The sequence below is a fragment of the Allobosea sp. FBZP-16 genome (assembly GCF_002831785.1).
GTDB lineage: Bacteria > Pseudomonadota > Alphaproteobacteria > Rhizobiales > Beijerinckiaceae > Allobosea > Allobosea lupini.
Genome location: NZ_LNCQ01000059.1, coordinates 66,444 through 120,167, shown reverse-complemented (window position 1 = coordinate 120,167; position 53,724 = coordinate 66,444). Strand labels below are relative to the sequence as shown.

The 53,724-nt window shown below is 66.7% G+C and carries 60 protein-coding genes (2 of these 60 running past the window's edge); 30 read left to right on the top strand and 30 right to left on the bottom strand.

The window, feature by feature from the left end:
- The 8 genes from CXY91_RS29215 to CXY91_RS29180 all read right to left on the bottom strand — a co-directional run.
- Positions 1 to 528 carry the 5' portion of a dihydrodipicolinate synthase family protein gene (locus tag CXY91_RS29215; protein WP_100965455.1) on the bottom strand. It extends 390 nt beyond the left edge of the window, so only the first 528 of its 918 coding nucleotides appear in the window; the start codon lies at positions 526 to 528; the stop codon falls past the left edge of the window.
- A gap of 40 nt (positions 529 to 568) precedes the next feature.
- A complete protein-coding gene (locus CXY91_RS29210; RefSeq protein ID WP_199777605.1) occupies positions 569 to 1,105 on the bottom strand; it encodes an O-acetyl-ADP-ribose deacetylase in 537 nt (178 codons plus the stop codon).
- A gap of 98 nt (positions 1,106 to 1,203) precedes the next feature.
- Complete coding sequence (locus tag CXY91_RS29205) at positions 1,204 to 1,533, bottom strand: type II toxin-antitoxin system PemK/MazF family toxin (protein WP_100965454.1); 330 nt, start codon at positions 1,531 to 1,533, stop codon at positions 1,204 to 1,206.
- 2 nt (positions 1,534 to 1,535) lie between these two features.
- A complete protein-coding gene (locus CXY91_RS29200) occupies positions 1,536 to 1,751 on the bottom strand; it encodes an antitoxin MazE-like protein (RefSeq protein WP_244543736.1) in 216 nt (71 codons plus the stop codon).
- A gap of 78 nt (positions 1,752 to 1,829) precedes the next feature.
- Entirely contained in the window at positions 1,830 to 3,347 is a 1,518-nt protein-coding gene (locus CXY91_RS29195) for a tripartite tricarboxylate transporter permease (protein WP_100965453.1), read from the bottom strand.
- Between the two features lie 21 nt (positions 3,348 to 3,368).
- Entirely contained in the window at positions 3,369 to 3,857 is a 489-nt protein-coding gene (locus CXY91_RS29190; RefSeq protein WP_091831381.1) for a tripartite tricarboxylate transporter TctB family protein, read from the bottom strand.
- Between the two features lie 154 nt (positions 3,858 to 4,011).
- Complete coding sequence (locus CXY91_RS29185) at positions 4,012 to 5,007, bottom strand: Bug family tripartite tricarboxylate transporter substrate binding protein (protein WP_100965452.1); 996 nt, start codon at positions 5,005 to 5,007, stop codon at positions 4,012 to 4,014.
- Positions 5,008 to 5,076: 69 nt separating this feature from the next.
- Complete coding sequence (locus tag CXY91_RS29180; protein ID WP_100965451.1) at positions 5,077 to 6,111, bottom strand: 4-hydroxythreonine-4-phosphate dehydrogenase PdxA; 1,035 nt, start codon at positions 6,109 to 6,111, stop codon at positions 5,077 to 5,079.
- 244 nt (positions 6,112 to 6,355) lie between these two features.
- Between CXY91_RS29180 and CXY91_RS29175 the strand changes: the two genes are divergently transcribed.
- Together CXY91_RS29175 and CXY91_RS29170 are read left to right on the top strand one after the other, a co-directional pair.
- Positions 6,356 to 7,042 (top strand): GntR family transcriptional regulator, encoded by a 687-nt coding sequence (locus tag CXY91_RS29175; RefSeq protein WP_091831387.1) that lies wholly within the window; start codon positions 6,356 to 6,358, stop codon positions 7,040 to 7,042.
- Positions 7,043 to 7,074: 32 nt separating this feature from the next.
- The gene (locus CXY91_RS29170) at positions 7,075 to 7,674 is read left to right on the top strand and encodes a metallophosphoesterase family protein (protein WP_158673652.1); all 600 of its coding nucleotides are present in this window, start codon (positions 7,075 to 7,077) and stop codon (positions 7,672 to 7,674) included.
- Positions 7,675 to 7,692: 18 nt separating this feature from the next.
- Here CXY91_RS29170 and CXY91_RS29165 read toward each other — a convergent pair whose 3' ends face one another.
- Both CXY91_RS29165 and CXY91_RS29160 read right to left on the bottom strand, forming a co-directional pair.
- Positions 7,693 to 8,925 (bottom strand): HlyD family secretion protein, encoded by a 1,233-nt coding sequence (locus tag CXY91_RS29165; protein WP_100965449.1) that lies wholly within the window; start codon positions 8,923 to 8,925, stop codon positions 7,693 to 7,695.
- Positions 8,926 to 8,935: 10 nt separating this feature from the next.
- Entirely contained in the window at positions 8,936 to 9,391 is a 456-nt protein-coding gene (locus tag CXY91_RS29160; protein WP_248307679.1) for a hypothetical protein, read from the bottom strand.
- A 152-nt stretch (positions 9,392 to 9,543) separates the two neighbouring features.
- On the opposite strand from CXY91_RS29160, the gene CXY91_RS29155 reads away from it, so the two are divergent.
- The 7 genes from CXY91_RS29155 (at position 9,544) to CXY91_RS29125 (ending at position 16,309) form a co-directional block, all read left to right on the top strand.
- Positions 9,544 to 10,458, top strand: coding sequence for a LysR family transcriptional regulator (locus CXY91_RS29155; RefSeq protein ID WP_100965448.1), 915 nt, complete (start codon positions 9,544 to 9,546; stop codon positions 10,456 to 10,458).
- Between the two features lie 117 nt (positions 10,459 to 10,575).
- The gene (locus tag CXY91_RS29150) at positions 10,576 to 11,451 is read left to right on the top strand and encodes a shikimate dehydrogenase (RefSeq protein WP_100965447.1); all 876 of its coding nucleotides are present in this window, start codon (positions 10,576 to 10,578) and stop codon (positions 11,449 to 11,451) included.
- A gap of 65 nt (positions 11,452 to 11,516) precedes the next feature.
- Positions 11,517 to 12,653 (top strand): ABC transporter substrate-binding protein, encoded by a 1,137-nt coding sequence (locus CXY91_RS29145; RefSeq protein ID WP_100965446.1) that lies wholly within the window; start codon positions 11,517 to 11,519, stop codon positions 12,651 to 12,653.
- Between the two features lie 275 nt (positions 12,654 to 12,928).
- Positions 12,929 to 13,807, top strand: coding sequence for a branched-chain amino acid ABC transporter permease (locus CXY91_RS29140; RefSeq protein WP_091831401.1), 879 nt, complete (start codon positions 12,929 to 12,931; stop codon positions 13,805 to 13,807).
- Entirely contained in the window at positions 13,804 to 14,820 is a 1,017-nt protein-coding gene (locus tag CXY91_RS29135) for a branched-chain amino acid ABC transporter permease (RefSeq protein WP_199777604.1), read from the top strand. The genes CXY91_RS29140 and CXY91_RS29135 overlap by 4 nt, the downstream gene beginning before the upstream one ends.
- A complete protein-coding gene (locus CXY91_RS29130; RefSeq protein WP_100965445.1) occupies positions 14,817 to 15,560 on the top strand; it encodes an ABC transporter ATP-binding protein in 744 nt (247 codons plus the stop codon). Before CXY91_RS29135 ends, CXY91_RS29130 begins: the two co-directional genes overlap by 4 nt.
- Positions 15,561 to 15,571: 11 nt before the next feature.
- Positions 15,572 to 16,309 (top strand): ABC transporter ATP-binding protein, encoded by a 738-nt coding sequence (locus CXY91_RS29125; RefSeq protein WP_091831405.1) that lies wholly within the window; start codon positions 15,572 to 15,574, stop codon positions 16,307 to 16,309.
- A gap of 73 nt (positions 16,310 to 16,382) precedes the next feature.
- Here CXY91_RS29125 and CXY91_RS29120 read toward each other — a convergent pair whose 3' ends face one another.
- Positions 16,383 to 17,372 (bottom strand): NADPH:quinone reductase, encoded by a 990-nt coding sequence (locus tag CXY91_RS29120; protein WP_100965444.1) that lies wholly within the window; start codon positions 17,370 to 17,372, stop codon positions 16,383 to 16,385.
- A gap of 89 nt (positions 17,373 to 17,461) precedes the next feature.
- Here CXY91_RS29120 and CXY91_RS29115 point away from each other — a divergent pair, with 89 nt between their 5' ends.
- Positions 17,462 to 17,899, top strand: coding sequence for a winged helix-turn-helix transcriptional regulator (locus CXY91_RS29115; protein WP_100965443.1), 438 nt, complete (start codon positions 17,462 to 17,464; stop codon positions 17,897 to 17,899).
- On the opposite strand, the gene CXY91_RS29110 is transcribed toward CXY91_RS29115, so the two are convergent.
- Entirely contained in the window at positions 17,866 to 18,852 is a 987-nt protein-coding gene (locus CXY91_RS29110; protein ID WP_100965442.1) for an MBL fold metallo-hydrolase, read from the bottom strand. The two genes, CXY91_RS29115 and CXY91_RS29110, sit on opposite strands and share 34 nt — an antisense overlap.
- Positions 18,853 to 19,041: 189 nt before the next feature.
- Here CXY91_RS29110 and CXY91_RS29105 point away from each other — a divergent pair, with 189 nt between their 5' ends.
- Entirely contained in the window at positions 19,042 to 20,004 is a 963-nt protein-coding gene (locus CXY91_RS29105; protein WP_248307678.1) for a LysR family transcriptional regulator, read from the top strand.
- A 73-nt stretch (positions 20,005 to 20,077) separates the two neighbouring features.
- Positions 20,078 to 21,202 carry a zinc-dependent alcohol dehydrogenase family protein gene (locus tag CXY91_RS29100; RefSeq protein WP_091831415.1) on the top strand — a complete coding sequence of 375 codons (1,125 nt, stop codon included), beginning with the start codon at positions 20,078 to 20,080 and terminating at the stop codon, positions 21,200 to 21,202.
- A gap of 3 nt (positions 21,203 to 21,205) precedes the next feature.
- Here CXY91_RS29100 and CXY91_RS29095 read toward each other — a convergent pair whose 3' ends face one another.
- On the bottom strand, positions 21,206 to 22,399 hold the full coding sequence (locus tag CXY91_RS29095; RefSeq protein WP_100965440.1) for an MFS transporter: 1,194 nt from the start codon (positions 22,397 to 22,399) through the stop codon (positions 21,206 to 21,208).
- 48 nt (positions 22,400 to 22,447) lie between these two features.
- Here CXY91_RS29095 and CXY91_RS29090 point away from each other — a divergent pair, with 48 nt between their 5' ends.
- A complete protein-coding gene (locus tag CXY91_RS29090) occupies positions 22,448 to 23,002 on the top strand; it encodes an Lrp/AsnC family transcriptional regulator (RefSeq protein ID WP_100965439.1) in 555 nt (184 codons plus the stop codon).
- A gap of 3 nt (positions 23,003 to 23,005) precedes the next feature.
- Here the strand turns inward: CXY91_RS29090 and CXY91_RS29085 are convergent, their stop codons facing one another.
- The 7 genes from CXY91_RS29085 to CXY91_RS29055 form a co-directional block, all read right to left on the bottom strand.
- The gene (locus CXY91_RS29085; protein ID WP_100965438.1) at positions 23,006 to 23,734 is read right to left on the bottom strand and encodes a class I SAM-dependent methyltransferase; all 729 of its coding nucleotides are present in this window, start codon (positions 23,732 to 23,734) and stop codon (positions 23,006 to 23,008) included.
- Between the two features lie 106 nt (positions 23,735 to 23,840).
- Positions 23,841 to 25,274: an aldehyde dehydrogenase family protein gene (locus tag CXY91_RS29080; protein ID WP_100965437.1), complete on the bottom strand. Its 1,434-nt coding sequence runs from the start codon at positions 25,272 to 25,274 to the stop codon at positions 23,841 to 23,843.
- A gap of 38 nt (positions 25,275 to 25,312) precedes the next feature.
- Positions 25,313 to 26,008, bottom strand: a complete 696-nt coding sequence (locus CXY91_RS29075) for an ABC transporter ATP-binding protein (RefSeq protein WP_100965436.1) — start codon at positions 26,006 to 26,008, stop codon at positions 25,313 to 25,315.
- Position 26,009: 1 nt separating this feature from the next.
- Complete coding sequence (locus CXY91_RS29070; protein WP_100965435.1) at positions 26,010 to 26,759, bottom strand: ABC transporter ATP-binding protein; 750 nt, start codon at positions 26,757 to 26,759, stop codon at positions 26,010 to 26,012.
- The gene (locus CXY91_RS29065; protein ID WP_100965434.1) at positions 26,756 to 27,706 is read right to left on the bottom strand and encodes a branched-chain amino acid ABC transporter permease; all 951 of its coding nucleotides are present in this window, start codon (positions 27,704 to 27,706) and stop codon (positions 26,756 to 26,758) included. Before CXY91_RS29065 ends, CXY91_RS29070 begins: the two co-directional genes overlap by 4 nt.
- The gene (locus CXY91_RS29060; RefSeq protein ID WP_091831431.1) at positions 27,706 to 28,611 is read right to left on the bottom strand and encodes a branched-chain amino acid ABC transporter permease; all 906 of its coding nucleotides are present in this window, start codon (positions 28,609 to 28,611) and stop codon (positions 27,706 to 27,708) included. Before CXY91_RS29060 ends, CXY91_RS29065 begins: the two co-directional genes overlap by 1 nt.
- A 162-nt stretch (positions 28,612 to 28,773) precedes the next feature.
- Positions 28,774 to 30,069: an ABC transporter substrate-binding protein gene (locus tag CXY91_RS29055; RefSeq protein ID WP_100965433.1), complete on the bottom strand. Its 1,296-nt coding sequence runs from the start codon at positions 30,067 to 30,069 to the stop codon at positions 28,774 to 28,776.
- A 225-nt stretch (positions 30,070 to 30,294) separates the two neighbouring features.
- On the opposite strand from CXY91_RS29055, the gene CXY91_RS29050 reads away from it, so the two are divergent.
- The 4 genes from CXY91_RS29050 to CXY91_RS29035 all read left to right on the top strand — a co-directional run bounded on the left by CXY91_RS29050 (position 30,295) and on the right by CXY91_RS29035 (position 35,579).
- Entirely contained in the window at positions 30,295 to 31,437 is a 1,143-nt protein-coding gene (locus tag CXY91_RS29050) for a CaiB/BaiF CoA transferase family protein (RefSeq protein WP_100965515.1), read from the top strand.
- A gap of 7 nt (positions 31,438 to 31,444) precedes the next feature.
- A complete protein-coding gene (locus CXY91_RS29045; protein ID WP_199777603.1) occupies positions 31,445 to 32,602 on the top strand; it encodes an acyl-CoA dehydrogenase family protein in 1,158 nt (385 codons plus the stop codon).
- Between the two features lie 5 nt (positions 32,603 to 32,607).
- Positions 32,608 to 33,441, top strand: a complete 834-nt coding sequence (locus tag CXY91_RS29040) for an HTD2 family dehydratase (RefSeq protein ID WP_199777602.1) — start codon at positions 32,608 to 32,610, stop codon at positions 33,439 to 33,441.
- 179 nt (positions 33,442 to 33,620) lie between these two features.
- The gene (locus CXY91_RS29035; RefSeq protein ID WP_100965430.1) at positions 33,621 to 35,579 is read left to right on the top strand and encodes a bifunctional 2',3'-cyclic-nucleotide 2'-phosphodiesterase/3'-nucleotidase; all 1,959 of its coding nucleotides are present in this window, start codon (positions 33,621 to 33,623) and stop codon (positions 35,577 to 35,579) included.
- Positions 35,580 to 35,583: 4 nt separating this feature from the next.
- On the opposite strand, the gene CXY91_RS29030 is transcribed toward CXY91_RS29035, so the two are convergent.
- The gene (locus CXY91_RS29030; protein WP_158673651.1) at positions 35,584 to 35,856 is read right to left on the bottom strand and encodes a hypothetical protein; all 273 of its coding nucleotides are present in this window, start codon (positions 35,854 to 35,856) and stop codon (positions 35,584 to 35,586) included.
- A gap of 175 nt (positions 35,857 to 36,031) precedes the next feature.
- Between CXY91_RS29030 and CXY91_RS29025 the strand changes: the two genes are divergently transcribed.
- Positions 36,032 to 37,756 (top strand): ABC transporter ATP-binding protein, encoded by a 1,725-nt coding sequence (locus CXY91_RS29025; RefSeq protein WP_100965428.1) that lies wholly within the window; start codon positions 36,032 to 36,034, stop codon positions 37,754 to 37,756.
- A gap of 179 nt (positions 37,757 to 37,935) precedes the next feature.
- On the opposite strand, the gene leuB is transcribed toward CXY91_RS29025, so the two are convergent.
- Complete coding sequence (gene leuB / locus CXY91_RS29020) at positions 37,936 to 39,045, bottom strand: 3-isopropylmalate dehydrogenase (protein WP_100965427.1); 1,110 nt, start codon at positions 39,043 to 39,045, stop codon at positions 37,936 to 37,938.
- Between the two features lie 80 nt (positions 39,046 to 39,125).
- Complete coding sequence (locus tag CXY91_RS29015) at positions 39,126 to 40,307, bottom strand: lytic murein transglycosylase (protein ID WP_100965426.1); 1,182 nt, start codon at positions 40,305 to 40,307, stop codon at positions 39,126 to 39,128.
- A gap of 144 nt (positions 40,308 to 40,451) precedes the next feature.
- On the opposite strand from CXY91_RS29015, the gene CXY91_RS29010 reads away from it, so the two are divergent.
- The 4 genes from CXY91_RS29010 to CXY91_RS28995 are packed head-to-tail and all read left to right on the top strand — an operon-like array spanning position 40,452 to position 42,210.
- Positions 40,452 to 40,712, top strand: coding sequence for a SemiSWEET family sugar transporter (locus tag CXY91_RS29010; RefSeq protein ID WP_091831449.1), 261 nt, complete (start codon positions 40,452 to 40,454; stop codon positions 40,710 to 40,712).
- A 41-nt stretch (positions 40,713 to 40,753) separates the two neighbouring features.
- Entirely contained in the window at positions 40,754 to 41,110 is a 357-nt protein-coding gene (locus CXY91_RS29005; RefSeq protein ID WP_100965425.1) for a DMT family protein, read from the top strand.
- A gap of 3 nt (positions 41,111 to 41,113) precedes the next feature.
- Positions 41,114 to 41,875 (top strand): class I SAM-dependent methyltransferase, encoded by a 762-nt coding sequence (locus CXY91_RS29000; protein WP_100965424.1) that lies wholly within the window; start codon positions 41,114 to 41,116, stop codon positions 41,873 to 41,875.
- Positions 41,876 to 41,907: 32 nt separating this feature from the next.
- Positions 41,908 to 42,210, top strand: a complete 303-nt coding sequence (locus CXY91_RS28995; protein ID WP_158673650.1) for a hypothetical protein — start codon at positions 41,908 to 41,910, stop codon at positions 42,208 to 42,210.
- Between the two features lie 3 nt (positions 42,211 to 42,213).
- Here the strand turns inward: CXY91_RS28995 and CXY91_RS28990 are convergent, their stop codons facing one another.
- From CXY91_RS28990 to CXY91_RS28975, 4 genes are all read right to left on the bottom strand, one after another.
- Complete coding sequence (locus CXY91_RS28990) at positions 42,214 to 43,329, bottom strand: PQQ-dependent sugar dehydrogenase (protein WP_199777601.1); 1,116 nt, start codon at positions 43,327 to 43,329, stop codon at positions 42,214 to 42,216.
- 210 nt (positions 43,330 to 43,539) lie between these two features.
- Positions 43,540 to 44,844: an NAD(P)H-dependent oxidoreductase gene (locus CXY91_RS28985; protein WP_100965421.1), complete on the bottom strand. Its 1,305-nt coding sequence runs from the start codon at positions 44,842 to 44,844 to the stop codon at positions 43,540 to 43,542.
- Between the two features lie 25 nt (positions 44,845 to 44,869).
- Positions 44,870 to 45,463, bottom strand: coding sequence for a histidine phosphatase family protein (locus CXY91_RS28980; RefSeq protein ID WP_100965420.1), 594 nt, complete (start codon positions 45,461 to 45,463; stop codon positions 44,870 to 44,872).
- A gap of 8 nt (positions 45,464 to 45,471) precedes the next feature.
- Positions 45,472 to 46,446 (bottom strand): Bug family tripartite tricarboxylate transporter substrate binding protein, encoded by a 975-nt coding sequence (locus CXY91_RS28975; RefSeq protein WP_100965419.1) that lies wholly within the window; start codon positions 46,444 to 46,446, stop codon positions 45,472 to 45,474.
- A gap of 144 nt (positions 46,447 to 46,590) precedes the next feature.
- Here CXY91_RS28975 and CXY91_RS28970 point away from each other — a divergent pair, with 144 nt between their 5' ends.
- Positions 46,591 to 47,403 (top strand): crotonase/enoyl-CoA hydratase family protein, encoded by an 813-nt coding sequence (locus tag CXY91_RS28970; protein WP_100965418.1) that lies wholly within the window; start codon positions 46,591 to 46,593, stop codon positions 47,401 to 47,403.
- Here CXY91_RS28970 and CXY91_RS28965 read toward each other — a convergent pair.
- A complete protein-coding gene (locus tag CXY91_RS28965) occupies positions 47,400 to 47,879 on the bottom strand; it encodes a YaiI/YqxD family protein (RefSeq protein WP_100965417.1) in 480 nt (159 codons plus the stop codon). The genes CXY91_RS28970 and CXY91_RS28965 overlap by 4 nt on opposite strands.
- A gap of 126 nt (positions 47,880 to 48,005) precedes the next feature.
- Here CXY91_RS28965 and CXY91_RS28960 point away from each other — a divergent pair, with 126 nt between their 5' ends.
- The 3 genes from CXY91_RS28960 (at position 48,006) to CXY91_RS31200 (ending at position 49,024) form a co-directional block, all read left to right on the top strand.
- Positions 48,006 to 48,191 (top strand): hypothetical protein, encoded by a 186-nt coding sequence (locus tag CXY91_RS28960; protein ID WP_199777600.1) that lies wholly within the window; start codon positions 48,006 to 48,008, stop codon positions 48,189 to 48,191.
- A 10-nt stretch (positions 48,192 to 48,201) separates the two neighbouring features.
- Positions 48,202 to 48,432, top strand: coding sequence for a hypothetical protein (locus tag CXY91_RS28955; protein WP_091831472.1), 231 nt, complete (start codon positions 48,202 to 48,204; stop codon positions 48,430 to 48,432).
- 457 nt (positions 48,433 to 48,889) lie between these two features.
- On the top strand, positions 48,890 to 49,024 hold the full coding sequence (locus CXY91_RS31200; protein WP_274532916.1) for a hypothetical protein: 135 nt from the start codon (positions 48,890 to 48,892) through the stop codon (positions 49,022 to 49,024).
- A 208-nt stretch (positions 49,025 to 49,232) separates the two neighbouring features.
- Here CXY91_RS31200 and CXY91_RS28940 read toward each other — a convergent pair whose 3' ends face one another.
- Positions 49,233 to 50,048 (bottom strand): transglutaminase-like domain-containing protein, encoded by an 816-nt coding sequence (locus CXY91_RS28940; protein ID WP_091831478.1) that lies wholly within the window; start codon positions 50,046 to 50,048, stop codon positions 49,233 to 49,235.
- Positions 50,049 to 50,312: 264 nt separating this feature from the next.
- Here CXY91_RS28940 and CXY91_RS28935 point away from each other — a divergent pair, with 264 nt between their 5' ends.
- The 4 genes from CXY91_RS28935 (at position 50,313) to CXY91_RS30460 (ending at position 53,653) form a co-directional block, all read left to right on the top strand.
- Positions 50,313 to 51,515 carry a pyridoxal phosphate-dependent aminotransferase gene (locus CXY91_RS28935; protein ID WP_100965413.1) on the top strand — a complete coding sequence of 401 codons (1,203 nt, stop codon included), beginning with the start codon at positions 50,313 to 50,315 and terminating at the stop codon, positions 51,513 to 51,515.
- Positions 51,516 to 51,563: 48 nt separating this feature from the next.
- Positions 51,564 to 52,163: a sugar O-acetyltransferase gene (locus CXY91_RS28930; protein WP_100965412.1), complete on the top strand. Its 600-nt coding sequence runs from the start codon at positions 51,564 to 51,566 to the stop codon at positions 52,161 to 52,163.
- A 65-nt stretch (positions 52,164 to 52,228) separates the two neighbouring features.
- The gene (locus CXY91_RS28925; protein ID WP_100965411.1) at positions 52,229 to 52,651 is read left to right on the top strand and encodes a rhodanese-like domain-containing protein; all 423 of its coding nucleotides are present in this window, start codon (positions 52,229 to 52,231) and stop codon (positions 52,649 to 52,651) included.
- A gap of 135 nt (positions 52,652 to 52,786) precedes the next feature.
- Positions 52,787 to 53,653 carry a hypothetical protein gene (locus tag CXY91_RS30460; protein WP_158673648.1) on the top strand — a complete coding sequence of 289 codons (867 nt, stop codon included), beginning with the start codon at positions 52,787 to 52,789 and terminating at the stop codon, positions 53,651 to 53,653.
- 30 nt (positions 53,654 to 53,683) lie between these two features.
- Here CXY91_RS30460 and trmD read toward each other — a convergent pair whose 3' ends face one another.
- Positions 53,684 to 53,724: the end of a tRNA (guanosine(37)-N1)-methyltransferase TrmD gene (trmD, locus tag CXY91_RS28920; RefSeq protein ID WP_100965410.1), read on the bottom strand. Its footprint extends 691 nt past the window's final position; the window shows 41 of its 732 coding nt (coding positions 692–732); its start codon lies off the right edge, out of view — the gene reads right to left on this strand; it ends in the stop codon at positions 53,684 to 53,686.

The following is a 53,724-nucleotide window of genomic DNA, read 5'->3' as shown; positions in this document are numbered from 1 at the left end:
CTTGCCCGCCGTGCCCGGCACCTCGATCTTGAAGTAGCGCACGAGCGGCACTTCCCTGTTGAGCCTGACCATGAACGGCACGGTCATGGTCACGCCGGAGAGCGGCGCGTCCTGGAGAATGATAGGGATTCCTGCCGCATCGGCCACGATCTTGAAATGCTCGATCATGCCCTGCTCGTCGGCCTTGAGCAGTGCGCCATGATAGGGCGGCATCATCATCAGCATCTTGGCGCCGGCATCGGCTGCCGCCTTGGCGCGCTGCGCCGCGATGCGGGTCGAAAAATGCGAGGTGGTGACGCAGACCGGCACCCGGCCCGCGACCTGCTCGATCGAAAGCCGCATGACCTCGTCGCGCTCGGCGTCGGTCAGCAGGAACTGCTCGGAGAAATTGGCGAGGATGCAGATGCCGTCGACGCCCTGGTCGACCATCAGGTCCATCACCCGGCGATTGCCCTCATGATCGACGTCGCCGTTCTCGTGGAAGATCGTCGGCGCGATCGGGATGATGCCCTTATAGGGTTCGCTCATGGCAAGGCCTCGGCTGTTCGTGGCTGGGAGGGGGTGGAGCTCATTGCGTCTGCCAATCGCCACCGCCGGGAAGCCCGCGCTGGTAGATGGCGAGGTCCTCGGGCGAGAAGCAGCAGAAGATGACTGCGTCGAAGGAAGCGCCGGCCTTCAGGGCTTCCGCGACCGTCGCCACGGCGATATCCGCCGCAGCCGCGATCGGATAACCGTAGATCCCAGTGCTGATGCTCGGGAAGGCGACGGTTCGCAGGCCTGCGCCGGCCGCGACCGCGAGGGAGCGGCGATAGCAGGAGGCGAGCAGCTCAGCCTCGCTCCGGCCGCCGCCCTGCCAGACCGGCCCGACCGTATGGATGACGAAGCGCGCCGGCAGGCGATAGCCCTGGGTCAGCTTGGCGTCGCCGGTCTGGCAGCCGCCGAGCCGGCGGCATTCCTGGAGTAATTCCGGCCCTGCGGCGCGATGGATCGCACCGTCGACGCCGCCTCCCCCCAACAGCGAATTGTTGGCGGCGTTGACGATGGCGTCGACGGCAAGCGTGGTGATGTCGGCCTGGATGGCTTGAAGTCTGCCGGCAATTCTCATGGCTGGCTGTCCTTCCGCTGGTATCGGATCGCCCCGCCCTGCCGACGATACAAGCACAGTGGTGATCGATCGCCACCGGCTCTCCATCGAACGATGCGTCAGTCGGCGACACCGATGACGAAAGCCAGCCCGGCCGTCACGCGCGCCATCTCGGCGGCGGTCAAGCGTCCGATGGAGCCGGATACCCGGCTGCGCATAAGGGTGACGGGCTTGTCGACCATCACTTGCGAACGCTCGCGCAAGCCATTCTCCGCCGATGGCTCGATCGTGACGCGAAGGTCCGACGCATCGGCCAAGGTCGATGTCATCTGGCAGACCACGACGGAAGCGTGCGCGGCCGGGATTGCATCCGTCTGGACCACGACCGCCGGACGGGGCTTGCTGTAGTCGCCTGCGGCCGCGACGATCACGACAGCGCCGCGGCTCAAGCTCAATCGTCCCTCGCCGGGTTGTCAAATTCGGACACCGATTCGATCCAGCGCAAGGCGTCGTCCTCTGCGGCGAGATCGAGCCTCGCGACCTGCCGCACGATCCGAGCACGGACAGCCGGCGAACGCGCATCGGGAACGAGCAGACGCACCTCGCGCAAGTTTTGCTCGCGCCGTCTACGACGCATGTCGCGCATCCGCTCTGCAACCGCTGCCACGGCGAGACCTCCGGTAACGAGCGGAAAACGTAACGCGTTACGAGCTTGCCGGCAAGATCGCCCGCCATGCCGCCACCGTCACGCCTTCGCCGCGCGCGCCGTCACCAGCTTGCGGATGCCGCGCCTTGTCGAGCCGATCAGCGGGAAGAGCAGGAGCGCAAGAGCGATCGCCATCAGGCTCGCGACCAGGGCGTTCGACCAGAAGATCGAGAGCGAGCCCTGGCTGAAGATCATCGACTGGCGGAAGGCGTCCTCCGCCTTGTCGCCGATGACCATGGCCAGCACCAGGGGCGCGATCGGATAGTCGAGCTTCTTGAAGAGATAACCGACGATGCCGAAGGCGAGCGCCAGCCAGATGTCGAATTCCTTGTTGCCGACGGTATAGGCGCCGATGAAGCAGACCACGACGATCGCCGGGCCAATGATCGAGAACGGGATGCGCAGGATCGAGGCGAAGAGCGGCACCGTCGCCAGCACCACGATGACCGCGACGACGTTGCCGAGATACATCGAGGCGATCAGGCCCCACACGAAGTCGGGCCGCTCGACGAAGAGCATCGGGCCGGGGTTGAGGCCCCAGATCATCAGCCCGCCCATCATCACCGCAGCGGTCGCCGAGCCGGGGATGCCGAGTGCCAGCATCGGCAGCATCGCCGAGGAGCCGGCGGCATGGTCAGCTGTCTCGGGCGAGATCACGCCCTCGGGCTCGCCCTTGCCGAACTTCTCGGGATTGCGCGAGGAGCGCTTGGCCATCGCATAGCTCATGAAGGAGGCCGCGGTCGGGCCGCCCGGCGTGATGCCCATCCAGATGCCGATGATGCTGGAGCGCAGCAGCGCCAGCCAGTAGCGCGGCAGCTTCAGCGCGGTGGCGAGCACGTCGCGCGGGCTGACCTTGGCCTTGACCCCATCGAAGCGCAGGCCCTCCTCCATGGTCTGCAGCAGTTCGCCGAGGCCGAACAGCCCGATCACCGCGATCAGAAAGCTGACGCCGGCGAGCAGCACGTCGAACTCATAGGTCAGGCGGACATTACCCGAGACCGAGTCCATGCCGATCGAGGCGAAGGCGAAGCCCATCGCCATCGAGACGATGGTCTTGAAGGGCGAAGCGCCACCAAGCCCGACAAAGCTGGCGAAGGTCATGAAATAAACAGCGAAATACTCCGGCGAGGAGAATTTCAGCGCGAAGCGCGCGACCCAGCCGGAAAGCAGCGTGATCAGGATGACGCCGGCCATGGCGCCGATGCCGGCCGACAGGAAGGCGAAGGAAAGCGCTTCGGTCGCCCTGCCCTGCTTGGCCATCGGGTGGCCGTCGAAGGTGGTCGCGACCGAAGAGGGCTCGCCGGGGATATTGAACAGGATCGAGGTGGTCGAGCCGCCGAAGAGCGCCCCCCAATAGAGCGAGGTCAAAAGGATGATCGCCGAGACCGGGTCCATGCTGAAGGTCAGCGGCAGCATCAGCGAGACGCCGTTGGGCGCGCCCAGGCCCGGCAGGACGCCGACCAGGATACCGAGCAGCACGCCGGCGAACATCAGCGCGATGTGATGCGTGGTCAGCGCGATCTGGAAGCCGTGAAGAAGCGAGGCGAAGTTTTCCATGAGATGCTCCGGCTCGCGGCTCTAAAGACCGAGCATCGCTTCGACCGGCCCCTTGAGCAGGCCGACCTGGGCGAATTTCTCAAGGCCGAAATAGAAGAAGGCAGCCGTGCCGATCGCCGTCGCGAGCGAAGGCAGCCAACCATAGCGGCCCTGGAAGCGCATCGCGAAGACGAGATAGAGCAGCATCGCGACATACATGCCAAGCGTAACGGTCAGGATGACGAAGGCGAGCATCGGCAGGAAGAAGGAGAGCACGCGCTTGCCCTGCTCCCTGTCGAGGAAAGTCCCGGCGAGCGCCGCCGAGCCGCCCATACGCCGGCCGATCGTGGTCACGATCGTGCCCGCGCTGGCGAGCGCAATCAGCAGGCCGCAATAGAACGGGAAGGCACCGGGCTGCGGGCCGGAGGAATCCCAGCCGATGCCGAACTCGCGGGCGCCGTTGACGATGACGAGGCCGAAGGCGAGCGTCGCCAAAGCTGTCGCGATCTCGGCCTGGAAACGGCTGATCATCGGCTTTCCTCCTGCAAACGTCGAACGCCCAGCCCGACAATGTCGTCCCGGGCGACCGAAGGGAGACCCGGGACCCATGCCGGAACGGCTCTGGCATGGATCCCGGATCAGCGCGGCTTCGCCGGTTGTCCGGGATGACCGGAGATTGACGAGGTCAGTTTACGACCCAGCCTTCGCTCTTGAAGACCTTGGCGTTGGCGGCCTCGTCCTTGGCGACGAAGTCGGAGAGCTCCTTGCCCTTCATGAAGCGGGCGGTCTGCGCGGTACGGGCGATGAACTCGGCCCATTCCGGGGTCTTGCTAACCTTCTCCATCACATCGGCATAGAAGGTAACCGCGTCGGCCGGGACCTCGGCCGGCAGCCAGACGGTGCGCGGCATCTGGAAGGATTCGAGCGGCAGGCCGGCTTCCTTGCAGGTCGGGATGTCGCCCCAGCCCTTGCCGTCATGGATCGGCTCGCTCTTGGCGAGGCGGACCGGTGAGAAGACGCAGAGCGGCTTCACCTGGCCGGCCTTCCACTGGCCGATGTTCTCGTTCGGGTTGTTGGTGTTGGAATCGACATGGCCGCCGGCGAGCTGGGTTGCAGCCGCGCCACCGCCCTGGAAGGGCACGTAGATCCACTTGGCGCCGGTCGCCTCCTGGATCATCGCGGTCAGGGTCTGGTCGGTGTCCTTGGACTGGCTGCCGGCCATCTTCAGGCTGCCGGGCTTGGCCTTGGCGGCCTCGATATAGGCCTTGGCATCGGCATAGGGCGCGTCGCCCTTCACCCAGATCAGGAACTCGTCGAGCGCCAGCGCCGAAACCGGCGTCAGGTCGGAGAGCTTGTAGCCAAGCTTGGCGACGTAAGGCAGCAGATAGGCGTTGTTGGTGCCGAAGACGACCTTGTGGGCGTCACCCTTGGCACCCTTGCCGTAGATATAGCCCTCGGCGCCGCTGCCGCCGCCCTTGTTGAGCACGACAACCGGCTGCTCGATCAGCTTGTGCTTGGTGATGATCGACTGGACGATGCGGGCGAAATTATCGGTGCCGCCGCCGGGCCCCGAGGTCACGACGAACTCGATCGGCTTGGTCGGCTGCCAGGCCGCGGCCGGAACCACTGCGGCAATGACGGAAGCGAACGCGGCGCCGGCCGCAATACAGAAACGTTTCATGCTGTCTCTCCCTGGATGATCGTTGGAACTGGCGCGGCTCTTCTCGGCCGCTGCGCCGGGACATCTGCGTCAGGCGGCCTTGCGCGCTGCCTTGCCCTCGCTCGCCATCTTGATCGCGAGCGACAGCGCCGCCCGGGTGGCGCCGAGATTGGCGATGCCCTTGCCGGCGATCTCATAGGCGGTGCCGTGAGCTGGCGTGCAGATCGGGAACGGGAAGCCGCCGATCAGCGTGACGCCGCGGTCGAAGCCCATCAGCTTCATCGCGATCTGGCCCTGGTCGTGATACATCGTCAGCACCGCGTCGAAGTCACCGTTCCTGGCGCGCAGGAACACCGTGTCGGACGGGAACGGACCCTCGACCACGTAACCTTTGGCCTTGGCGGTCTTCACCGCCGGCTCGATCGTCTCGATCTCGTCACGGCCGAAATTGCCGCCATCGCCGGCATGCGGGTTGATGCCGGCGACCGCGATGCGCGGCGGGTTGAAGCCGGCGGCACGCAGATTTTTCTCGGCGAGATCGAGCGCCCGCAGGATCCGTTCCTGGGTGATGTTCTGCGCCACTTCGGAGAGCGGGATATGCGAGGTGACGCGCGCGTTCCAGAGCTTGTCCAGCACGTTGAATTCGCTGGCCGGCCCCTCGAACGCGATCGCGTCGCGCACGAAGCGGATCTCGTCGTCATAGCCGGGATAGGCAAAGCGCATCGCCGCCTTGTTGAAGGGGGTGAAGAACACCGCATCGGCCTTGCCGGACGCGGCGAGACGTAGCGCGCGGCGGAAATTGTCGGTCGCGGCCTTGCCGCCGGCGAGCGTCGCCGTGCCGCGCTGGAGATCGGCAGGATCATGATTCCTGAGGTCGACGAAGACCGGCTTGCCGGAGTCGGCCGGCAGGGCATCGCCCTCGCCGATGACGCGAACATCAGGCGTGAGGCCGGCATCGTCGGCGCCGAGCTGGAACAGGCGATAGTCGCCGAAGACGACATAGCGGGCAGCCTTGCTCATATCGGGCTCGGCCAGGATGCGGGCGGTGAGTTCGGGGCTGATGCCGGAGGGATCGCCCATCGCGACCGCGATCACCGGCAAGGAAGCCTGCGCCTTGATGTCCATCTCGTCCTCCCGAGGCCGGCCACCGCCGGCTGCTTGGCTTCCGGCCTATCATGGGGGCCGCCGCGAAAGCAAGTATGCTGTATGCAGCATAACATTCCTGCACTACTCTGCCGCGAGTTCGGCGACGGCTTCACCTGTCCACAGGTCTCGCTACGTCCGGTCGGGAGGTCGTCGCCGGAGCCGGGCCGCTCGCGTTGACAGCGCGAAAGCGCCATGCCGTACAGAAAGACAAAGGAGAGCCGCGATGACGAACGAGGCCGGCATGTCGAGCGAGGCGCAGGATACCTATCCGCGCATCACCCGCCGCACCTTGCACGAAGAGGTGCTCGAACGGCTGCGCGACATGATCATCGAGGGCAGGCTCGGCCCCGGGCAGCGCATCAACGAAGGCGCCGTCGGGGCCCAGCTCGGCGTCTCGCGCACGCCGCTCCGGGAAGCCATCAAGACCCTGGCGAGCGAGGGGCTGGTCGAGATCCAGCCGGCCAAGGGAGCGATCGTCCGCAAGTTCTCGGCTGGCGACCTGTTGCAGATCCTGGAGGTTCTGAAGACGCTGGAACAGCTCGGCGGCCGGATGACCTGCGCGCAGGCGAGCGACGAGACGATCGCCGCGATCAAGGCGCTCCATGACGAGATGATGGAGCTTTATCGGACCCGCAACCGGCTCGACTATTTCAAGCTCAACCAGGCGATCCACAGCGCCATCGTCGCCGCCTCAGGCAACGACGTGCTGGTCGAGATGCACGGTACCTTGCAGGCCAGGATCAAGCGGCTGCGCTTCATCGGCAATGAGGGCCCGGAGAAATGGGCCGGCGCCGTGGCCGAGCACGAGGAGATGATCGCGGCGCTGCTGAAGCGCGACGGCGACGCGCTCGCCGTGATCATCGGCAAGCACATGGACTCCACGCTGGTGCGCGTGCGCGACGTGCTCTGAGCCGCTCGGATCGAGCGCCAGGGAGGATGTCGATGAAGATCTTGGCCTTCAGCGATCTGCATCGCGACAAGGACGCCGCCTGGTCACTGCGAGACGCTGCGCGAGCCGCAGACGTCGTCATCGGAGCAGGCGATTTCGGGACGAGAGGCGAAGGCCTGGCCGATACATTCGACATCCTGCGTGACATCACGGTCCCCGTCCTGGTCGTCGCCGGCAATCATGACAATCTCACTGAGATGCAGGCCGCCAATCGGGGATGGCCGCATCTGCATGTCCTGCACGGAAGTGGTGTTGCGGTCGGCGACACTCCTTTCTTCGGCCTCGGCTACGAGATACCGGCGACCAACGAAGCATCCTGGAACCAGCGCCTCCCGGAAGCCGAGGCAGAAGAACTGCTCGCGGCCTGCCCGGACAAGGCCGTGCTCGTCACGCACTCACCGCCTTATGGGGTGGCGGACCTGCAGCGCAACGGCCGGCATCAGGGCAGCAGAGCAATCCGGGCCGCCATCGAGCGGCACCAGCCGCAACTGGTGCTCTGTGGGCATATCCATCACGCCTGGGGCACGAAGGGCGCCATCGGCCACTCTGCCGTGCACAATCTCGGACCATCCGTAAACTGGTTCGAGATCTGAAGCTCGACCGCCCGCAGCTCAGTGCCCGCTGAAGACCAGCGTCTTGATCGGCAGGACCAGCGCCTGGATGCGCAGCAGCATGGCGTGCACCACCCCGGTCGCGTCGACCGCGTGCAAGGCGATGCGCCGTAGCGTTCCGGTATCCTTGGCGGCGATGATGTCGTGGTTGTTGCTGTAGGCGTTGGCGATGCAGCTCGACCCCGGCGTCACCCCGTCGAGCCCGCCCGGATAGAGCGGCTCCATATAGGTCAGGATCGTTCCCGGCCGCACGACCTGCTGGGCGTCGATCAGCTGCTCGCCACTGCGGACCTGGCCGGCCGCGATGAAGTCCTGGACGCCGGTCACGACCATCGGGATGACCGTCCAGGGCTTGGAGATGCAGGTCACTTCGGCGACCATGCCGACCTTCATCACCTGCGCCTCGATCTGGCCGAAGCCGGCCTGCAGACGCCCGCGGCCCGCCTCTTCCGGGATGATCGCGCCAGCCGGGCGCATGAACGGGTTGACGATGTCGCCTGGCCGCAGCGTGAACTGCTCGACATGGCCGTTGAAGCCGGCCCGTACCACGGTCTTGGCGAGTTCGACCTCGGCCTGCGCCAAGGCCGCCTCGGCGCTGGCGCGTTCGGCCGGCAGCAAGGTCGAAATCTTCGTCTGGGCGGCCGCTTGCGACGCTGTCGTCGAGGCGACCGCGGCCTCGCGCCCGGCCGTGATGTTCTCGAGCCGCTCGATCTCGCGGGTCGCGACAATGTCGTCGTTGCGCCGCTTCAGCTCGCGCTTGGTCTGCAATTCGTCGAGCGCCTGCTGCAGCGCGCTCTTCGCCTCCTGGATCTTGCCGTCGAAAGTGAGGATGTCGGCCTTTGCGACCACGAGCGCGGCATCCACCTCGGCGAGCTTGCGCCGCGCCGTCTCGGCCGCGGCCCGCTGGCTGGTGCTGTCGAGGGTGAAGATCGGCGCGCCCTGCGCGACCTTGCCGCTGACGCCGACATGCACCTGCGCGACCCGGCCATTGATCTCCGGAATGATCGGGACGCTGCGGAAGAACACGGTCGCACTGGTGGTCGAGGGATGATTGTAGAAGATCACCGTGATCAGCCCGACCGTCAGCATCACGCAGGTGACGATGCCCCAGCGCAGTTCGAACCAGACCGAATAGAGCGTGATCTCCTTGCCCAGCCGCCTGCCTTGGCCGTAGCGGCGATAGAGATAGTCCGGGACGATGGTGAAGAGGGCACAGACAAGGAGTTCGAGCATCGCGGCCTCCTCAGAGCTGGCCAGCCGGCGCGGCGGCCACGGCTGGCGGAGGCGCCGGCTTGTCGTCCGGCCGCACGATGCCGTGCTCGATATCCGACGCCGCCTCGCCACCGCGGCCCGGCGCGATGCCGGCGATCTTCTCGAGCGAGCCCGCCATGCGGCTGAACATGCCGGAGAAATCGGGGACGTCGATCAAAGCGAGCATCAGGCCGATGACCCAGAACAGATGCACATGCGTGAACAGGGCTAGCAGCCCGAGCACGGCGACGATCTCGAATTGCAGCTTGTGGGATTTATGCGCGATGCGCTCGGGCAAGGTGTGCAGGCGCAGGAAGAGCAACCCGACGCCCAGGACAGCAGCGAGCAGAATGATCGCCGCGACCACCATCAGGATGTCCGTGCTGCCCGGACTTGTGATGAAAGCCGGCAGGTGAGACGCCGCCGCCGGGTGAACCTGGTCCGCCATTGCATCCCCCCGGAGCGATTGACGACTTGAGGTCAGGTGAGAGCCAAATCCTGCGAAAGTCAATCAGCCCGAGCGAGCTAGGCATGGCGTCTTGACAGGTCCGCAGCCCTCGCCTCCGCTTGGGGCAAGAAGCCGGCGAGGAACGGTCAGCCATGCTTACCCTGCGCCAGATCGAGGTGATCCGGGCGATCATGATCACCGGCACGATCGCCGGCGCGGCGAAGCTGCTCAACGTCTCGGCCCCCGGCATCAGCCGGCTGATGAAACACACCGAGCGCTCGCTCCGGCTCAAGCTGTTCGAGCGCCGACAGGGCCGTTACGTGCCGACGCCGGAGGCCAAGGACATCTTCGAGCAGATCAACGGCGTCTACCGCAAGGTCGACGACCTGCACTCGATGCTGGCCCGGATCGAGCGCGGCGGCGATGTCGAGTTCAAGCTCGGCTCGGTGCCCAGCATCTGCCATGTCATGGTGCCGCGCGCGATCGAGCGCCTCAGGCGCAAGCATCCCGACCTGCGCATCGACATCAACATCCTGAAGATCGAGGAAGCGCTCGACTATCTCCTGCTCGGCAAGGGCGAGATCGTCGCGATGAGCTACAAGCTGGATCATCCAGGCCTCGACTTCGTGCCTCTCGCCATGGGCGAGCTGCTCTGCATCGTGCCGCAGCACCATCCGCTCGCCAGCTACAGCAGCATCTCGGCCCGCGAGATCGTCCAGCATCAGCTGATCGGCATCGACCCGACCGACCCCTATGGCCGGATCATGAGCGAGATCTTCCAGCGCCAGGGGCTGCAGTACGAGATGGCGATCAAGGCGCGCTTCGGCACCACCGTCTGCTCGCTGGTGCGGGCCGGGCTCGGCATCGCCATCATCGACCAGTTCACCGTCGCCCATGGCTCGATGCAAGGCATCGCCACGATCCCGATCGAGGAGCCGACCCGATTCCAGACCTATGTCGCGATGAAGAACGACAAGGCGCTCTCGCTCTATGCCGAGACTTTCGTGAAGTTGCTGCGCGAGGAGATGAACGCGGTGGTTTCGCCGCGGCTTGCCGCAGAAAGATAACATCAGGTTAGGCAGCAGCGACGAATTGGTTATCGCGTTACGGCGGCAAATCGGTTTAGCTGCGGGCTCATGCACAAGCCCGCCGAGACGGGCCGTGACAGGGATGGAACACCGACCATGGTCATCGCCAGGAAGAGCAAGCGGGTGCTGCTCGGGCTGATCGGCTTCCCGATCGCGCATTCGGCGACGCCGACGACGCAGGAAGCGGCGGCGCGAGCCGCCGGGATCGAGGCGCATTACCATCTGATCGAGGTTGCGGGCGCCGGCCGCGAGGACCTCGCCGCCATACTCGACGGCATCCGGCGGCTCGGCTTCTCGGGCATCAACGTCACCTATCCCTACAAGGAAGCGGTCGTGCCGCTGCTCGACGGGCTGTCCGAGCAGGCTGCAGCCATGGGCGCGGTCAACACGATCGTCGTCGACGACGGCCGTCTGATCGGCCACAACACCGATGCCTCGGGCTTCGCCACCGCCTATCGCCGGCTCGGCCGGCAGGATGGCGACAAGCCGGTCGCGATCATCGGCACCGGCGGAGTCGGCAAGGCGATCGCCTTCGCGCTCGCCGGCTGCGGCGTCACCCGGCTGCGGCTCTGCGACGTCGATCGCAGCCGCGCCGAAGCGCTGGCCGGGCTCCTCGGCACCCGCGCGAGCGTCGAGATCGCCGCCAGCGCCGAGGCGGCGGCAGAGGGGGCCGCCGGCATCGTCAACGGCACGCCGGTCGGCATGCTGCCGGACCGCGGCATCCCGATCGAGCCAAGCGCGATCCAGGCCTCGCAATGGGTCGCGGACGCGGTGTATCACCCGCTCTGGACACCGCTGCTGAAAGCGGCGCAAAAAGCCGGCGCAACGGTGATGACCGGGCGCGAGCTCTCGATTCACCAGGCGGTCGATGCTTTCCGGCTCTTCACCGGCCTGGAAGCATCGGAAGCGGTGATCGGCGCCGCCTTCGACTCCGTGACCGCGGCGGGCGAGACGACCGAACACGCCGCCTGAGCAAGACGACCCGGACAACACCGGGCGGGGATTTTAGACACTAGGGACAAGTGGAGGAAACGAGCATGAAGAAGCACTGGATCATCGCTGCCGCGCTCGGCGTGGCCGTCAGCCTGCCGGCCCTGGCGCAGGACAAGGTCAAGCTGGTCGACGTCGTCGAGCTCTCGGGCGCGGGCGCGACCGCGGGCACCAACTGGAAGAACGGCATCGATCTCGCCGTCGCCGACATCAACGCCAAGGGCGGCATCCTCGGCAAGCAGATCGAGATCGTCCATTACGACACCCAGACCAATCCGGGGAACACCCGCGCCGCCGTGCAGCGCGCCATCGACGAGGGCACCTATGCCGTGCTCGGCCCGGTCTTCTCCGGCCCGATCGGCGCTTCCATGCAGATCGCCCAGCGCGCCGAGATCGCCCAGCTCGTCGGCGGCGAGGCGGCCGGCCTGACCAAGCAGGGCAACCAATACCTGTTCCGGACCTCGCTCAGCCAGACCGCGGCGATGCCGAAGATCGCCAAATACCTGAAGGACACGGTCAAGGCCGCCTCGGTCGCCGTCGTCTGGGTCAACAACGACTTCGGCAAGGGCGGCCGCGACGCGATCATCCCCGAGCTGGAGAAGGCCGGCATCAAGCTCGCCGCCGACGTTGCCACCGAGCAGGGCCAGGCCGACTTCGCCGCCGATGCGATCAAGGTCAAGAACTCCAATGCCGACGCGATCTTCGTCTATCTGAACGAGGAGGAGAGCGCCCGCTTCCTGCGCGCTGCCAAGCAGCAGGGCATCACCAAGCCGATGGTCGGCGAGACCACCCTGCTCGGCGCCAAGGTGATCGAGCTCGCGGGCGACGCCGCCAACGGCGTCAAGGGCCATGTCGGCCTCTCGATCGACGCGCCGATCCCGGCCTTCCAGGAGTTCGGCAAGAAGTTCCAGGCCAAGTACAACTACGCCTCCGACCATAACGGCATGAAGGGCTACATGGCCGTCTACATGGTCAAGTGGGCGACCGAGAAGCAGAAGAAGTTCGACAAGAAGGGCGTCGCCGACACGCTGCGCGGCGCCACAATCAAGACCTCGGACGAGCCGGGCATCCTGATCGAGACCACGATCGAGAAGAACGGCGACCTCGACCGCGAGAGCTTCCTCGCCGAGGTCAAGGACGGCAAGCAGGTGATCACGGCGACGCTGCCGAAGATCAACCCGTAAGAACGACGAGCCGCATCGTCATTGCGAGCGGCAGACAGGACAAGCGCAGGGAACCCCTCTCCCGGATGGGAGAGGGGCAGGGGTGAGGGACCGCCGCCGATCGTAAAGGCACTACGGTTCCGTTCCGCCTGCTGCGGAAAGGGCAGGCCCTCATCCCTGCCCTTCTCCCACACGGGAGAAGGGTTCCCTGCGGATGTTCAACAGTCGGCATTTTCTGGAAAGCCTCGGTTCAACAAGCTTTCCAGCCCACGGCCCAACACCGAGCGAGCAAAGCCATGGCCGAATTCCTCGCCTATCTCATCGCCGGCATCGCCACGGGCGCGATCTACGCACTCGCCGCGATCGGCTTCACCCTGGTCTGGCAGACCTCGCAGACGATCAACTTCGCCCAGGGCGAGTTCGTCATGCTGCCGGCCGTGCTGGTCCTGCTCGCGATCAAGCTGTTCGGCGCGCCGATCTGGCTGGGAGCGCTGATCGGCATCGCCGCCTTCATCCTGATCTTCGGCGTCGGCTTCAAGCTGACCATCGTCGATCCGATGATCCGGCACGGCGTCCTGCCGCTCGCCATCGCCACCATGGCGCTGTCGATCATCATGAAGGAAGGCGCCAAGGACGGCTTTTCGGCCGAGGCGCAGAAATTCCCCTCCTTCGTGCCGACCGAGACGATCTCGGTGTTCGGCGCGGCGATCTCGCTGCAGCATGTCGCGATCATCGCCGTCGCTTTTGCCGTCATCGGGCTGCTGCAATGGTTCGTCGGCGGCACCCGGCTCGGCCGCCAGATGCAGGCGACCGCGCAGAACCCGACGGTGGCGCGCATCCTCGGCATTCCGGTCGAGCGCATGGTGCTGCTCACCTTCGTGATCAACGCGGCGCTCGCCGTCGTCGCCTCGGTGCTGATCTCGCCGATCTATCTGGCGAAATTCTCCAATGGCGAGGTGATCGGCCTGTTCGCCTTCATCGCGGCGATCGTCGGCGGCTTCAACCAGGTCCGCGGCGCCCTCGTCGGCGGGCTGATCGTCGGCATCGTCGACAGCATGGCGGCCGCCTACATCTCGACCTCGTACCGCCTCGCCGTGCCCCTCGTGCTCCTGGTCGTCGTCATTCTCGTCAAGCCGGAAGGCCTGATGGGCCGCAAAGAGGAGCGCCGCGTATGACCGCGCCCGCAACCCACGGCGCCGCAACCTCCGCGGCGCGCCGCCTACCTCTGCCCGGCTTCGTCGACGGCACGCTGCTGACGCTGGTCATCGCCGCGGTCATCCTTTGGTTCGCTCCCTCCGGCATGGGCCGCTACGGCACTTATGTGCTCTCGCTCTGGCTGGTGATGAGCGTCGCGGTGATGGGGCTTAACCTGACGCTCGGCTATGCCGGCCTGAAGTCGCTGGCGCAGGCAGCCTTCATGGGCATCGGCGCCTATGCGACGGCGCTTTTGACCAGCAAGGTTGGGCTGAACTGGTACGCCTCCTTCGCGATCTCGGGCCTCATCACCTTCGCGGTCGGGCTCGTGCTCGGCTTCCCGGCGCTCAGGGTCAAGGCGCATTACCTCGCCTTCGTGACGCTGGCCTTCTCGACGCTGATCTGGCTCATCCTGCGCAACGAGCAATGGCTGACCGGCGGCGTCTTCGGCCTCTCCAACATCCCGCGGCCGAGCTTCTTCGGGCTCAAGCTCGACGGCGCGCTCGCCTTCCACCGCTTCGTTGTCGTGGTCACCTTCCTGCTCGCCGTCGTGCTCTGGTGGATGATCCGCTCGCCCTGGGGCCGCGCCTTCACGGCGCTGCGCGAGAACCCGATCCGCGCCGCGAGCCTGGGCATCGACACCCGCATGTACACGCTGCTCGCCTTCGCGATCGGCTCGGCCTATGCGGGCTTCGCCGGGGCGCTCTATGCGCCGCTGGTCGAGTTCATCGACCCCTCGCCCTTCTCGCTGTCGCAGAGCTTCTTTCTGCTGCTGATGGTGGTCGCGGGCGGCGCCGGCTACCTGCTCGGCCCGTTCATCGGGGCGCTGCTGGGCGTGGTGCTGCCGGAATGGCTGCGCTTTGCCGGCTCGCTCTACCTGATCATCTTCGCGGCGATCGTCATGCTGCTGCTGATCGCCTGCCCGCAAGGCATGAGCGGCCTGCTCGAACGCGGCTGGGCGAAGCTCACCGGCAAGAAGGAGGGCGCGCGATGACCGAAGTCCTCGAAGTCTCCAACCTGCACAAGACCTTCGGCGGCATCAAGGCGGTGAACGGCGTCTCCTTCAAGGTCAACGAAGGCGAGATCCTCGGCATCATCGGCCCCAATGGCTGCGGCAAGTCGACCCTGTTCAACTGCATCCTCGGCCAGCTCGAGCCGACCGAGGGCGCGGTCAAGCTCGACGGCCGCGACGTCACGAACATGCGTCCCTCCGAGCTCAACCGGCTCGGCGTCAGCCGCACCTTCCAGCTGCTGCAGGTCTTCCCCGAGCTCTCGGTGCGCGAGAACCTGATCCTCGCCGGGCAGGAGCATGAAGGCACGATGCTGTCGCGCTTCTTCGGCGCGCGCGATGCCGGGCTTTCGGCCAAGGCCGAGCAGATGATCGGCTTCTTCAAGCTCGGCCACCTCACCGAGGCCAAGGCCGGCGGGCTCTCCTATGGCCAGCAGAAGCTGCTCGACGCCGCCATGGCCTTCATGGCCGGGCCGCGCCTCGTCCTGCTCGACGAACCGGCCGGCGGCGTCAATCTCACCATGCTGGGCGATCTCAAGGAGCGCCTGCGTGCCATCAATGCCGAACAAGGCGCGACCTTCGTGGTGATCGAGCACAACATGGATTTCGTGATGTCGCTGTGCTCGCGCGTCATCGTGCTGGCCGAGGGCAAGGTCCTGGCCGAGGGCACACCGGCCGAAGTCCGCGCCAATCCGGCGGTCATCGAAGCCTATCTCGGGCATTGAGGAGCGATGCCATGACCACTCCCATCCTCGAACTCGACGGCGTGGTCGGCGGCTACGGCGCCATGACCATCCTCAACGGCACGACATTCAAGGTGCCGCGCGCCGCGATCACCACTGTGATCGGCCCGAACGGCGCCGGCAAGTCGACCGTGTTCAAGGCGATCTTCGGCCTGCTCAAGGTGCGCGAGGGCCATATCCGGCTGGAAGGCCAGGAGATCACCAACTGGAACCAGCGCAAACTGCTCGAGGCCGGCATCTGCTACGTGCCGCAGGGCCGCAACATCTTCCCCGAGCTCTCGGTGCGCCACAATATCGAGCTCGGCGCGGTCGCGGCCGGCAGCCAGATCACCGACATGCCCAGGCGGATCGAGGCGGCGCTGGACCGCTTCCCGTCGCTGCGCGCCAAGGCCGATGTCCAGGCCTCGACGCTCTCCGGCGGCCAGCAGAAGCAGCTCGAGATCGTGCGCGGGCTCCTGCTCGACCCCAAGCTGGTGCTGATCGACGAGCCCTCGATCGGGCTCTCGCCGATGCTGGTGCAGGAGACCTTCGACATCCTGAAGGAGCTGCGTGCCAAGGGCGTCACCATCCTGATGATCGAGCAGAACGCCCGCTCGGCGCTGGAAATCTCCGACGAAGGCCTGGTGCTGGAGCTCGGCCAGACCCGCATGCAGGGCCCGGCAGCCACCATTCTCGCAGATCCCCGCGTTGCCCAGCTCTTCCTCGGCGGAGCGATGACGGAAGCGGCCTGAGAACACCGCAGCGTCCTCCGATCTCGCCATTTTGAGCAGCGGGCGAGACGGCGTCGCGCCCGCTGCTCATCGACTAGCTGATGGTCACGACCTTGCCGACCGCGCGGCCGCTCTCGAGCAGTTCATGTGCCTGCGCGATCTCGTCGAGCGGGACGCGCGCGGCGATCTCGTGGCTGAGCCAGCCGCCTCGCAGCCCCTCCCCGATCGCAGCCGCGGCCTCATCATGCGCGGCCGCATCCATGACATAGACCAGCACGAAGCGGATCGCGGCATCGAGCTGAAGCAGCGGCCAGTAGGGCAGGACGGGCTCGGCAACCGCATCGGATGAATAGGTCGCGATCACGCCGCGCGGCGCCAGCACCTGCATGGTCAGGTCGAGATTGGCGCCGAAGGCGACCTCGACGACGCGGTCGACGCCACGCTCCTTGCCGGTGAACTCGCGAATGCGCGCCGCCAGATCGTCATTGTGGCGGTTGAGTACGAGATCGGCGCCCGCCGCCTTGGCGGAACGCGCCTGCTCCTCGCGGCTGACGGTCGCAATCACCCGCGCCCCGCTCTGCTTGGCGAACTGGATGGCGTAGCGGCCAACTGCGCCGGCCCCGCCAGTGACAAGCACGACCTTGCCGGCAACGGAGCCATCGGCGAGGACGCAGCGATGTGCCGTCATCGCGGGTACGCCGAGAGCGGCGCCTTCCTCGAACGTGACACTTGCCGGCAGCGGCTGGACCTGCCGCGCCGGCAACGCAACATACTCGGCCGCGCCGCCGAAGGGCCGGCCGAGCGCGGCTTCATAGAACCAGACCCGTTCGCCGATGCGGCTCTCCAGCTCGGGCGAGCCGGCTGCGACCACTTCCCCCGCGCCGTCCTGATGCGGGATGACCAGCGGAAATGGCATCTCACTGCGGCCGAGCCAGCCGGCGCGCGCCTTCCAATCGGACGGGTTGATGCCGCTGGCGCGGACCCTGATCAGCAATTCGCCCGGGCCGGCGACCGGCTGAGGCTGCTCGCCGACTTCAAGGACCTCGTTCGCCGGTCCCTTGCGCTGATACCATGCTGCCTTCACTGCCGTGCTTCCTTGCGTGGTTGCGGAAGCAGGCAAGTGTCGTCATAGCTCATCTGGCACAAGTACGTACAAAGAGAACATGTACTATCATGGATGTAAGTGTCATTGAGCCCATTCACGCCACAGGAACACGACCGCGCCGCGAGCCGGCGGCCCGCACGGGCTGCGGCGTCGAGGCGACGTTGTCGGTCATCGGCGGTGTCTGGAAGCCGGTGCTGCTGTTCCAGCTGCTGCGGGGCAAATTGCGCTTCAATGCGCTGTGCCGGCTGACGCCGCGCGCGACGCCGCGGATGATCACCCTGCAATTGCGCGAGCTGGAAGCGGACGGCGTGGTCCGCCGGATCGTCTATCCGGAAGTGCCGCCCAAGGTGGAATACGAGCTGACCGAATTCGGGCAATCGCTGGAGCCGGTGCTGCTCGCCATGCGCGCCTGGGGCCAGAGCTTCCAGGCGCGCATGGACGCTGCCGAGGCCGAGCCTGGGGGAGGATCAGCTCAGCCGCGCAGCATCTGCATCGCAGCGGGATAGTAGCGGAAGCCGTCACCGGCCTTGGCGAGGTTGCCGAAGCCCGGCCAGGCGAAGTGATAGGACATTACCGGCGTCTTCTGCTCGGCCAGCATGGTGAGCAGCTTCACCCGCGACTGCACCGACATCTTCGGGTCCCAGTCATAGGCGAACTCGACCCGCGGATTCTCGGTCAGGAGGATCGGGTGGTGGGTAAGATCGCCGAGGAAGACGAAGGACTTGCCCCCCGAGGAGACGTTGAAGATGGTATGGCCGGGGCTGTGGCCCGGCGCCGAGATCGCGGTGATACCCGGCAGGAACTCCTGCCCGTCCTTGAAGAAGACGATGCGGTCGCGCACCGGCCGCAAATTGGCGCGGGCATGGTCGCCGAAGGCCTTGAACGGCGTGCCGAGGCGGGCGTCGTCGAGCCAGTAATCATGGTCGACCTGGCTGATATAGATCTGCGCATTGGGGAAGTTCGGCTTGCCCTCGGCCGAACAGATGCCGCCGGTATGGTCGATATGGGCGTGGCTGCAGACGATCGCGTCGATCGAGGCCGGGTCGATTCCGGCCTCCTGCATGCTTTTCAGCAGCCGGCCGGTCGTCGGGCCGAAAGCCTTGGAGAAGCCCATGCCGGTATCGAACATCACCAGCCGGTCGCCGAAATTGACGATCGGGATGTTCTGCTCGAGCACGACATTGTCCTTGGCCAGGAAGTTCGTTTCGAGCAGGCCGTAGACCTGTTCCTTCGGCAGGCCGAGGAAGCTGGAGCCGGGATCGCCGAGCGGCAAGGGCCCGTCCGAAACCACAGTGACCTCGGCCTGGCCGAGCCCGAAGCGGTAGTAATAGGGCACCTGGCTGTTCGCGAGCGGGGCCTTGGCTAAGGCGCCGCCGGGCAAGGCCGCGCCGGCGGCGAGCGCGGCCGCACCGGACAGGAAGCCGCGGCGGCTGGTGGACGGGATGAACAGGTTCGACATGGCGTTCCTCCGCGTGGAAAGGGAGCGGCGTCGGGCGCCGTCTTCTTCGCCGGGCGGCCTTGCGTCGCGTCAGGCCTTGCCGGAAGGAAAGGATGCACGCCTGCGGAGTGGACGGCCAATAAGGCTTCGCTCTAGTCTGCATAAGCGAAAGCTCGCGCTCGCGGGCCAATGAAGGGGAACGGGACGACGATGGATCTGCGCCAGTTGCGCTATTTCACGGCCATCGTCGAACAGGGCTCGTTCTCCAAGGCAGCGCTCAAGCTCCGGGTGGCGCAGCCGGCGCTCAGCCAGCACCTGCGCCATATGGAAGACGAGCTCGGCGTCGCCCTGCTGCATCGCGGCACGCGCGGGGTGCAGCCGACCGAGGCGGCCGAGCGCCTGCTCGCCAAGGCACGCACCATCCTCGCCGAATTCGCCGAACTGCGCGACAGCGTGCGCGGCGAGCAGGCGGCGCCGGCCGGCGAGGTCAGGATCGGCCTGCCAGGCACGGTCAGCGAACAGTTCAGCGTGCCATTGATCGAGGCGACGCAGGAGCGTTTCCCGGATGTGCGCATCCGCGTCGCCGAGGCGATGAGCGGCTTCGTGCTCGACTGGCTGCGCAAGGGCGAGGTTGATCTCGCAGTGATCTACTCGACCTCGGATCCGAAGGGACTCGGCATCCATCATGTCCTGACTGAAGAGCTCTGCCTGTTCGGCGTGCCCGCCCTGACGGCGTTGAAGACGCCTGCCGGCAAGGCGGTGACGCTGACCGAGGCCGCCGGGCTCGACCTGATCCTGCCCGGGCCGGGCCACGGCCTGCGCGACCAGATCGACGAGGCGGCGGCCGGCATCAACGCCACCGTCCATGCCGCCGTCGAGATCGAATCCTATTCGCAGATCAAGCGCCTGGCCGAGCGCGGCCTCGGCTACAGCATCCTGCCGCGCATGGCGGTCAGGGCGCAGGAGAAGGCCGGCATCTTCCAGACCTGGCCGCTGGAAGAACCCTCGCTCTATCGCAAGGTCTACCTGGCATATTCGACCGAGCGGCCGATGACGGCCGCAGCCCGCGCCATCGGCCAGCTCTCCTGGGAGATCCTGCGCGGCCTCGTCGCCGACGAGCGCTGGACCGCGACGCTGGGCGACGAGACCGATCCGCCCGCCTTATACGGCTGATCGGGATTTCGTCTTTGACAGGCGGCGCGGCGAGCCGAACACTCGCCGGCAAATCAGCTCACGAGGATACGCCTTGAAGACTCGCGCCGCCGTGCTGCACGCCAGCCCCGTCACCGCGCCCTATGCGCAGTCGAAACCGCTTCGGATCGAGGAGGTCGAGCTCGCCCCGCCCGGCATGGGCGAGGTGCTGGTCAGGGTTCGGGCCGCGGGCCTCTGCCATTCCGACCTCTCGGTGATCGACGGCAACCGGCCGCGCCCGGTGCCGATGGTGCTCGGCCATGAGGCCGCCGGCGAGGTCGAGGAGGTCGGGCCAGGCGTCACCGACCTCAGGAAGGGCGACCGTGTCATCATGGTCTTTGTGCCATCCTGCGGCCATTGCGCGCCGTGCAGCGAGGGGCGCCCTGCCTTGTGCGAACCCGGCAACGCCGCCAACGGCGTCGGCGAGTTGATGGCGGGCGGGCGCCGGCTCTCGCAGAACGGCCAGCCGGTGCACCATCATGTCGGCGTCTCCGCCTTCGCCGAGCACACGGTGATGTCGCGCCATTCGCTGGTCAAGATCGAGGCCGACATTCCCCACGAGATCGCCGCGCTGTTCGGCTGCGCCGTGCTGACCGGAGTCGGTGCGGCCGTGAACACGGCGAAGGTCCGGGCCGGCGAGACGGCTGCGGTCGTCGGGCTCGGCGGTGTCGGCCTCTCCGCCCTGCTCGGCGCGGTCGCCTGCGGCGCCTCGCGCGTGATCGCCGTCGACCTCTCGGACGAGAAGCTGAAGATCGCCCGCGAGCTCGGCGCGACCGACACCTTCAATGCCGGCGCGCCCGATGTCGTCGAGGCGATCCGCGCCGCTACGAAGGGGGGCGTCGACCACGGTCTCGAAATGGCCGGCTCGGTGAAGGCGCTGGAGCTTGCCTACCAGATCACGCGGCGCGGCGGCACGACGACGACGGCCGGTCTCGCCAACCCCGCTCATACGATGTCATTGGCGCCGGTTCGGCTCGTCGGCGAAGAGCGGACGCTGAAGGGCTCCTATGTCGGCTCCTGCATTCCGGTGCGCGACATTCCCCGCTTCATCGACCTTTATCAGCGCGGCCGGCTGCCGGTCGACAAGCTCTGGACCAGCTCGAGCCCACTCGACGGCATCAACGAAGGCTTCGACGCCCTTAACGAAGGCCGGACGATCCGGCACGTCATCCAGATGTGAGCGTCAGGCGGCGGGCTGGTCGCTCACCGTCGCGGCGCGGGGCGCCAGCGCCGCGGCAAGTGCCGCAACCAGCATCAGCGCAACCGCGAGCCCTGCGAGCGCCGAGAAGCCGGCACTGGCATAGAGCGGCCCGAAGCCTGTCGTTCCGGCAAAGAGCGCGAGATAGGTGACGCCGCTATTGAGGCCCATGATCGCGCCGCGGCGGCCGGGATCGAGTGCCGCCAGCCGGAGGATCAGCACGTTCAGCGCGGCGTGATTGGCCATGCCCCAGCAGAAGACGACGGCGAGCAGTGCCGGATAGGAGGCGGAGGCAGCGGTCATCGCCAGATAGACAGCACCGACCACCGCAAAGAACAGCGGCAGCAATCGGGCGGGACCGAGCCGGTCGATCCAGCGGTCGAGGAAGGTCGTCGCCCCGAAGCCGAGGCCATAGCACAGTGCCAGCAGGCCACCGGCACTGACCGGCAGGCCGAGCCCGCGATGCAGATGGTCGCCGACATAGCCATAGACGCCGTAGAACGAGGCCATGAAGGCGGCGCAGGCGAGCAGCAGCGGCGCGATGCCGGGAACCCTCAGCGCCGAGAGCGGCGACTGCGCGGTGCGCCCGGTCGGGTTGCCGCCGGCTGTCAGCTTCGTTGTCCCGGCCATGGCGGCGAGCCCGGCGACCACCACGATGGCGTAGACCATGCGCCAGCCGAGGACATCGGCGATCACGGCCGAGAGCGAGACGCCGGCGACCATGCTCAGCGTCCAGCCGAACAGGACGATGCCGAGCGTGTCGCTCTCGCGGCCGGCGGGTGCTGCCAGCGCAGCGAGTGTGTAGATCGCCGGCAGCGCAAGGCCGGCGGCGAGCCCGGCCAGCAATTGCGCGCCGACGAAAGCCGGCAGGGCTGGTGCCGCCCCGCTCGCCGCGAGCGCCGCCAGGAAGGCAAGCAACGCGTAGCGCAGGACCCGGCCCGCGCCGAAGCGGTCGATCAGCCCGGCGAGCAGCAGAGCGCTCGCCGCGGTGCCGATGCCGAAGGCGGCCGAGGCCGTCATCACCGCCGGCACGCCGGAGGCGAAGCTCTCCGCCACGCGCGGGGCGATCGGCCCCAGCGCCAGCGAGTTGGCGCCGACGAGGCCGATGCACAGGCAGAGTGCATAGGCCGCGGCGGGGATGCGAGCAATGCCGGCTGCTGTTTGATTTTCATTCGTCATTTCGACAGAATGTCCGAATTTGATTCAGCTTCAATCGAGGATCAGCGAATGCTCGAAAAAACAGATGGCGTTCGGCGCAACCGCGGGTCCGAGCGCGAACTCGATGCGATGGACCGAAAGCTGTTAGGCGTCCTGGTCGAGGACGCGACGATCAGCTACGCCGATCTCGGCGAGCGTGTCGGCCTGTCGCCGCCGGCGGCGCATGAGCGGGTCAAGCGGTTGCGGCGCTGCGGCGCGATCAAGCGGGTTGCGGCGCTGATCGAGCCGGAGGCGACCGGCAAGACGCTGCTCGCCTTCGTCCATGTCGACACCACCGGCTGGGGCAAGACCACGACGCTATTGGCGATCGAGGCCCATCCCGAGGTCGAGGAGATCCATTCGGTCGCCGGCGACACCTGCATGATGCTGAAGGTGCGCACGCAGAGCACGCACGCGCTCGAGGGCCTGCTGGCGAAGATCTACGACGTGCCCGGCGTCACCGCGACGCGCAGTTATGTCGTGCTCTCGACCTACCTGGAACGGCCGGTCCAGCCTGGCATCACCGGCGAATGGCCGGGGCGGGTGAAGGCCCCTCGACTGCCGGCCCCAGCCGGCGCGGGCTGAGCCTCAGCCGAACATGGCGGAGGTGCTCGCCGGCTTGGCCGCGAATGGCACCTTGAGGTGGTGCATCCGCAGCGGCTGGTGCAGAACATAGCCGCCCTTGTCATGGTCCGACAGCGCCTCGAAGCGGGCGAGCAGCTTGCTGCGCGCCGCCTGCGCCCGCTCCTCGCGCGACGGATCGATCACGACGGCACGCTCCAGGAAGGCTTCGGCATCGGAAAACGTTTCGATACGGTCGTATTCGATCCGCCTGATCTCGTTGACGATGCCGCGGCGCCTCGCCCTGACAATCGCATCCTGTGCGGCCTGCCGGACCTCGGTCTCGTCCTCGATCAGCCGCAGCGCATCGAAGAACGATCCTTCCGACAGGGGTTCGATGACGATGACGCTGCCACCCCTGCCGACGACGCGGGCGGCCTCCTCCAGTGCCAGCAGCATGTCGGGGACAGGGATATGGTGCAGGCTGTTGAGGAAGATCGCGGCGTGCATGCTGGCATCGCCCCAGGGCACGAGCTGGGCACAGCCCTGCTTCAGCGTGGCCTTGGGCACAAGAGCCTGCGCGACCTCCAGCATCGCCTCGTCCGGATCGAGCCCGGCGACGCTGGCGCCTCGCTCGGCCAGCGCCTGCAGCAGATTGCCCCGACCGCAGCCGATATCGAGAATGCGCCGACCTTGCAGGGGCGCAAGTAATCCTCCCAGGATATCGACGGTATCGCCTGCCGGCAGCGTCCACATGGTCAATCAATGCTTGCGCCCGCAGCGGGGCGCAAGACCTGTTCTCGTACGATCCCAAGCTACTCCTTACGGGCGAACAACCTGGCCGCGATTCACCTGTTCCGCTTCACCCGTGCTTGTGGACGATCGTCTTCGCGACGGCGAACTCCTCCAGCGCCATGAAGCCTTTCTCGCGGCCATGGCCGCTCTTGCCGGTGCCACCGAAGGGCAGTTCGATGCCGCCGCCCGCACCATAGCCGTTGATGAAGACCTGCCCGGCGCGGACGCGCTTGGCGACACGCTGCTGGCGTCCGCCATTATTGGTCCAGACGCCGGCGACGAGGCCATAGGGGGTCGAGTTGGCGAGCTTCACCGCGTCCTCCTCGTCGTCGAAGGAGAAGGCGGCGAGCACGGGACCGAAGACCTCCTCCTGCTCCAGCCGGTTGCCGCGCGGCACCTGGCCGAACAGGGTCGGCGTCACATAGAAGCCGCCATTGGGCACGCCGTGCGCGATCGCACCCTCGGCGAGGACCGGAATGCCCTGCTCGCGGGCCTGATCCACGAAGCTCTGCACCCGGCCACGCTGCTTGGCGTTGATCACCGGGCCGCAATCGAGATCCATCTCGGGCGTGCCGGCGCGCAGCTTGGAGAACTGCCTGGCTACGGCGCCGACGAAATCGTCATAGATGGTCTTCTGGACCAGCACGCGGCTGCCGGCCGAGCAGGTCTGCCCGGTATTCTGGACGATCGCCTTGCAGACGATCGGCACGGCCGTATCGAAATCGGCGTCGTCGAAGACGATCTGGGGCGACTTGCCGCCGAGCTCGAGCGTGCAGGTGATGAAGTTGTCGGCGCAGGCCTTCTGGATGATCTGGCCGACCTGCGGCGAGCCGGTGAAGGAAATGAAGCCGACGCCGGGATTGCGGCAGAGCGCCTCGCCCGCCTCATGGCCGCGGCCGGTGACGATGTTGATGGCGCCGTCCGGGAAACCGACTTCCGTAGCGAGCTCGGCGAGGCGCAGCGCCGTCTGGCAGGCATCCTCGGCCGGCTTGAGCACCACCGCATTGCCCATTGCGAGCGAGGCGGTCAGCGAGCGGCCGAACATCTGCGCGGGATAGTTCCAGGGCAGGATGTGGCCGGTGACGCCATAGGGCTCGTGCACGACATTGACGCTGTAGCCGTTGAGGAACGGGATGATGTGGCCGTGCACCTTGTCGGCGGCGCCGCCATAGAACTCGAAATAACGGGCGGTCGCGTCGATGTCGGCCCGCGCCTGCGCCATCGGCTTGCCGGTGTCCTGCGCCTCGATCTTCGCCAGTTCGTCGAAATGGTCCTGGACCTTGAGGGCGAGCCTGGAGATCAGCCGGCCGCGCTCGGCCGCGGTCAACCTGCCCCAGGAGCCTTCATAGGCGGTGCGGGCAGCGCGCACCGCATCATCGATGTCCTCGGCAGTGCCGCAGGCAATGCGGGTGAATTCCTCGCCGGTCGCCGGAGCGAGCACCGCCATGGTCTCGCCGGTGCGGCCGGCGACATGCCGGCCGTTGATGAAGTGCTGGGTCATGATGGTCTCCGTATACGGCGATGCCGTCTCGTCTTGTCTCAATGCAGCCCGGCTGCGGCGAGCGAGCTTTCGGCCAACTGCGTTTCGCTGACCTCGCCGCGCTCGATCGCATAGGCCTTGGCCGCGAAGTTGCGCAGCAGACTGGGGTTGGATTCGGTGATCAGCAAGGCGATGTCGGGATGGCTGTCGCGCAGAGCGCGCAGGGCGGCGGCATAGCGGTTGGCCAGAACCGGGGCGAGCCCTTGGAAGGGCTCGTCCAGCAGGATGACGCGGCTGCCGATCATCAGCGCCCGGGCAAGAGCCGCCATCTTGCCCTGCCCGCCGGAGAGGCCCGCGGCCGGGCGCTGGCGCAGATCGGCGAGCTCGGGCAGCACCGCGTAAATTCGCTCCAACCTTCTTCCGATCTCGGCCTCCCCGAGCTTCATCACCTCGGCCGGCAGGCGGATGTTCTCCTCGATGGTGAAGGTCGAGAACAGCCGGCGATCCTCCGGCGCATAGCCGATGCCGAGGCGCGGCCGCTCATGCGCCTTCACGCTGTCGAGCGGCTTGCCATCGAAGCTGATCGCGCCGCCGGTCACCGTCATGAAGCCCATGATGGCGCGCAGCAGGCTGGTCTTGCCGGCGCCGTTGCGGCCGATGAGCGCGACGGTCGCACCCTCCTCCAGCGACAGCGAGGCCCGGCGCAGCACCTGCACGCCTTCGATCTCGGCGGAGAGCTCCCTGATCTCCAGCATCTCAGACCCCCACCCCGATCACGGTCTCACGCACGTCCGGATGGCTGAGGATCTCGTCCGGCGTGCCCTGATGGGCGATGCGCCCGCCGGTCCAGACCGCGACGCGATTGGCGTAGCGGGCGACCACATCCATGTCGTGCTCGACGAAGACCGCGGTGGTGGCGCGGGCGTCGAGCACGCGGGTCAGCGTGTCCATCACCTGGAACTTCTCGGTCGAGGACACCCCGCTGGTCGGCTCGTCCATGAAGATCAGCTTCGGTTCGAGCGCGAGCGCGACGGCGATGTCGATCAGCTTGCGCATGCCTTCGGGCAGTTCGCGGACAATTCGGTTGCCGGTCGCCTTCAGGCCGACCAGATCGAGCAGCGCCCACATCTCCTCGGCTTTGGGGTGGCGCTGCATGGCGAGGAAGGGCGACCAGGAGCCCTCGCGCGCCGAGAGCGCCAGCAGCAGGTTCTCGATCACGGTGTTGTCGAGGAAGAGCTGCGGGATCTGGAAGGAGCGGCCGATGCCGAGGCGGGTGATCGCCTGCGGCGAGAGGCGCGTCACATCCTGCCCATTGAAGACGACGCGGCCGGATTGCGGCTTGAGATAGCCGGTGCAGAGATTGATGAAGGTGGTCTTGCCGGCGCCGTTCGGGCCGATGATGGCGATGCGTTCGTTCGCCGTGACCGTGAGCGAGGCGCCGTTCGCGGCCTGCACGCCGCCGAAGCGCAGGTGGAGGTCATCCGCCTCGAGGATGACGCCGCTCATCGCCCGCCCTCCTCGCGCTGCGGCCTGCTCTTGCCGGCGACGATGCCGTAGAGGCCCGCCGGGGCGAAGAAGATGATGACTAGCAGCATGACGCCGAGGACGGCATGCCAGGTCTCGGGCGCATAGACCGCCGCATAGCCGCGGATGATCTGGAACATCAGCGCGCCGAGGAATGGCCCGGCGACGCCGCCGATGCCGCCCAGGATCGCGATGAAGACGAATTCCCCGGAGCGCACCCAATAGGCCAGCTCCGGCGTCACATGGCCGGAGACGAGCGCGATGATCGCGCCGCCCAGCCCCGCCAGCAGGCCGGAGAGCAGATAGGCGCCGTAGAGCACCTTGCGCGGGGAGACGCCGAGATATTCGAGCCGCGTCTCGTTCGACTTGATCGCCTCCAGCGCCTTGCCGCCGGGCGAAAGCAGATAACGCGCGACGAAGAGCGCCGCGAGGATGCAGAGCACGAGCGTGACATAGAAGGTCGCGAGCTCGAACTGCTCGCGGCCGAATTCGATTCCGGCGAAGGTCGGCCGCGGCACGCGCTTGCCGTCGGCGCCGCCGGTGATCGAGAACAGCTTCTCCAGCAGCGAGAAGAACACCATGGAGATGGCGAGGTTGAGCATGCCGAAGAAGATCGCTCGGTAGCGCACGATGAAGAGGCCGACGATGGCGGCGAGCAGGCCGGAGGCCGCCATGCCGACCGGGATCAGGATCAGCGCCTCATGGCCGACCTTGGCCGCCGCCAGGAAGGCGACGGCATAGGCGCTGAACGAGAAGAACAGGCCATGGCCGAAGGAGACCTGGCCGGCGCGCAGCAGCACCATGATGCCGAGCGCCGCAAGGCCCTCGCAGAGCGCCACGGTGAGGATCACCGTCGACCAGGGCGAGAACAGCGGGAAGACCGCGAGCGCCGCGATCAGCGCAAGGCCGAAGACGAGCTGGCGCGCCATCACACCTTCCTCGTCTGCACGGTCGAGAACAGGCCCTGCGGACGGACCAGCAGCACGAGCATCATGATGAGATAGGGGATCAGCACGTCGAACTCGGGAGCAAAATAGACGGCGGCCGAGCGCCCGAGCCCGATCAGCAGCGCCGCCACCGCCGCGCCCTCGATGCGGCCGAGCCCGGCCGTCGCGGCCACCGCGAAGGAGAGGACGAGCGTGCCGGCGCCGATGCCGGGGGTAAGCGAGGTCGTGGCCGAGGCGAGCGCGCCGCCGAGCGCCGCCAGCGAGGCGCCGATGATGAAGGTGATCAGGTAGACCCGCGCCGCGTCGATGCCCATCGCGGTCGCGGCTTCGCGATCCTGCGTCACCGCGACGATGGCGCGGCCGAAGCTGGTGCGGCGCAGGAAGAAGCGCAGACCCAGAAGCACCGCGAGCGCCACCAGCGGCATCAGGACGAGCTGGTAGGTGGTGTAGAAGATGCCGAAGACCTCGACCGTGCCGAGCCAGTTCATCGGCGCGTTGGCGAAATAGGGCTGGACGCCGAAGACGACCTTCTGCGCGTCCTCCAGGATCATGAAGACGGCGAAGGTGACGATCAGCTGCAGCACCTCCTCCTTGCCGTAGACGCGGCGCAGCAGGGCGATCTCGACGAGCCCGCCGACGAGGATGCCGACCAGCGCGGCCGCGAGCAGCAGCACCGGAAAGGCGAGCCAGGTCGGCAGCCCGGCCGCGCCGAGCGCGAGCACGCCGGCCGCCGCGACATAGGCGCCGATCGCATAGAACGAGCCATGGGCGACATTGACGATGCCGAGCACGCCGAAGATCAGCGACAGTCCGACCGCGACCAGAAAGATCAGCGAGCCGTAGGCCAGGCCGTCGAGCGCGGCGAGGAGGAGCATTTCAGGAGGCATGCGGTCCGTTCTTGAGATTTTTTGGACGGTTGCTTTCAGCACGTGTCGTCCCGGGCGACCGGAGGGAGACCCGGGACCCATGCCTGAACCGTTCCGGCATGGGCCCCAGATCAGCGCCGCTGACGCGGCTTGTCCGGGACGACCAGTGCGAGGAAAGCGACGTCACTTCGCGTAGTCGAAGGTCTCGATCGACTTGTCGGTGACGAGGTCCGGCTTCACCTTGGCGAACCAGTCGAGCGACTTCTCGCCGAGCGGCGTGGTCACCAGCTTGCCGGGATAGAGCGCCATCTTGTCGTAGACCGCGAAGGGATAGTCCGGCACGCGCTTGGTCGTGCCGAGCAGCTGGTCCTCGAGCCCCTGATGGTCCTGCCGGATGGTGACCGTGCCCGTCAGCGACTTGAACTCCAGTCCCTCGAAGGCGGCGATGACCTCTTCCTTGCTCGGCCATTTACCGCCGGCGCCGGCCTTCTCATAGGCCTTGGTCAACCCGGTCAGGGCCTGCTGCATGTGGAAGGTCGGGTAGATCGGATAGACGCCGGTCTTGTCCTTGTACGCCTTGACGAAGGACTGCATCTCCGGCGTGTCCTTGTGCTTGGGATGGCGCCAGTAATGGTCGCCGCGAGAGCCGACGATCACGCCCTCCGGCAGGACGGCGCCGAGCCGCTCCAGCGAGCTTTCGGCCAGCGGCAGTACGAAGGTCGACTGCTTCAGCAGGCCGCGCGCCGCCGCCTGCTGGACGAAAGTGTCGAGATCGCCACCCCAGGAGGTCGAGATCACGACGTCGGGCCGCAGCGCCGAGAGGCGGGTGATCTCGGTGGAGAAATCAGGCGCGCCGAACTTGGGGAAGAGCTCGGCGACGACCTTCACATCGGGCTTCAGAGCCTTGAGGCCGGCCTGCAGCAGCGCCCAGGATTCACGGCCCCAGGCATAGTCCTGGTTGACCACCGCGACGCTCTTGAAGTCGGGTTTGACCTTCATCAGGTAGAGCAAGGTCGCCATCATCTCGGCGCCGGCATGAGCCTGCGTGCGGACGGAGTATTTCCACTTGCCGTCCTCGAAGATGGTCTGCGTGCCGCAATCCCACATCACATTGACGACCTTGAGGTCCTCGGCGACCGGGGCGAGAGCGTTGCAGGAGCCGGACGAGATCGCGCCCAGCATCACCTGCGCGCCCTGCTCCTGCACGACGCGGCGATATTCGGAGAGGAGCTGGTTGGTGCCGGCGCCCTCGTCGACATAGACCGGCTTCAGGGGCACGCCGAGCACGCCGCCCTTGGCGTTGATCTCCGCGATCAGGAGGTCGGCAGCGTTGCGGCCGGGCACGCCGAAGACCGAGGCCGGCCCCGAGAGGAAGGTCGCGATGCCGACCACCAGTTCCTTCGGCTTGTCCTGTGCCAGAGCCGAGCCTGCGAACAGCGTGCCGGCCAGCGCGGCCAGCGCCAGTTTCATCGTCTTCATGAGCATCCTCCCAGAACCTCGCATGACATCGGGCGCTCTTGAGCGGCGCCTCGTCCGGCGAAAAAGGGCGCATAGAGCCAGCACTCGGACAAGAAGGATAAAGCGATGAAGGCCATAGGGTTTTTCTATGGAGCCGGGCGCTATGGCCGCCATCGCGAAACGCTATTTGACTTCATCGGGCCGACGACGATCTCTCGCGCGGAACGGAAGGCGCGCGACGGTCTGATGACGAATGCTCTCGATGGAATCCTGGTGGTGGCGCTGGAGCAGGCGGTGGCCGCTCCGCTGGCGAGCTGCCGGCTCGCCGATGCCGGGGCCCGCGTCATCAAGCTGGAGCGTGAGGAAGGCGATTTCTCGAGGGGCTATGACGACTATGCCGGAGGCCTGTCCTCCTATTTCGTCTGGATCAACCGTGGCAAGGAATCCTGCCGGGTCGACCTCAAGGATCCGAATGACCTCGCTTTGGTCGAAGCGATGCTGGCGGAGGCCGACGTCTTCATCCAGAACTTCGCGCCCGGCGCGACCGACCGGCTCGGGATCGGCAGCGAGGCGCTGCGCCAGCGCCATCCCAGGCTGATCACCTGCGACATCTCCGGCTATGCGCCCGGTACGCCGCACTACACCAAGAAGGCCTATGATCTCTTGATCCAGGCGGAAGCCGGCCTTGCCGCCGTGACCGGCAGCCCCGACTCCGGCCCGACGCGGATCGGTATCTCGATCGCCGACATCGCCACCGGCAATGCCGCCTATGCCGCGATCCTCGAAGCGCTGATCCGGCGCGGTCGCACCGGCGAAGGGTCGCGCATCCAGCTCTCGCTGTTCGACACCATCGCCGATTTGATGAACGTGCCCTATCTCACCCGGCGCTATGGCGGGATCGAACCGCCGCGGCTCGGTCTAGCCCACCCCTCGATCGCGCCCTATGGCGTGTTCCGCCTCGCCGATGCCGAGGTGCTGATCTCGATCCAGAGCGAGCGCGAATGGCAGATCCTGGCCCGCGACGTGCTCGGCAATGACGGCCTGCTCGACGACCCACGCTTTGCCGGCAATGTGCTGCGCGTGCGCAACCGCCCTGCCCTCGATGCCGCGATCCAGGCGACGCTCGCCACCCGAACCTATGCCGAGACGGCAGCAGGGCTCGATGCCGCCCGCATCGCTTATGGCACGGTCTCGACAATGGCCGACCTGATCGACCATCCGGCCGCGACCGCCCTGCCCGTCCCGACCCCGAACGGCCCGATCGAGGTGCTGGCGCCACCGGTGCTGGTCGACGGCGAGCGCGCCCTGATGCGGGCGCCACCTAGCCTCGGCGAACATGATGAAGCGTTACGCCGCGAGTTCATGGCGAAAGCGGCGCGATCGGCCTGAGATGAGCATGACCACAGCCAACGATCACACCGACATCCGCGAGGCGGTGGCAAGGCTCTGCGCCGACTTCCCCGGCGAGTACTGGCGCAAGCTCGACCGCGAGATGGCCTATCCCAGCGAGTTTGTGACGGCACTGACGCAGAGCGGCTTCCTCTCTGCGCTGATCCCGGAGGAGTATGGCGGGGCAGGACTCACGCTCTCGGCCGCGGCAGCGATCATGGAGGAGATCCAGCGCCAGGGCTGCAATGGCGGCGCCTGCCATGCGCAGATGTATGTGATGGGCACAGTGCTGCGCCATGGCAGCGCCGAGCAGAAGCAGCGCTATCTGCCAGCAATCGCCTCGGGCGAATTGCGCCTGCAGGCCTTCGGCGTCACCGAGCCAACCAGCGGCACCGACACCACCGCTTTGCGCACCACCGCCCGCCGCGAAGGCGACCACTACGTCGTCAATGGCCAGAAGATCTGGACCAGCCGGGCTGCGCAATCGGACCTGATGCTGCTGCTCGCCCGGACCACGCCGCGCGATCAGGTGCAAAAGCGTACTGACGGGCTCTCGGTCTTCATCCTCGACATGCGCGAAGCCTTGAGGGATGGCCTCACGATCCGGCCGATCCGCACGATGATGAACCACGCCACCACCGAGGTCTTCTTCGACAATGTGAAGGTGCCGGCGGCCAACCTCGTCGGCGAGGAAGGCAAGGGCTTCCGCTATATCCTCTCCGGGATGAACGCCGAGCGCATCCTGATCGCGGCCGAATGCGTCGGCGATGCCAAATGGTTCATCGACAAAGCTTCCAATTACGCGAAGGAGCGCCAGGTCTTCGGCCGGCCGATCGGCCAGAACCAGGGCATCCAGTTCCCGATTGCCAGGGCCTACGCCAATATGCGCGCGGCTGAACTGATGGTGCGCGAGGCGATCCGCCTCTACGAGGCCGGGGCCAATCCGGGCGCCGAGGCCAACATGGCCAAGATGCTGGCGGCGGACGCCTCCTTCGAAGCGGCGAACGCCTGCATCCAGACTCATGGCGGCTTCGGCTTTGCCGAGGAATACGACATCGAGCGCAAGTTCAGGGAGACGCGGCTCTACCAGGTCGCGCCGATCTCGACCAACCTGATCCTGTCCTATCTCGCCGAGCACGTTCTCGGCATGCCGAGAAGCTACTGAGCGCAATGGATATCGATCATCTGAAATCCTGGATCGGCCGCTCGGAAGAGGCGTCCGACCTGATCACGCCGCGGCTCGTCGCCAGCTATGAGGCGACGTTCTCCCCTCATCTTGCGCCATACCCGCAGGGCGAAGCGCCGCTCGCCCTGCACTGGTGCCTGGCCCCGCCGATCTCGCCGATGGCCGCGCTCGGTGATGACGGCCACGCTGCCAAGGGCAAGTTCCTGCCGCCGGTGCCGCTGCCGCGGCGGATGTGGGCGGGCGGGCGGATCGAAACGCTCGCTCCCTTGCGCACAGGCGACGAGGTCACCCGCCGCTCGACCATCGGTGACGTCACGTACAAAGCAGGTCGCGCCGGCCCGCTCTGCTTCGTCGCGGTCAACCATGAACTCGTCACGGCGCGCGGCGTCGCGCTGCGCGAGCGCCATGATATCGTCTATCGCGAGGCGGCCAAGCCAGGAGCCGAGCCGGCGCCGGCTCCAGCCGAGCCCCGCCCGGCCGATCTGACCTGGACGGTCGAGGCAGACCCGGTGCTGCTGTTCCGCTATTCGGCGCTCACCTTCAACGGCCACCGCATCCATTACGACCAGCCTTATGTCACCGGCGTCGAAGGCTATGCCGGCCTCGTCGTGCACGGGCCGATCCAGGCGACGCTGATCATGAACATCATCGCGACGCTCTCCGGCGGCGAGCCGATCCGGCTCGACTATCGCGGGCTCGCGCCGCTGATCGCCGGCGAGGCGTTCCAGGTGAAGGCGAAACGGCTCCCGGACGGCGCCATCGCCGCCTGGACCGAGGGCGCCGACGGGCGAGTGCGGATGGAGGGCGTGAGCCGGTAACACGCGCGTCATTCTCGGACGGAGCGAAGCGCAGATCCGAGAATCTCATGACGAGAAGGCGCTGATGGCAGCCTTTTCCGGTCTGAGATGCTCGGGTCAAGCCCGAGCATGACGTTACCCCAGTGTCACGGTCCTGCCATGGTGCTAGCGTCTGTCGCAGCACCTCGCTTCAGGAGCCGATGATGGACCGCGCCCGCAGTTTCAGCCGCCGTGACACGCTCAAGGCCGGGGCCGCCATCGCCGCTGCCGGCGCGCTCGCCAGCCCGCTCGCGGCGCAGGCCCCGGCCAAGCTCAAGCTCCGGCTGCTGGAGACCAGCGACCTGCACGTCAACGTCGTCCCTTATGACTATTTCCGCGACGCGCCCGACGACACGGTCGGCCTCGCCAAGACGGCGAACCTGATCAAGGCGGCGCAGGCGGAGGCCAGGAACAGCCTGCTCTTCGACAATGGCGACTTCCTGCAGGGCTCCTCGCTCGGCGACTTCGTCGCCTACAAGAAGGGGCTGAAAGCCGGCGAGACCCATCCGATGATCGCCGCGATGAACGCCCTGCCCTATCAGTGCGGCACGCTCGGCAATCACGAGTTCAATTACGGGCTCGATTTCCTCGAGCACGGCCTCGCCCGCGCGGAGTTCCCGATCGTCTGCGCCAATGTCGATCGCATCGGCGGCGGCACGCTGATCGAGCCCTGGCGCATCTTCGAGCAGAGCTTCGAGGACGAGGCCGGCACGAAGCATGTCCTCAACATCGCGGTGATCGGCTTCGTGCCGCCGCAGATCATGCAATGGGACAAGGGCAATCTCGACCGCAAGGTCACCGCAATCGACATTGTCGATGCCGCGCAGAAATATCTTCCGGAGATCGCGCTGGCCCATCCCGACCTGACCATCGCGCTCTGCCACTCGGGCATCGCTGGCGGCGAGCGCAAGGGCGGCGAGGAGAATGCGGCGCTGCACCTCGCCAAGCTCGACGGCATCGACGTCGTCCTGACCGGCCATCAGCATCTCGTCTTCCCTGGCGGCAAGGCCTTCGACGGCATTCCCGGCGTCGACAACAAGAAGGGCTCGCTGCATGGCAAACCGGCCTGCCAGCCCGGCTTCTGGGGCTCGCATGTCGGCATCGTCGACCTCGAGCTGGAGAAGCGCGACGGGCGCTGGCGCATCGCCGACTTCAAGGTCGACCCCAAGCCGATCTATGAGCGCACGCCCGACCGCAAGATCGTGCCGAAGGCCGAGGTCGAGGCCGCCGTGCTCGCCACGGTGAAGGCCGACCACGAGGCGACGCTGAGCTATATGCGCGAGCCGGTCGGCACCACGAGCGCGCCGATCAACAGCTATTTTGCCCTCGTCGCCGACGATCCTTCCGTACAGATCGTGGCGGAGGCGCAGATCGCCTATGCCAAGCCGCTGATGGCGCAGACGCCGTACAAGGACCTGCCGATCCTGTCGGCCGCAGCGCCCTTCAAATCGGGCGGGCGCGCCGGGCCGGCCTTCTTCACCGATATCCCGGCCGGGCCGATCGCGATCAAGAACGTCGCCGACATCTATCTTTACCCGAACACGGTGCAGGTCGTGAAAGTCAGCGGCGCGCAGATCCGCGAATGGCTGGAGCGCTCGGCCGGCATCTTCAACCAGATCGACATCGCCAGGACCGAGGAGCAGCCGCTGATCAATCCCGGCTTCCCAGCCTTCAATTTCGACGTGATCGACGGCGTCAGCTACCAGATCGACGTGACGCAGGCCTCGCGCTATGACGGCGACGGCAAGCTGGTGGCGCCAGACGCCCATCGCATCGTCGACCTCGCCTATCAGGGCAAGCCGATCGACGAGAAGGCTGAGTTCATCGTCGTCACCAACAATTACCGTGCCTCCGGCGGCGGCAATTTCCCGGGCACCAAGACGACGCTGGTGCTGGAGGCGCCAGACCTCAACCGCGACGTGATCGTGCGCTACATCATCGAGAAGAAGACGATCAATCCGGCGGCCGACAACAACTGGTCGCTGAAGCCGCTGCCGGCGACCGTCAACGTCACCTTCCCGACCTCCCCGGCCGCCGTCAGCAAGAAGCCGGAGACGCTGAAGGCGCAGCCGGTCGGCGATGCCGGCGAAGGCTTCGTGAAATACCGGCTGGGCGGCTAGCCGCTCAGGACCTGTTCTTCGTCGCCCAGCAGGCCGAGCCGCTCTGGACGCTGCGCCAGACGCCGTTCGCCTTGCAGCCGTCGAGCGGCGGCGTGCAGACGCGGGCGATGCAGGCTGAAGGGTTGCTGCCGACCTTGTTGCAGTTCTGCTCGCAGCTCCTGAACATGGCGGAGCAGGAGGTGCTGACCTGCTTGCAGCCCTCCTGGGCCTGCACGGGGCCATTCAGAAGCATGACGAACGACGCCGCCATGCCTGTCATGATCGCCAATCTATTCATGCGCACCCCCTCCGCGACAGAGCAGCGATCGTGACGCGCACGATGGGCGCGTCAACGAAGCAAGGTCGGTACCTCCGCCGAACCTCCTCGCCCCGTCGCCGCAATGCGACCGGTGCGTGACGCTCCGTTCGTCTCCACCTGACCAGCTTGCCGCCAATATGCTAACAGCCCCTGCATGCTCGCCCGCTTCTTCGCCTATTATCGCCCGCATCGCGGCCTATTCCTGCTCGATTTCGGCTGCGCCGTGATCTCGGGCCTGCTCGAGCTCGGCTTTCCGATCGCGGTGAAGCTGTTCGTCGACCAGCTGCTGCCGAGCGGGAACTGGAGCCTGATCGTGCTGGCCTCGCTCGGCCTGCTCGCGATCTACCTGATCAATGCCGGCCTGATGGTGGTTGTGACCTATTGGGGCCACATGTTCGGCATCAACATTGAGACTGAGATGCGCCGCAAGGCGTTCGACCACCTGCAAAAGCTCTCCTTCGGCTGGTTCGACAACCAGAAGACCGGCCATCTCGTCGGGCGCCTGACCAAGGATCTGGAGGAGATCGGCGAGGTCGCCCATCACGGGCCCGAAGACCTGTTCATCGCGGTGATGACCTTCATCGGCGCCTTCGCGCTGATGCTGATGGTGCACCCGCAGCTCGCCCTGATCACCGCGACGATCGTGCCGCTGATCGCCTGGCTGACCAGCCGCTATGGCCGGCGGATGACGGCGAACTGGCAAAAACTGTTTGGCAGCGTCGGCTCGTTCAACGCCCGGATCGAGGAAAATGTCGGCGGCATCCGCGTCGTCCAGGCCTTCGCCAACGAGGAGCACGAGCGCAGCCTGTTCGCGGTCGACAACCAGCGCTATCGCCGCACCAAGCTCGACGCCTATCGGCTGATGGCGGCCTCGACCTCGCTCTCCTATTTCGGCATGCGCCTGACCCAGATGGCGGTGATGATCGCCGGCGCCTATTACGTGCTGACCGGCGGTCTCAGCGCCGGCGGCTTCGTCGGCTTCCTGCTGCTGGTCACGGTGTTCTTCCGGCCGATCGAGAAGATCAACTCGGTGATCGAGACCTATCCGAAGGGCATCGCCGGCTTCCGGCGCTACACCGAGTTCCTGGACACGCGGCCCGACATCGCCGACCTGCCCGGCGCCCTCGCCGTCTCCGGCCTCAAGGGCGACATCGCCTACCAGGATGTCAGCTTCGGCTATACGCCGGACCGCAAGATCCTGAAGGGCATCAACCTGACAATCCGCGCCGGCGAGACCATCGCCTTCGTCGGCCCGTCAGGGGCCGGCAAGACAACGATCTGCTCGCTGCTGCCGCGCTTCTACGATGTCGAGGGCGGGCAGATCGCGATCGACGGCATCGACATCAGGCAGATGACCCTCGCCTCGCTGCGCGGCCAGATCGGCATCGTCCAGCAGGACGTCTTCCTCTTCGCCGGGACGCTGCGTGAGAACATCGCCTATGGCAAGCTGACGGCGAGCGAGGAGGAGATCGTTGAGGCCGCCCGGCGCGCGCGGCTGGACGAGATGATCGCGCGCCTGCCCGGCGGGCTCGATACGGTGATCGGCGAGCGCGGCGTCAAGCTCTCGGGCGGGCAGAAGCAGCGCCTCGCCATCGCCCGCATGTTCCTGAAGAACCCGCCGATCCTGATCCTGGACGAAGCGACCTCGGCGCTCGACACCGAGACCGAGCGCGCCATCCAGGCCTCGCTCGCCGAGCTGTCGAAGGGTCGCACAACCCTAGTCATCGCGCATCGCCTCGCGACGATCCAGGATGCCGACCGCATCATCGTCATCGACGAGAGCGGAGTCGCCGAGCAGGGCCGGCATCAGGAGCTGGTGCAGCGGCCCGGGATCTACCGGCGCCTGCATGAGGCGCAGTATGGGGGCAGGGCAAGCTGAGGGGCTGAAGAGCCTACCTCGTCATGGTCGGGCTTGCCCCGACCACCCACGTCGTCGCTGATTGAAGGCGGTGTTCAAGACGTGGATGCTCGCCACAAGGGCGAGCATGACGTAGTGGAGCAGCGTGGTGTTCATGGTTTCCGGGCTCGCTGCTCCGCAGCGCCCCGGAATGACGAACCTCAGCCCCGCGCTTCGAGCGCCTTGACGATGGCGTCGCCCATCTCGGTCGTCGAGACCGCGTTGGCGCCGGGCGCGGCGATGTCCTTGGTGCGGGTGCCGGCGCCGAGCACGTCGGCGATCGCGCCTTCGAGCCGGTCCGCCGCCTCGCCGGCGCCGAAGGAATAGCGCAGCGCCATGGCGAAGGAGCCGATCATCGCGATCGGGTTGGCAAGGCCCTTTCCGGCGATGTCGGGCGCCGAGCCGTGGACGGGTTCGTAGAGCGCCTTGCGCTTGCCGGTCGCCGGATCCTCGGCGCCGAGCGAGGCGGAGGGCAGCATGCCGAGCGAGCCGGTCAGCATCGCCGCGACGTCGGAGAGGATGTCGCCGAAGAGGTTGTCGCAGACGATGACGTCGTACTGCTTGGGCCAGCGCACCAGCTGCATGGCGCAGTTGTCGGCCAGCACATGCTCGAGCTCGACATCCTTGTAACTCTTGGCGTGCAGCGCCGTGACCGTCTGCTTCCAGAGCACGCCGGTCTTCATGACGTTGTGCTTCTCGGCCGAGGAGACCTTGTTGCGGCGGGTGCGGGCCAGCTCGAAGGCGACGGCGCAGATGCGCTCGATCTCGCCGGTGGTGTAGAGCTGGGTGTCGACGCCGCGCTTTGAGCCGTCCTCGAGCGTGACGATCTCCTTCGGCTCGCCGAAATAGACGCCGCCGGTGAGTTCGCGCACGATCAGGATGTCGAGCCCTTCGACGACCTCCGGCTTCAGCGACGAGGCCGAGGCCAGCGCCGGATAGCAGATCGCCGGGCGCAGATTGGCGAAGAGGCCAAGATCCTTGCGCAGGCGCAGCAGGCCGGCCTCGGGGCGGTGCTGATAGGGCACATCGGCCCATTTCGGGCCGCCGACCGCACCGAAGAGCACGGCGTCAGCTTCCTGGGCGAGCTTCATGTCGCCTTCCGAGATCGCCTGCTTGTGGGTGTCATAGGCGATGCCGCCGACGAGGCCGCGCTCGAGCGAGAACGAGCCGAGGCCCTGCTTCTCGAACCAGGAGACGATCTTCTCGACCTGCCCCATCACCTCGGGGCCGATGCCGTCGCCGGGGAGCAGCAGGAGCTTGTGGTTCGCCATCGATTGAGCCTCGCGCAACAGAAATGCGCTGGCTGCTTACGAGGCGCAGCGTTCGTGCGCAAGCACGGGACGGCTGCGCCTCAGACGCGCCCGCCCTTCAGCGCGCGCAGGACCTTCTCGCCGGGGCGACCCGTCTGCGGCATGCCGACCTTAGCCTCGATGTCCTTGATCGCCGCCCGCGTCAGCGCGCCGACCGCGCCATCGGGCTCGCCGACGTTGTAGCCGCGCTGGATCAGCAGGCGCTGCAATTCGCGGCGCTGCTCGCGCGAGAGCGGCAAATCGTCGGTCGGCCATTCGCCCTGCACGCCTGGCCGGCCGCGCAGGCGGTCGGACAGGAGCGAGATCGCAAGGGCATAGGAATCCGCGCCGTTATAGCTGTAGGCGGCGTCATAGTTCTTGAAGACGAGGAAGGCCGGGCCATTACGGCCGGCCGGCATCAGCAAGCCGGCATTGCCGGAACCGGTCAGCGCCGAGCCGTCGAATTTGACGATGCCTCGCGCCGCCCAGGACGAGACCGGCTGCTTCGGGTTGCGCCCGGTCGGGCCGGAATAGCCACCGGGCACGCGGACCTCGTAGCCCCAGGTCGCGCCGGTGACCCAGCCGGCCTTGTCCATGAAGTTCGCGGTCGAATGCAGCGCGTCGGGAATGGAGTCGACGAGGTCGCGCCGGCCGTCGCCATCGCCGTCGACGGCGAGCCGCAGGTAGGTCGAGGGGATGAACTGGGTGTGACCAAAAGCGCCGGCCCAGGAGCCGAACAACCGCTCGGGGCGGACATCGCCGCGCTGGATGATCTGCAGGGTAGCGATCAATTCGCCCTTGAAGAAGGCATTGCGCCGCGGCGCCAGGCAGGCACCGGTCGACAGCGCCTGGACCAGCGGCATCTTGCCCCGCGCCTTGCCGAAATCGCTCTCGACGCCCCAGACCGCCGCGATGGTGTGGCGGTCGACGCCGAAGCGCTGTTCGGCGGCGGCAAGCGTCGATGCGTGCTGGCGCATCATCGAGCGCCCTTCGGCGACCTTCTCGTCATCGACCAACGTGCCGAGATAGTCCCAGATCGGAGTCTTGAACTCCGGCTGGTTGTTCATCGCCTCGATCACCTTCATGTCGGGCGTGACGCCCGCCATGGCGCGATCGAAGGTGGCGCCGGAGACGCCCTTGGCCGCGGCGGCCGAACGCAGGCCGGCGACGCAGGAGTCGAAATCGGCCCGGGCCGCGGTCGCGGCGGCGAGGACGAGAGGCAAGGCCAGGATCAATGTGCGCATAAATCCACCGAATCGCAGGATTGACGCAAAACTAGGGCGCTGCGGTTAACGGAGGTTAACCATGCGAGGCCTGCCGCGCGCGGAACGCCGAAACCGGCTATGTCTGATCGACCTCGACTCTCGCGCGAATCGCCGCAGGCCCGCATGTCCACCGCCGCCATCGAAGCGCTCGGCTTCTGCGCCGCCCTGCTCACCACTTTCTGCTGGCTGCCGCAGGCCTGGCAGACGATCAAGACGCGCGACACCAGCGGCATCTCGCTGTGGACGCAGGCGCTTTTTGCCACCGGCATCGTGCTCTGGCTGATCTATGGCGTGCTGATCGCCTCATGGCCGCTGATCGGCGCCAATACGGTGACGCTCGCGCTGGTGCTGATCATCCTGACGATGAAACTCCGCTACGGCTGAGCCGTTGATCCCGCCGATCCTGCGCAAATCCGGACCCTGCCATGCCAACCCTCAGCGCCGCCCATCTCCTGCCGATCGCCATGCTGATCGGCTCGAACGTCTTCATGACCTTCGCCTGGTACGGCCACCTCTCCTACAAGAGCACGGCGATCTGGCTGGCGATCCTGGCGAGCTGGATGATCGCGCTGCCGGAATACATGCTCGCCGTTCCGGCCAACCGCATCGGCTCGAGCGTCTATTCGGCGGCGGAGCTGAAGACGATGCAGGAGGTGATCACGCTCTGCGTCTTCGCCGGCTTCTCCGTCTTCTGGCTCAAGGAGCAGCTGACCTGGAACCATGCGATCGGCTTTGCGCTGATCGCGGCCGGCGCCTTCTTCATCTTCCACGCCAAGGCCTGAGCGATGGCGCCGATCCCGCACTCCGGCCACCCTGCCGTCGAAGCCTATCTCGCCGAGGGCTATGGCAGCGTCGTCGGCATGTCCTCGCGCTTTGCGGCGGCAATCTGCGCGCGGCTGCTGCGTTTGCAGACGGAAGAGGGGGTCGGCGGGCCGATCGCCGAAATTGGCGCTTTCGAAGGTCGCTTCTTCATCGCGCTGGCCCATGCGCTCGACCCTGGCGAGCTTGCCCTCGGCATCGACATCTTCGAATGGCCAAATCCTCAGGTGAAGGATCGCTTCGAGGCGAACTGCCTGAAGCACGGCATCGCGCCCGAGCGCCGCGTTACCATCAAGGCCGATGCCGGCACGATGTCGCCGGCAGAACTGATCGGCCATGCCCGCGGCGAGAAGCTGCGCTTCATCCATGTCGACGGCGAGCATTCGCGCGCGGCGCTGAGCAAGGATCTGGCGCTCGCCACCGCCTGCCTCGCCGAGGGCGGGCTCATCGTGCTCGACGACATGCTGCACCCCGGCTACCCGACGCTGATCGTCGCGGTGCAGGACTATCTTGCGGCCAATCCCGACATCGTTCCGCTGTGCATCATCGACCGCGAGACCATTGTCGGCGCGACCAAGTTCGTGCTTTGCCAGCGCGACTGGTTCGAGCGCTACCAGGCGTCCATGCTGACGATCTTCAAGGAGCAGGTCTGGCCGCTGGGAGCCGACTTCGAGCCACATTGGTGCCTCGTTCTGTCGCTCGATACGCGGCTCGCCGAGATCACCTGATTCTGCTCGGATTTCCCCGAAGGATGCCTGCCTTGTTCAAGCCGATGCCGCTCGCCCTTTGCCTTGCCGCCATGTCCGGCGCCGCCCTTGCCGGACCGACCTGCTCGCCGAGCGACGAGCGCGCCCGCATCCTCGCCTCGGCCTCGGCCGGCAATCTCCATCGCGACTGGAAGGGCGGAAACCGGGTCGGCTATGGCTGGTCGCTGCAGGTCGACCGCAGCGTGCGAGACGCCGCCGGGACCGAGTACTATGTCGGCGATCTCTACGACACCAACGGGCATCTTGCGACCCGCAAGGTCTTCGTCGTCGAGCGCGAATGGGATTGCGGGCCGTGACGCTCAGCGCGACGGCCTGACCCGCAGCACCTTGCCGTTCGAATCGTCGCTGAGCAGGTAGAGGAAGCCGTCCGGGCCTTGCCGGACGTCGCGGATGCGCTCGCCGAGATTTGTGAGCAGGCGCTCCTCCCCGGTGACCTTCTCGCCATCGGTCGAGAGCCGCGCCAGCAATTGACCGGCGAGCGCGCCCACGAAGAGCGAGTTCTTCCAGGCCGGCCAGGTGTCGCCGGTGTAGAAGGCAGCGCCAGAGGGCGCGATCGACGGGTCCCAGTAGAACAGCGGCTGCTCCATGCCGGGCTTCGACGTGCCCTCGCCGATCTTCACGCCGGAATAGTCGATGCCATAGGTGATGACCGGCCAGCCATAGTTGAGGCCGGCCTTCGGCGTGTTGATCTCGTCGCCGCCGCGTGCGCCGTGCTCGGCCGTCCAGAGCTGGCCGGTCTGCGGGTGAAGGGCGGCACCCTGGACATTCCGATGGCCGATCGACCAGATCTCCGGCTGCCAGCCGGGCTTCTTCGGATTGCCCTCCGCCGCGCCACCTTCGGGCTTGATGCGCAGGACCTTGCCGATATGGTTCTCCGGGTTCTGCGCCTGGTCGCGCTGGCTGTAGCGGTCGCCGACGGTGACGAAGAGTGCGCCAGCCCGGTCGAAGACCAGCCGCGAGCCGAAATGCATGTTGCTCGCGATCGTCGGCATCTGCCGGAAGATCACGGTGAGGCCTTCAAGCGCAGTGCCGTTGGCGCTCAGCCGCGCACGCGCGACACTGGTGCCGTTGCCATTGGCGCGCGGCTCGGCGAAGGAGAAATAGAGATAGCGGTTCTGGGCGAAGTTCGGATCGAGCACGACATCGAGCAGGCCGCCCTGCCCACGCGCCACGACATTGGGCACGCCGGAGATCGGCGCCGAGAGCTTGCCGTCGCTGCCGACCATCCGCAGCCGGCCCGGCCGCTCGGTCACCAGCATGCGCCCGTCGGGAAGGAAGGCGAGGCCCCAGGGGTTCTCCAGCCCGCTCGCGACGGTTTCAACCACGAGCTCCCCGGCGCTCGATGGGTAGCGTTGCTGGGCTGTGGTAGGCGTCGCAAGCACCAACGCGAGGGCTGCGGCGAGAACGAAACGCATCGGCATCTCCTGATGAGGGCCGGCGCAAATCCGGCCACCTCTAGCATCTATACGGTGTCGTCCCGGACACACCGCAAGCGGCGCCGATCCGGGGCCCATTTCGGAGTCTTTCCGGGCAAGTTTCCGAAATGGATACCGGGTCTCCCTGCGGTCGCCCGGGATGACGGATGCAGGAAGCCTGAACGACCCGCATCGGAGAGAATGCACGATTCAGCCGCTGGTTGCTTCGAGCTCACGCCGAAGTGAGACGATGGGCGAGGTTTCATCCAGCGTAACATCGTCACTGGTGACCACGGCCCCTGCCGCGACGTTGCGCTTCAATGTCACGCCATGCGCCAGTCCGATCGGCAGCGCCTTCGCCGCGCGGCTCGCGGCGGCCGGCATCAGTCTGCCATAAACGGTGTAGCCGCCCTCCCCGTCCAGCATCTCGCCGGCCTTGAGATCGCGCTTGGCGGTCGCGACCGCGTCGCCGCGCCAGCTCCGGGTCGTGCCGGTCGGCTCGCCGCGCAGCGCCGCGTTCAGCACCGAGAGCGAGAGCTCGAGCCCGATCAGGTGGAAGGGCTTGTACATCGCCGCATAGAGGCCGGTGGCATCGGTCGGCAGCCCGTACTGCTTGAAACAGGCGGCAGCGTAGGGGTTCGGCGCCTTCAGCACGACATAGACGCCCCAGCGCAGATCGCGGAAGACCGGCCGCCCATCCCGCTCCAGCGAGGACACGACCTCGACCATGCCGTCATGGTCGAGCCGGCCGCCGACCGCCTTCGGCCGCAGGACATGGGCGAGATCGTCGACGCCGCAGGGCGGGAAAGCGAGACCGCCTTCCGGCACGTCGAGCCCGCTGGCATTGGCGATCGCCGCCATCTCGATCGCCGATTTGGTGCCGTCGAGGAAGGAGTTGAACATTTGCGGGTTCATGCCAGCAGCCTTCGCCGCTTCCGGCGTCAGTCCATAATGGCCCCAGACCTCGTCCGGCGTGACGCGGTGATAGGCCGGCAGATACTTCGTGCCCTTGCCGGCGGCCGCGACGGTGAAGCCCGAGGCTCTGGCCCAGTCGACCATCTCGGCGACAAGGGCGGGCTGGTCGCCATAGGCCATGGAATAGACCACGCCGGCTGCCTTCGCTTTGGCTGCCAGGACAGGGCCGACCAGCACATCGGCCTCGACATTGACCATGACGACATGGCGCCCGGCCGCGATCGCGGCGAGCGCATGGCGGGCGCCGGCGGCCGGATGCCCGGTCGCCTCGATCACCACCTCGACGCCGTCCATTTCCGCGGCGGCGACGCCGCTGTCGACGAAGCGCGTGGCGGCGATGCGGGCCTCGTCCCAGCCGACGATGCGGCAAGCATTCTTCGCCCGCTCGGGATCGAGATCGGCGATCGCCGCAACTTCCAGTCCCTCGATATGCGGCGCCTGGGCCAGGAACATGGAGCCGAACTTGCCGGCGCCGATCAGGGCGCAGCGAACGGGACGGCCGGCCTCGGCGCGGGCGGCGAGCTTTGGCATCAGGTTCATCGCATCGCCCTTTTCTCGCTGGCCGTCACGGCGCAGGGATCGTGCCGCGTACGCTGATGCCGCCGTCAGGCCCGCGACGCAGCACCACGATATCGCCCGACCTGGGAAACACTCCGGTCAGCGCGGTGATGTTGACCTGATGGGTCACCATCACGACCGTTCCCGCATCGCGCGGCAGGCCGGACAGCCGCCGTCGGAGCGCATTCGTTGCGGACTCGCGCTCGCCGGAGTGGCCGAAGAAGGAGTTCAGCGCCTCGGGTGCGTCCTCGACGGTTCCCAGGCTCATGAGTTGCGCGGTGTCGCGCGCCCGGCACCACTGGCTCGTGAGCACGAGGCCGACGCGCACGCCGCGCCGGCGAAACTCATCCCCGATCCGGCGGGCCTGTGCGCGGCCTTGCTCGCCAAGATTGCGCTGCGTCGCGCAGTCGCCGATCCGGAAGCCGGCCGGATCGCCGACCCCGGGAGCGTCGGCATGACGCAGCAGCGCGATGTGCCCAGGCGTGGCAAGCGCATCCCACAGGGCGTCTGCACTCTCACGCGCCGCCGCAGTCGCCGCAAACGGCAGCGTGGCGAGCGCGACCAGCACGAGCCGGCGCGGCAGCGACGCGGGCACGCCCATCGGAAGGCTCACTCCGGCTTCACGCCGGCTTCCCTGATGATCTTCTCCCAGGTCGCGATTTCCTGCTGATGGTAGGGCCGGAAGGCGGCGGGGTCGCGGATTTTGAGGGTGAAGCCGAGCTTGAGGATCTGCTCGGCAATCGCCGGCTTGGCGAGCGAGGCCAGCACGGCCTTCGACAGGGTATCGAGGACCGGCGCCGGCGTCGCGGCGGGCGCGAAGAAGGCGGCCCAGCTGTCGGCGTCGGCATCGCTCACGCCCTGCTCGCGCAGGGTCGGGATGTCCTTGGCGCGCGGATTGCGCTCCGGGCTCGCCAGCGCGATCGCCCGAAGCGTGCCGGCGTTGATCTGCTCCAGCACGGACGGCAGCGTCGAATTGGCGATGTCGATGCGCCCGCCGATGATCTCCTGCACCAGCGGCGCCGCGCCGCGGAACGGCACATGCGTCATCTTGATGCCGGTGCGCTGCATGAACAGCTCCATGGCGAGATGCGAGCCGGAGCCGACGCCGGTCGAGCCGTAATTGAGCTTGCCGGGATCGGCCTTGGCGAGCGCGATCAGCTCCTTGATGGTCTTCGCCGGCAGGTCGTTGCGCACCACGAAAGCATGCTCGAAGGCGCCGACGCCGGCGACCGGTGCGAAATCCTTGACCACGTCGTAGCCGGGATCCTTCAGCAGGAACATGTTGTTCCCATGCGTCTGGTTGTTGCCGAAGATGAAGGTGTGGCCGTCGGCGGCGCCATGCGCGACGGCCCGGGTGCCGACCGCGCCCGAAGCGCCGGCGCGGTTATCGACGAGAACGTTCTGGCCGATCGAGGTCGAGAGATCCTGGGCGACGAAGCGCGCGATCGCGTCGGTCGGCCCGCCGGCTGGATAGGGCACGACCAGGGTGATCGGCTTCGACGGATAGCTCTGCGCCCGGACGATGGCCGGAGCGAAGACGGCGCCGGCAACGAGGCCAAGCGTGGAACGGCGGGTCAGCGACATGAACTTCCTCCCGGGAGCCCGATTGGGAGACGGGCTTTCGCGGGAGGATTACGGGCAAAGCGGGTTTGCGTCCAGCGACTGGCGCGTAAGTGGCGTCCTGTCTTAGCCTTTTTGGCAATGAGGCTTTGAGGGAGACGAGATGCCATGACGATCCGGATCGAACGCAGCGGCAAGGTCGCGACCGTGATCCATGCGCGTCCCGAGGCTCGCAACGCCATGGATCCGGACAGCGCCATTGCCCTGACCGATGCCTTTGTCGCGCTCGACGCCGATCCGGAAACCGCCGTGATGGTGTTCTGGGGTGAAGGCGGCGCCTTCTGCGCCGGATGGGACCTGAAATACGCTCAGGCCTTCACGCAGGCCGAGCGCTTCCGGAGCGAGATCGTCGAAGGCCTCGCCTTCCCGCCGGGCGGTGCGCCACCGCCGCGCGGGCCGATGGGGCCCTCGCGCCTGGAGATGAGCAAGCCGGTGATCGCGGCCGTGGAAGGCCCGGCTGTCGCCGGCGGCATGGAGCTCGCGCTCTGGTGCGACGTCAGGGTGATGGCGCAGGACGCCTATTTCGGCGTCTACTGCCGGCGCTGGGGCATTCCGCTGATCGACGGCGGCACGGTCCGCCTGCCGCGCCTCGTCGGTCAAGGCCGCGCGCTCGAGATCGTCATGACCGGCCGCAAGGTCGAGGCAGAGGAGGCTCTGCGCATCGGGCTGTGCGAGAAGGTCGTTGCCCGAGGCGAGGCGCGCGCCGCGGCCGAGGCAATGGCGCAGGAGATCGCGCGCTTCCCGAGCGGCGCCATGCTGGCCGACCGCCGCAGCGTCATCGCCGGGCATGGCCTGCCCGTCCGCGAGGCGCTGGCGCGCGAATGGGAAGGCGGCGTCCATACCATCGCGACCGAAGGGGCGGCCGGCGCCGGCCGCTTCGCCGCCGGCAAGGGCCGCGGCGGCGATTTCAGCGAGATCTAGGCGGAAAGGCCCGCCCGCCTCAATCGCTGCACCGCGACGTCGAGCGCCTGCAGGAAAGCCGAGCGGTCCTTCTGCGAGAAGGGCTTCGGGCCGCCGCCGACGCTGCCCATGGCGCGCAGGTCTTCCATCATGTCGCGCGTCGCCAGCGCCATGCCGATCGAGGCCTCGGTGAAGGGCTTGCCGGTCGGGCCGATCACGTCGGCGCCGGCCTTGATGCAGCGGTCGGCGAGCGGGATGTCGGCGGTGATGACGATCGCGCCGCGGGCGGCACGCTCGGCAATCCAGTCGTCGGCGGCATCGAAGTTGCCAGGCACGACGACGCGCTCGATCCAGGGCTCGCGCGGCACCTGCATGAAGCTGTTGGCGACGACGAAGACCTTGAGCCGGTGCCGCTCGGCGACGCGATAGACCTCCGGCTTCACCGGACAGGCGTCGGCGTCGATATAGATCACGATGGTGTTGGCGGGCGCATCCATGGCGCCGGCATCGCAGCCGAGCGGCCCCCACGCAAGCCCTTATGCCGGCCTTATGCGTGCAAGCACCTTCCGCATGGCGGCCTTATCGGGGGCGGACCTACATCATCGGCATCGATGGAGGTCGATATGTTGATGAACAACGCCTTGTTCCGCACCAGCCAGCAGCGCCGTGCCCGCGCCGTCTATGACAGTGTCGCCAGCCGCCGCCCGGTCGTGGGGATTCTCTGTGCCGAGATGGTAGCGCTCGCCGTGTTCGCACTGGCCGCCGCCGCCGTCCTCGGCCTGCGCGCCTGGTTCGCCTTGCCGAACTGAGGACGCCGCCATGGGACAATTCAAGCCGCTGCAGCCGCTCAATGGCGAGAGCCATCTCTTCCTGGTCGGCCGGTCGAGCCACGGCTTCTGGGTCGCGCGCGACCTCGAAGGCCGCAGCGAAGGCATCTTCCGCAACCAGAAGGAGGCGGTTCGCTTCGCCCTTTCCGAGGGCGGCCATCCCAATGCCGTGCTGATCTCCCCGAACGGAGTCGAGCCCAGCTATGGTCTGGGCGTCCATTGAGGGCATGCCCAGTGCCGACAAGGCGAGCCGCGACCTCGACAGGGCGCTGCTCGCCATCTTCCTGGAAGCCGCTGGCGCACTGATCGACCAACTCGCCGGCGCCGGCATCGGCGATCCTGCCGACATCGCCCGGCGGCTCAACCGCCGCGGCTTTCCCTGTTTCGGCCGGCCACGCTGGGGCGCTGGCACTGTCGCCATGGTGCAGCGCCGCTGGGCGCTCCGGCACGCTGGGGACGGGGCGCTGCTGCGCCAAGAAAGCGCGTGCTCTCGCTGCGACTCTGCCCTAGGCTCCCCTTCTGCTTCGACTTCACGGCCCGATGTCCACGGGCCGGCCGTGGCAGTCGGAAGCCGGCCGCCATGACCTGAGCTCGCAGCCGTCCCGACCCGCTCAGCGCAGGTTCAAGCCCCTTCGATCCGAAGCGGCGATGCCTGCCATTCCGACCGAAGGAGACGAGACATGGCAAAAGGCGAGCAGCGCAGCAATCGCGAGGCCAAGAAGCCCAAGAAGGACAAGCCGAAGGCGAGCGCGACCCCTCCGGCGGGCTTCGCCTCGGCCGTCGCCAAGGCAGCGGCGGGTCCGAAGAAGAAATGATCCGCTTCCGCACGATCGACCCCACCCAGCCCGAGAAGCCGGCACCGCAACCGGCTCCCGTGCATGCTGTCGCGGCCGTACCGGCAGAGCCAGTGCCGGAGGACACCCCTCCGGCCACCCGCAAGGGGCTGGTCCGCAAGACGCCGCTGCGGGCGAAGAAGGCCAAGACTGCCCCACTCCTCGACCGATAGGTCCTGGCGAATCGGCCTCAGGCCGCCTCGGCGACCTCGTCCGTCCAGACCTTGAATCCGGTCAGCGTGTTCGGTCCGAAGGTGGTGGCGATCGCGACATCGGCAGCATCGCGTCCGCGTGCGATCAGCACCCGGCCGATGCGGGGGACATTGTTGCGCGGATCGAACATCTGCCAGCCGCCATCGAGAAAAGCCTCGAAGGAGGCGGCGAAATCGCCCGGCGGCCAGGGTGGCGGCGTGCCGACATCGCCGAGATAGCAGGTGCAGTAGCGCGCCGGGATGTTCATCGCCCGGCAGAAGGCGATAGCGAGGTGGGCATAGTCGCGGCAGACGCCGCGCCCTTCGCGATAGGCCTCGGAGGCGCTGCGGGTGACGCTCGCGTCCATATAGTCGAAGGCGATGCGCTGGTTGACGAAGTCGCAGATCGCCTGCACCCGCGCCGCGCCCGGCGGGGTATGACCGAAAAGCTCCCAGGCGAGATCGAGCAGGCGATCGCTGTCGCAGAACCGGCTGGCGAGTAGGAAGACCAGGCACTCTTCCGGCAAGCGCTCCACCGGTACCTGCCCGGCCTTGCGGTCGAACGCCTCCGGCAGGCCGCTATCGCTGATCACCGCATCGGCGGAAATGCGCATCGTGCCCTGCGGCGCCACCAGGCGGCTGCACCAGTTGCCGAAGCCATCGCGATAGGCAGTGACCGGCGTCGGAGGCTGGATACGCATGTGATCCGGCGCCGAGAGATCGGAGACCCGGCTGAAATGCACGTGCAGCATCAAGATCATCGGGGTCGGCTGTGGAAAAACGTAGTCGAGTTCGTAGCCGATCCGGAGTTTCATGCATGGGCCTTCTGCGCGTCGGCGCGCTGTCGTCTTCTGGCTCCCCAGCCTGCTCTACCAAGCACGTTTCGGGCCAGGGCGATACGGTTGCGGGCGTCTGCCGCGGACAGGCCGTTTTCGCCCCCGGGTCGACGGCACGCCGCGCTGCCATTCCTGTCGTTTCTGGCCGCTATCAAGCAGTCTTGCTTGCAGTGCCCGCTCCGGGGGCCTAAACCACGCCCCGCGCCCGCGACGGGCGCCATCGTTCTCCCGGAGATCTGGATCATGGCTTTCCTTGCCGACGCCCTGAAGCGCGTGAAGCCGTCTGCGACCATCACCATCACGCAGAAGGCGCGCGACCTGAAAGCGCAGGGCAAGGACGTGATCTCCCTCTCCGTCGGCGAGCCCGATTTCGACACGCCGGACAATATCAAGGAAGCGGCGATCGCCGCGATCCGCCGCGGCGAGACCAAGTATACGCCGGTCGCCGGCATTCCGCAGCTGCGCGAGGCGATCACGCGCAAGCTGAAGCGCGAGAACGGCCTCGACTACAAGGCCTCGCAGACCATCGTCGGCACCGGCGGCAAGCACGTCATCTACAATGCCCTGCTCGCCACGCTGAACCCGGGCGACGAGGTGATCTGCGTCGCGCCCTACTGGGTCAGCTACCCCGAGATGGTCGCGCTCTGCGGCGGCACGCCGACCTTCTGCGAAGCCACCATCCAGAACAACTTCAAGCTCCAGCCGGCCGATCTCGAGGCTGCGATCACGCCGAAGACCAAGTGGCTGATTTTGAACTCGCCGTCGAACCCGTCGGGCGCCGCCTACACCCATGACGAGATGAAGGCGCTGACCGACGTGCTGATGCGCCATCCGCATGTCTGGATCCTCACCGACGACATGTACGAGCACCTCGTCTATGGCGACTTCAAATTCGTCACCCCGGCGCAGGTCGAGCCCGGCCTGTACGAGCGCACGCTGACCATGAACGGCGTCTCGAAGTCCTATGCCATGACCGGCTGGCGCATCGGCTACGCGGCCGGTCCGCAGCACCTGATCAACGCCATGGACCTGGTCCAGGGCCAGCAGACCTCGGGCACGTCGGCGATCTCGCAATGGGCCGCGGTCGAGGCGCTCGACGGCACGCAAGAGCACATCCCGGTGTTCAAGAGGGCGTTCGAGCGTCGGCGCGACCTCGTCGTCTCCATGTTGAACCAGACCCGCGGCCTGAAGTGCCCGACGCCGGAAGGCGCCTTCTACGTCTACCCGGACTGCTCGGAGCTGATCGGCAAGACGCTGCCGAACGGCAAAAAGATCGAGACCGACGAGGACCTGGTCATGGGCCTGCTTGAGAACGAGGCGGTCGCGGCCGTGCACGGCTCCTCCTTCGGCCTCGGCCCGAACTTCCGCATCTCCTACGCCACCTCGGACGAGAAGCTGGAAGAGGCCTGCCGCCGCATCCAGCGCTTCTGCGCCGAGCTGCGCTGAGACATCGCAAGGCCGGCGGCTCGGCTGCCGGCCTCGTCCTCATCCGCGATGACACTTGAAGAGCAGCGCGCCCTGATGCTGTCGGGGCGCATGTATGACGACCTCACGCCCGAGCTGATCGCAGCCCGGGCGCGGGCGGTCGGTCTGACCGACGCCTACAACCGCAGCTTTGGCCAGCCGCAGGCCGAGCGCGAGGCGCTGCTGCGGGCTTTCCTGCACGATGTCGGCCCCGGCGCCCATTTCGAACCGAATGTCCGCTGCGAGTTCGGCTTCAACATCTCGATCGGCCGCAGCTTCTACGCCAATTTCGACTGCGTCATGCTCGATGGCGGCGAGATCACCATCGGCGACCATGTCCTGCTCGGCCCGCGCGTTGGCATCTACACCTCGAATCACGCCATCGACCCGGCCGAGCGCGTCGCCGGCGGCTGCTATGCGAAACCGGTCACGATCGGCAACCGGGTCTGGGTCGGCGGCGGCGTCCAGATCACGCAAGGCGTCACGATCGGCAACGACAGCATCATCGGCGCCGGCAGCGTCGTGACGCGCAATATCCCTGCCGGCGTGATCGCTGCAGGCGTGCCCTGCAAGGTGCTGCGCGCGATCACGGCGGCGGACAGGACAGGGTTTCGCTCGACGCGCCCTTGAGTGGGCTCGGTCCCATCCGGGCTTCGTGAATTGCGGCGGCCCGCACCTTTCGGTAACGCTCCGACATGAATCGTCGCGCATTCCTGCTGCTCGCCGCTCTCTGCTCGCTGCCGGCTCTTGCCGAGGCCCAGACGCCCATGCCCTCGCTCTCCGTCCGCGAGGCGCATGAGGCCGCCAAGGCCGGCAAGCTCGTCCTCGTCGACATCCGCACGCCGGAGGAATGGGCAGATACCGGCGTGCCGGAGGGCGCGATCAAGCTCGACATGACCGGCAGCGCCTTCGAGGTCCGCCTCGCCGCGCTGAAGCTCGACCATCCCGGCAAGCCGATTGCACTGATCTGCCGGACCGGCAACCGGACCTCGACCGTGCAGAAGACGCTGACTGCGCGCGGCTGGAAGGAGCTGATCGATGTCCGCGGCGGCCTGCTCGGCAATCCCAAGGACAAGGGCTGGCTGGCGGAGGGATTGCCGGTGACAGCGTATCGCTAGAATTTTTGATACTACATCGGCTCGATACCCAATTTGCATCGACCCTATAAACCAGCAGTAGACAGATAGTGCGCACTCTGTGGGTTTAGGCATCCTTAAGGGTGCGATCGACTTTAGCGAGGAACGAGAGTCGACATGGCCTTCACGACTTTTGTGCAGAGATTACATGCGCAACTGGGCCGGCTTAGAGCCACCCTCCTCCCTTTTGCAAGCATAGCTTTTAGCGCCGCCCCGACGATCGCAAATACCGAACAGTCAATGAGGCGCCTACGCAGCCTTCTGGCGGCACCCTGCACGCTATTCGCTGTCCTCGTTTCCAGCCCGGCAACTGCACAGCTTCGTAGCCTTGCTTTGGACACCACGGTCCAACTGGGACCGAACACATTCGTCTTTCCTCGCAATTCACGCGATTTCCTGCCCGACAAGAGTGGAAAGATTGCGGACTTGTCTCTGAGAATCCTGTTTCCGAGCATGGTAGGACGGACGCCGGAAACAACGCACGAGTTGAGTCTGGCCAAGCCGGAGGCCCGCTCCCTCCAAATCCTGCTATCGGACCCGACCTTCGATCGGCAAGTGGGCAGAACCGCTGCGAGAGATGTCCGCCGAGCGATTGTGACAAGAATTGCGGAGACTGAAGTCTGGAACTCACCGTTAGAAACGGTATTCAAGGGTTTTGCTCGCCGACCCGTATTGCAAGGACTGACGGAGATCAGCTTGCTTGAAGGAGAAGGAGAACCCAGCCGCAAAGCTGGCAGTCGGCCCTTTGGCATATCGGCGCTCGAAAGCGGCGAGCGTTACTACGCGGAAATCGAGCAAGAGAAAATAAAGACAGTACTGAATTGCACCGGGACACGCCCAGCGCCCAATCCTCGATGTGAAATGCGCTTCGAATATCGAGAGATAACCGTCAAAGTCGGCTTCTCTCAAGCAATGCGAGAAGACTGGAGGCAAATTCGCGATGCTTTGTCTGGCTATCTCGAGGCCAACCTGAAGCGGCCATAACGGTAAGATTTTCCGGCCGCGCTTCCGGGTTCAACCCTTTGATTTGCCTCGGACCGACGGTGAGATGCGCT

Excerpts from the sequence above, each read along its gene's own strand:
- CXY91_RS29210 (WP_199777605.1), bottom strand. The coding sequence starts at position 1,105 with ATGAGAATTGCCGGCAGACTTCAAGCCATCCAGGCCGACATCACCACG.
- CXY91_RS29195 (WP_100965453.1), bottom strand. The coding sequence starts at position 3,347 with ATGGAAAACTTCGCCTCGCTTCTTCACGGCTTCCAGATCGCGCTGACC.
- CXY91_RS29190 (WP_091831381.1), bottom strand. The coding sequence starts at position 3,857 with ATGATCAGCCGTTTCCAGGCCGAGATCGCGACAGCTTTGGCGACGCTC.
- CXY91_RS29185 (WP_100965452.1), bottom strand. The coding sequence starts at position 5,007 with ATGAAACGTTTCTGTATTGCGGCCGGCGCCGCGTTCGCTTCCGTCATT.
- CXY91_RS29180 (WP_100965451.1), bottom strand. The coding sequence starts at position 6,111 with ATGGACATCAAGGCGCAGGCTTCCTTGCCGGTGATCGCGGTCGCGATG.
- CXY91_RS29175 (WP_091831387.1), top strand. The coding sequence starts at position 6,356 with ATGACGAACGAGGCCGGCATGTCGAGCGAGGCGCAGGATACCTATCCG.
- CXY91_RS29170 (WP_158673652.1), top strand. The coding sequence starts at position 7,075 with ATGAAGATCTTGGCCTTCAGCGATCTGCATCGCGACAAGGACGCCGCC.
- CXY91_RS29165 (WP_100965449.1), bottom strand. The coding sequence starts at position 8,925 with ATGCTCGAACTCCTTGTCTGTGCCCTCTTCACCATCGTCCCGGACTAT.
- CXY91_RS29160 (WP_248307679.1), bottom strand. The coding sequence starts at position 9,391 with ATGGCGGACCAGGTTCACCCGGCGGCGGCGTCTCACCTGCCGGCTTTC.
- CXY91_RS29155 (WP_100965448.1), top strand. The coding sequence starts at position 9,544 with ATGCTTACCCTGCGCCAGATCGAGGTGATCCGGGCGATCATGATCACC.
- CXY91_RS29150 (WP_100965447.1), top strand. The coding sequence starts at position 10,576 with ATGGTCATCGCCAGGAAGAGCAAGCGGGTGCTGCTCGGGCTGATCGGC.
- CXY91_RS29145 (WP_100965446.1), top strand. The coding sequence starts at position 11,517 with ATGAAGAAGCACTGGATCATCGCTGCCGCGCTCGGCGTGGCCGTCAGC.
- CXY91_RS29140 (WP_091831401.1), top strand. The coding sequence starts at position 12,929 with ATGGCCGAATTCCTCGCCTATCTCATCGCCGGCATCGCCACGGGCGCG.
- CXY91_RS29135 (WP_199777604.1), top strand. The coding sequence starts at position 13,804 with ATGACCGCGCCCGCAACCCACGGCGCCGCAACCTCCGCGGCGCGCCGC.
- CXY91_RS29130 (WP_100965445.1), top strand. The coding sequence starts at position 14,817 with ATGACCGAAGTCCTCGAAGTCTCCAACCTGCACAAGACCTTCGGCGGC.
- CXY91_RS29125 (WP_091831405.1), top strand. The coding sequence starts at position 15,572 with ATGACCACTCCCATCCTCGAACTCGACGGCGTGGTCGGCGGCTACGGC.
- CXY91_RS29115 (WP_100965443.1), top strand. The coding sequence starts at position 17,462 with ATGGATGTAAGTGTCATTGAGCCCATTCACGCCACAGGAACACGACCG.
- CXY91_RS29110 (WP_100965442.1), bottom strand. The coding sequence starts at position 18,852 with ATGTCGAACCTGTTCATCCCGTCCACCAGCCGCCGCGGCTTCCTGTCC.
- CXY91_RS29105 (WP_248307678.1), top strand. The coding sequence starts at position 19,042 with ATGGATCTGCGCCAGTTGCGCTATTTCACGGCCATCGTCGAACAGGGC.
- CXY91_RS29095 (WP_100965440.1), bottom strand. The coding sequence starts at position 22,399 with ATGACGAATGAAAATCAAACAGCAGCCGGCATTGCTCGCATCCCCGCC.
- CXY91_RS29090 (WP_100965439.1), top strand. The coding sequence starts at position 22,448 with ATGCTCGAAAAAACAGATGGCGTTCGGCGCAACCGCGGGTCCGAGCGC.
- CXY91_RS29085 (WP_100965438.1), bottom strand. The coding sequence starts at position 23,734 with ATGTGGACGCTGCCGGCAGGCGATACCGTCGATATCCTGGGAGGATTA.
- CXY91_RS29080 (WP_100965437.1), bottom strand. The coding sequence starts at position 25,274 with ATGACCCAGCACTTCATCAACGGCCGGCATGTCGCCGGCCGCACCGGC.
- CXY91_RS29075 (WP_100965436.1), bottom strand. The coding sequence starts at position 26,008 with ATGCTGGAGATCAGGGAGCTCTCCGCCGAGATCGAAGGCGTGCAGGTG.
- CXY91_RS29070 (WP_100965435.1), bottom strand. The coding sequence starts at position 26,759 with ATGAGCGGCGTCATCCTCGAGGCGGATGACCTCCACCTGCGCTTCGGC.
- CXY91_RS29065 (WP_100965434.1), bottom strand. The coding sequence starts at position 27,706 with ATGGCGCGCCAGCTCGTCTTCGGCCTTGCGCTGATCGCGGCGCTCGCG.
- CXY91_RS29060 (WP_091831431.1), bottom strand. The coding sequence starts at position 28,611 with ATGCCTCCTGAAATGCTCCTCCTCGCCGCGCTCGACGGCCTGGCCTAC.
- CXY91_RS29055 (WP_100965433.1), bottom strand. The coding sequence starts at position 30,069 with ATGAAGACGATGAAACTGGCGCTGGCCGCGCTGGCCGGCACGCTGTTC.
- CXY91_RS29050 (WP_100965515.1), top strand. The coding sequence starts at position 30,295 with ATGACGAATGCTCTCGATGGAATCCTGGTGGTGGCGCTGGAGCAGGCG.
- CXY91_RS29045 (WP_199777603.1), top strand. The coding sequence starts at position 31,445 with ATGACCACAGCCAACGATCACACCGACATCCGCGAGGCGGTGGCAAGG.
- CXY91_RS29040 (WP_199777602.1), top strand. The coding sequence starts at position 32,608 with ATGGATATCGATCATCTGAAATCCTGGATCGGCCGCTCGGAAGAGGCG.
- CXY91_RS29035 (WP_100965430.1), top strand. The coding sequence starts at position 33,621 with ATGATGGACCGCGCCCGCAGTTTCAGCCGCCGTGACACGCTCAAGGCC.
- CXY91_RS29030 (WP_158673651.1), bottom strand. The coding sequence starts at position 35,856 with ATGAATAGATTGGCGATCATGACAGGCATGGCGGCGTCGTTCGTCATG.
- CXY91_RS29025 (WP_100965428.1), top strand. The coding sequence starts at position 36,032 with ATGCTCGCCCGCTTCTTCGCCTATTATCGCCCGCATCGCGGCCTATTC.
- leuB (WP_100965427.1), bottom strand. The coding sequence starts at position 39,045 with ATGGCGAACCACAAGCTCCTGCTGCTCCCCGGCGACGGCATCGGCCCC.
- CXY91_RS29015 (WP_100965426.1), bottom strand. The coding sequence starts at position 40,307 with ATGCGCACATTGATCCTGGCCTTGCCTCTCGTCCTCGCCGCCGCGACC.
- CXY91_RS29010 (WP_091831449.1), top strand. The coding sequence starts at position 40,452 with ATGTCCACCGCCGCCATCGAAGCGCTCGGCTTCTGCGCCGCCCTGCTC.
- CXY91_RS29005 (WP_100965425.1), top strand. The coding sequence starts at position 40,754 with ATGCCAACCCTCAGCGCCGCCCATCTCCTGCCGATCGCCATGCTGATC.
- CXY91_RS29000 (WP_100965424.1), top strand. The coding sequence starts at position 41,114 with ATGGCGCCGATCCCGCACTCCGGCCACCCTGCCGTCGAAGCCTATCTC.
- CXY91_RS28990 (WP_199777601.1), bottom strand. The coding sequence starts at position 43,329 with ATGCGTTTCGTTCTCGCCGCAGCCCTCGCGTTGGTGCTTGCGACGCCT.
- CXY91_RS28985 (WP_100965421.1), bottom strand. The coding sequence starts at position 44,844 with ATGAACCTGATGCCAAAGCTCGCCGCCCGCGCCGAGGCCGGCCGTCCC.
- CXY91_RS28980 (WP_100965420.1), bottom strand. The coding sequence starts at position 45,463 with ATGGGCGTGCCCGCGTCGCTGCCGCGCCGGCTCGTGCTGGTCGCGCTC.
- CXY91_RS28975 (WP_100965419.1), bottom strand. The coding sequence starts at position 46,446 with ATGTCGCTGACCCGCCGTTCCACGCTTGGCCTCGTTGCCGGCGCCGTC.
- CXY91_RS28970 (WP_100965418.1), top strand. The coding sequence starts at position 46,591 with ATGACGATCCGGATCGAACGCAGCGGCAAGGTCGCGACCGTGATCCAT.
- CXY91_RS28965 (WP_100965417.1), bottom strand. The coding sequence starts at position 47,879 with ATGGATGCGCCCGCCAACACCATCGTGATCTATATCGACGCCGACGCC.
- CXY91_RS28960 (WP_199777600.1), top strand. The coding sequence starts at position 48,006 with ATGTTGATGAACAACGCCTTGTTCCGCACCAGCCAGCAGCGCCGTGCC.
- CXY91_RS28955 (WP_091831472.1), top strand. The coding sequence starts at position 48,202 with ATGGGACAATTCAAGCCGCTGCAGCCGCTCAATGGCGAGAGCCATCTC.
- CXY91_RS31200 (WP_274532916.1), top strand. The coding sequence starts at position 48,890 with ATGGCAAAAGGCGAGCAGCGCAGCAATCGCGAGGCCAAGAAGCCCAAG.
- CXY91_RS28940 (WP_091831478.1), bottom strand. The coding sequence starts at position 50,048 with ATGAAACTCCGGATCGGCTACGAACTCGACTACGTTTTTCCACAGCCG.
- CXY91_RS28935 (WP_100965413.1), top strand. The coding sequence starts at position 50,313 with ATGGCTTTCCTTGCCGACGCCCTGAAGCGCGTGAAGCCGTCTGCGACC.
- CXY91_RS28930 (WP_100965412.1), top strand. The coding sequence starts at position 51,564 with ATGACACTTGAAGAGCAGCGCGCCCTGATGCTGTCGGGGCGCATGTAT.
- CXY91_RS28925 (WP_100965411.1), top strand. The coding sequence starts at position 52,229 with ATGAATCGTCGCGCATTCCTGCTGCTCGCCGCTCTCTGCTCGCTGCCG.
- CXY91_RS30460 (WP_158673648.1), top strand. The coding sequence starts at position 52,787 with ATGGCCTTCACGACTTTTGTGCAGAGATTACATGCGCAACTGGGCCGG.